General features: G+C 59.1%; 45 protein-coding genes (1 of these 45 running past the window's edge). 25 read left to right on the forward strand and 20 right to left on the reverse strand.

Annotated features, from left to right (window positions below):
• Window positions 1-96: 96 nt before the first annotated feature.
• The 6 genes from HNO86_RS16710 to HNO86_RS16735 form a co-directional block, all read right to left on the reverse strand.
• Window positions 97-870: an enoyl-CoA hydratase gene (locus HNO86_RS16710; protein WP_175378044.1), complete on the reverse strand. Its 774-nt coding sequence runs from the start codon at window positions 868-870 to the stop codon at window positions 97-99.
• Window positions 871-885: 15 nt separating this feature from the next.
• Entirely contained in the window at window positions 886-2,013 is a 1,128-nt protein-coding gene (locus tag HNO86_RS16715) for an acyl-CoA dehydrogenase (RefSeq protein WP_175378045.1), read from the reverse strand.
• Window positions 2,014-2,167: 154 nt separating this feature from the next.
• Window positions 2,168-3,361 (reverse strand): acetyl-CoA C-acyltransferase, encoded by a 1,194-nt coding sequence (locus HNO86_RS16720; RefSeq protein ID WP_175378046.1) that lies wholly within the window; start codon window positions 3,359-3,361, stop codon window positions 2,168-2,170.
• A 12-nt stretch (window positions 3,362-3,373) separates the two neighbouring features.
• Window positions 3,374-4,135: an SDR family NAD(P)-dependent oxidoreductase gene (locus HNO86_RS16725; RefSeq protein WP_175378047.1), complete on the reverse strand. Its 762-nt coding sequence runs from the start codon at window positions 4,133-4,135 to the stop codon at window positions 3,374-3,376.
• Window positions 4,136-4,151: 16 nt separating this feature from the next.
• Window positions 4,152-5,816 (reverse strand): AMP-binding protein, encoded by a 1,665-nt coding sequence (locus tag HNO86_RS16730; RefSeq protein WP_175378048.1) that lies wholly within the window; start codon window positions 5,814-5,816, stop codon window positions 4,152-4,154.
• 258 nt (window positions 5,817-6,074) lie between these two features.
• Window positions 6,075-7,091: an AraC family transcriptional regulator gene (locus HNO86_RS16735; RefSeq protein WP_175378049.1), complete on the reverse strand. Its 1,017-nt coding sequence runs from the start codon at window positions 7,089-7,091 to the stop codon at window positions 6,075-6,077.
• Window positions 7,092-7,278: 187 nt separating this feature from the next.
• Between HNO86_RS16735 and efeU the strand changes: the two genes are divergently transcribed.
• The 4 genes from efeU (at window position 7,279) to efeO (HNO86_RS16755) (ending at window position 11,583) form a co-directional block, all read left to right on the forward strand.
• Window positions 7,279-8,118 carry an iron uptake transporter permease EfeU gene (gene efeU / locus HNO86_RS16740; protein WP_175378050.1) on the forward strand — a complete coding sequence of 280 codons (840 nt, stop codon included), beginning with the start codon at window positions 7,279-7,281 and terminating at the stop codon, window positions 8,116-8,118.
• A 113-nt stretch (window positions 8,119-8,231) separates the two neighbouring features.
• Window positions 8,232-9,431: an iron uptake system protein EfeO gene (efeO, locus tag HNO86_RS16745; protein WP_175378051.1), complete on the forward strand. Its 1,200-nt coding sequence runs from the start codon at window positions 8,232-8,234 to the stop codon at window positions 9,429-9,431.
• Between the two features lie 17 nt (window positions 9,432-9,448).
• Window positions 9,449-10,741: an iron uptake transporter deferrochelatase/peroxidase subunit gene (efeB, locus tag HNO86_RS16750; RefSeq protein ID WP_175378052.1), complete on the forward strand. Its 1,293-nt coding sequence runs from the start codon at window positions 9,449-9,451 to the stop codon at window positions 10,739-10,741.
• Window positions 10,742-10,758: 17 nt separating this feature from the next.
• Window positions 10,759-11,583 (forward strand): iron uptake system protein EfeO, encoded by an 825-nt coding sequence (gene efeO / locus HNO86_RS16755; protein ID WP_175378053.1) that lies wholly within the window; start codon window positions 10,759-10,761, stop codon window positions 11,581-11,583.
• 76 nt (window positions 11,584-11,659) lie between these two features.
• Here efeO (HNO86_RS16755) and HNO86_RS16760 read toward each other — a convergent pair whose 3' ends face one another.
• Entirely contained in the window at window positions 11,660-17,125 is a 5,466-nt protein-coding gene (locus HNO86_RS16760) for a hypothetical protein (protein WP_175378054.1), read from the reverse strand.
• 132 nt (window positions 17,126-17,257) lie between these two features.
• Window positions 17,258-18,601, reverse strand: a complete 1,344-nt coding sequence (gene pssA / locus HNO86_RS16765) for a CDP-diacylglycerol--serine O-phosphatidyltransferase (protein WP_175378055.1) — start codon at window positions 18,599-18,601, stop codon at window positions 17,258-17,260.
• 238 nt (window positions 18,602-18,839) lie between these two features.
• On the opposite strand from pssA, the gene HNO86_RS16770 reads away from it, so the two are divergent.
• From HNO86_RS16770 to HNO86_RS16780, 3 genes are all read left to right on the forward strand, one after another.
• Entirely contained in the window at window positions 18,840-19,403 is a 564-nt protein-coding gene (locus tag HNO86_RS16770) for a TetR/AcrR family transcriptional regulator (RefSeq protein ID WP_175378056.1), read from the forward strand.
• 55 nt (window positions 19,404-19,458) lie between these two features.
• Window positions 19,459-19,935, forward strand: a complete 477-nt coding sequence (locus tag HNO86_RS16775) for a nuclear transport factor 2 family protein (protein WP_175378057.1) — start codon at window positions 19,459-19,461, stop codon at window positions 19,933-19,935.
• A 193-nt stretch (window positions 19,936-20,128) separates the two neighbouring features.
• A complete protein-coding gene (locus HNO86_RS16780; protein WP_175378058.1) occupies window positions 20,129-20,908 on the forward strand; it encodes a TSUP family transporter in 780 nt (259 codons plus the stop codon).
• Here HNO86_RS16780 and nudC read toward each other — a convergent pair.
• The 3 genes from nudC to HNO86_RS16795 form a co-directional block, all read right to left on the reverse strand.
• Entirely contained in the window at window positions 20,876-21,706 is an 831-nt protein-coding gene (nudC, locus tag HNO86_RS16785; protein WP_175378059.1) for an NAD(+) diphosphatase, read from the reverse strand. The two genes, HNO86_RS16780 and nudC, sit on opposite strands and share 33 nt — an antisense overlap.
• A gap of 7 nt (window positions 21,707-21,713) precedes the next feature.
• Complete coding sequence (locus HNO86_RS16790; RefSeq protein ID WP_175378060.1) at window positions 21,714-22,526, reverse strand: crotonase/enoyl-CoA hydratase family protein; 813 nt, start codon at window positions 22,524-22,526, stop codon at window positions 21,714-21,716.
• Between the two features lie 217 nt (window positions 22,527-22,743).
• Window positions 22,744-23,565 carry a class I SAM-dependent methyltransferase gene (locus HNO86_RS16795; protein WP_256672662.1) on the reverse strand — a complete coding sequence of 274 codons (822 nt, stop codon included), beginning with the start codon at window positions 23,563-23,565 and terminating at the stop codon, window positions 22,744-22,746.
• A 139-nt stretch (window positions 23,566-23,704) separates the two neighbouring features.
• On the opposite strand from HNO86_RS16795, the gene HNO86_RS16800 reads away from it, so the two are divergent.
• Complete coding sequence (locus HNO86_RS16800; RefSeq protein WP_175378062.1) at window positions 23,705-24,238, forward strand: tetratricopeptide repeat protein; 534 nt, start codon at window positions 23,705-23,707, stop codon at window positions 24,236-24,238.
• Between the two features lie 99 nt (window positions 24,239-24,337).
• Here the strand turns inward: HNO86_RS16800 and HNO86_RS16805 are convergent, their stop codons facing one another.
• The 3 genes from HNO86_RS16805 to HNO86_RS16815 all read right to left on the reverse strand — a co-directional run bounded on the left by HNO86_RS16805 (window position 24,338) and on the right by HNO86_RS16815 (window position 26,745).
• Window positions 24,338-24,592: a hypothetical protein gene (locus HNO86_RS16805; protein WP_175378063.1), complete on the reverse strand. Its 255-nt coding sequence runs from the start codon at window positions 24,590-24,592 to the stop codon at window positions 24,338-24,340.
• A gap of 148 nt (window positions 24,593-24,740) precedes the next feature.
• Window positions 24,741-26,039, reverse strand: coding sequence for an ATP-binding protein (locus HNO86_RS16810; protein WP_175378064.1), 1,299 nt, complete (start codon window positions 26,037-26,039; stop codon window positions 24,741-24,743).
• Between the two features lie 4 nt (window positions 26,040-26,043).
• A complete protein-coding gene (locus tag HNO86_RS16815) occupies window positions 26,044-26,745 on the reverse strand; it encodes a response regulator transcription factor (protein WP_175378065.1) in 702 nt (233 codons plus the stop codon).
• Between the two features lie 292 nt (window positions 26,746-27,037).
• On the opposite strand from HNO86_RS16815, the gene HNO86_RS16820 reads away from it, so the two are divergent.
• The 3 genes from HNO86_RS16820 (at window position 27,038) to HNO86_RS16830 (ending at window position 32,141) form a co-directional block, all read left to right on the forward strand.
• Window positions 27,038-28,195 carry an efflux RND transporter periplasmic adaptor subunit gene (locus tag HNO86_RS16820; RefSeq protein WP_175378066.1) on the forward strand — a complete coding sequence of 386 codons (1,158 nt, stop codon included), beginning with the start codon at window positions 27,038-27,040 and terminating at the stop codon, window positions 28,193-28,195.
• Between the two features lie 15 nt (window positions 28,196-28,210).
• Window positions 28,211-31,309: an efflux RND transporter permease subunit gene (locus HNO86_RS16825; RefSeq protein ID WP_175378067.1), complete on the forward strand. Its 3,099-nt coding sequence runs from the start codon at window positions 28,211-28,213 to the stop codon at window positions 31,307-31,309.
• A gap of 190 nt (window positions 31,310-31,499) precedes the next feature.
• The gene (locus HNO86_RS16830; RefSeq protein WP_175378068.1) at window positions 31,500-32,141 is read left to right on the forward strand and encodes a DUF1345 domain-containing protein; all 642 of its coding nucleotides are present in this window, start codon (window positions 31,500-31,502) and stop codon (window positions 32,139-32,141) included.
• 6 nt (window positions 32,142-32,147) lie between these two features.
• Here the strand turns inward: HNO86_RS16830 and HNO86_RS16835 are convergent, their stop codons facing one another.
• Window positions 32,148-34,325, reverse strand: a complete 2,178-nt coding sequence (locus HNO86_RS16835) for a fibronectin type III domain-containing protein (RefSeq protein ID WP_175378069.1) — start codon at window positions 34,323-34,325, stop codon at window positions 32,148-32,150.
• Window positions 34,326-34,539: 214 nt separating this feature from the next.
• Between HNO86_RS16835 and HNO86_RS16840 the strand changes: the two genes are divergently transcribed.
• From HNO86_RS16840 to HNO86_RS16870, 7 genes are all read left to right on the forward strand, one after another.
• On the forward strand, window positions 34,540-35,379 hold the full coding sequence (locus HNO86_RS16840; RefSeq protein WP_175378070.1) for an AraC family transcriptional regulator: 840 nt from the start codon (window positions 34,540-34,542) through the stop codon (window positions 35,377-35,379).
• Window positions 35,380-35,432: 53 nt separating this feature from the next.
• Window positions 35,433-36,041: a LysE family translocator gene (locus HNO86_RS16845; protein ID WP_175378071.1), complete on the forward strand. Its 609-nt coding sequence runs from the start codon at window positions 35,433-35,435 to the stop codon at window positions 36,039-36,041.
• Between the two features lie 142 nt (window positions 36,042-36,183).
• Window positions 36,184-37,209 carry a substrate-binding domain-containing protein gene (locus HNO86_RS16850; RefSeq protein ID WP_175378072.1) on the forward strand — a complete coding sequence of 342 codons (1,026 nt, stop codon included), beginning with the start codon at window positions 36,184-36,186 and terminating at the stop codon, window positions 37,207-37,209.
• 181 nt (window positions 37,210-37,390) lie between these two features.
• Window positions 37,391-38,173, forward strand: coding sequence for a sugar phosphate isomerase/epimerase (locus HNO86_RS16855; RefSeq protein ID WP_175378073.1), 783 nt, complete (start codon window positions 37,391-37,393; stop codon window positions 38,171-38,173).
• Window positions 38,166-39,152 carry a sugar kinase gene (locus tag HNO86_RS16860; RefSeq protein WP_175378074.1) on the forward strand — a complete coding sequence of 329 codons (987 nt, stop codon included), beginning with the start codon at window positions 38,166-38,168 and terminating at the stop codon, window positions 39,150-39,152. Before HNO86_RS16855 ends, HNO86_RS16860 begins: the two co-directional genes overlap by 8 nt.
• A 122-nt stretch (window positions 39,153-39,274) precedes the next feature.
• Complete coding sequence (locus HNO86_RS16865) at window positions 39,275-40,567, forward strand: MFS transporter (protein WP_175378075.1); 1,293 nt, start codon at window positions 39,275-39,277, stop codon at window positions 40,565-40,567.
• Window positions 40,568-40,587: 20 nt separating this feature from the next.
• Window positions 40,588-41,565, forward strand: a complete 978-nt coding sequence (locus HNO86_RS16870; RefSeq protein ID WP_175378076.1) for a D-glycerate dehydrogenase — start codon at window positions 40,588-40,590, stop codon at window positions 41,563-41,565.
• A gap of 182 nt (window positions 41,566-41,747) precedes the next feature.
• Here HNO86_RS16870 and HNO86_RS16875 read toward each other — a convergent pair whose 3' ends face one another.
• Window positions 41,748-42,935: a pyridoxal phosphate-dependent aminotransferase gene (locus HNO86_RS16875; protein ID WP_175378077.1), complete on the reverse strand. Its 1,188-nt coding sequence runs from the start codon at window positions 42,933-42,935 to the stop codon at window positions 41,748-41,750.
• 462 nt (window positions 42,936-43,397) lie between these two features.
• On the opposite strand from HNO86_RS16875, the gene HNO86_RS16880 reads away from it, so the two are divergent.
• From HNO86_RS16880 to HNO86_RS16910, 7 genes are all read left to right on the forward strand, one after another.
• Window positions 43,398-43,679, forward strand: coding sequence for a helix-turn-helix domain-containing protein (locus HNO86_RS16880; RefSeq protein WP_175378078.1), 282 nt, complete (start codon window positions 43,398-43,400; stop codon window positions 43,677-43,679).
• A gap of 51 nt (window positions 43,680-43,730) precedes the next feature.
• Window positions 43,731-44,456 (forward strand): response regulator transcription factor, encoded by a 726-nt coding sequence (locus tag HNO86_RS16885; protein ID WP_175378079.1) that lies wholly within the window; start codon window positions 43,731-43,733, stop codon window positions 44,454-44,456.
• Between the two features lie 171 nt (window positions 44,457-44,627).
• Entirely contained in the window at window positions 44,628-46,070 is a 1,443-nt protein-coding gene (locus tag HNO86_RS16890; protein ID WP_175378080.1) for an RHS repeat-associated core domain-containing protein, read from the forward strand.
• 225 nt (window positions 46,071-46,295) lie between these two features.
• Complete coding sequence (locus HNO86_RS16895; protein WP_175378081.1) at window positions 46,296-46,853, forward strand: fimbrial protein; 558 nt, start codon at window positions 46,296-46,298, stop codon at window positions 46,851-46,853.
• A 91-nt stretch (window positions 46,854-46,944) separates the two neighbouring features.
• The gene (locus HNO86_RS16900; protein ID WP_175378082.1) at window positions 46,945-47,691 is read left to right on the forward strand and encodes a molecular chaperone; all 747 of its coding nucleotides are present in this window, start codon (window positions 46,945-46,947) and stop codon (window positions 47,689-47,691) included.
• 32 nt (window positions 47,692-47,723) lie between these two features.
• Complete coding sequence (locus HNO86_RS16905; protein WP_175378083.1) at window positions 47,724-50,231, forward strand: fimbria/pilus outer membrane usher protein; 2,508 nt, start codon at window positions 47,724-47,726, stop codon at window positions 50,229-50,231.
• Window positions 50,232-50,317: 86 nt separating this feature from the next.
• Window positions 50,318-51,376, forward strand: coding sequence for a fimbrial protein (locus HNO86_RS16910; RefSeq protein WP_175378084.1), 1,059 nt, complete (start codon window positions 50,318-50,320; stop codon window positions 51,374-51,376).
• A gap of 20 nt (window positions 51,377-51,396) precedes the next feature.
• Here the strand turns inward: HNO86_RS16910 and HNO86_RS16915 are convergent, their stop codons facing one another.
• From HNO86_RS16915 to HNO86_RS16930, 4 genes are all read right to left on the reverse strand, one after another.
• Entirely contained in the window at window positions 51,397-52,842 is a 1,446-nt protein-coding gene (locus HNO86_RS16915) for a hypothetical protein (RefSeq protein ID WP_175378085.1), read from the reverse strand.
• A 162-nt stretch (window positions 52,843-53,004) separates the two neighbouring features.
• Complete coding sequence (locus HNO86_RS16920; protein WP_175378086.1) at window positions 53,005-55,221, reverse strand: autotransporter outer membrane beta-barrel domain-containing protein; 2,217 nt, start codon at window positions 55,219-55,221, stop codon at window positions 53,005-53,007.
• A gap of 193 nt (window positions 55,222-55,414) precedes the next feature.
• Window positions 55,415-57,430 carry a hypothetical protein gene (locus HNO86_RS16925; RefSeq protein ID WP_175378087.1) on the reverse strand — a complete coding sequence of 672 codons (2,016 nt, stop codon included), beginning with the start codon at window positions 57,428-57,430 and terminating at the stop codon, window positions 55,415-55,417.
• A 239-nt stretch (window positions 57,431-57,669) separates the two neighbouring features.
• Window positions 57,670-57,671 carry a 2-nt sliver of a glycerate kinase gene (locus HNO86_RS16930; RefSeq protein ID WP_175378088.1) on the reverse strand. Its footprint extends 1,147 nt past the window's final position, so only 2 of the gene's 1,149 nt are visible here; its start codon lies beyond the right edge, outside the window; its stop codon straddles the right edge of the window (only 2 of its three bases are visible, at window positions 57,670-57,671).

Consider the following 57,671-nt stretch of genomic DNA (forward strand, 5'->3'; position numbering starts at 1 on the left):
ATGTAGGAGCTGCCGCAGGCTGCGATCTTTTGATTTTGATTTGAAAAACGAGATCAAAAGATCGCAGCCTGCGGCAGCTCCTACAGGGGCCTGGCATCACTTGTTGGTGAAATCCGCCTCGCGCTTGGCAATGAAGGCCGCCATGCCTTCCTTCTGATCCTGGGTTGCGAATGCCGCATGGAACACCCGGCGCTCGAAACGCACGCCTTCAGACAGGCTCACTTCGAAGGCGCGGTTGACGCTTTCCTTGACCATCATGGCGATCGGCAGGGATTTCTTCGCGATCAGCGCCGCGACTTTCAACGCTTCGTCCAGCAACTCATCGCTCGGCACGATGCGCGCGACGATACCGCAACGCTCCGCTTCCTCGGCGCCGATCAGACGGCCGCTGAGGCACATTTCCATGGCCTTGGCCTTGCCCACGGCGCGGGTCAGGCGCTGAGTACCGCCCATGCCCGGCAGCACGCCGAGGTTGATTTCCGGCTGACCGAACTTGGCGTTATCGCCGGCCAGGATGAAGTCGCACATCAGCGCCAGCTCACAGCCGCCGCCCAGGGCAAAACCGTTGACCGCGGCGATGATCGGCTTGCGGCGGTTGGCCACCCGGTCGCTGTCGCTGAACAGGTCGTCGATGTAGATCTGCGGGTAGGTCAGCTCGGCCATTTCCTTGATATCGGCACCGGCGGCGAACGCCTTTTTCGAGCCGGTCAACACGATGCAACCGATGTTCGGGTCTTTCTCCAGGCCATCGAGGGCGTGGTTCACTTCGCTGACGATCTGCGCATTCAGCGCGTTCAGCGCCTGCGGACGGTTCAGAGTGATCAGACCGACGCGGTCGTGGATTTCCAGCAAAATCGTTTCGTAGTTCACGTAAAGGTTTCCTTTTTATAGGTTGCGCGAAATGACCATGCGCTGAATGTCGCTGGTGCCTTCGTAAATCTGGCAAACCCGCACGTCGCGGTAGATCCGCTCCACCGGGAAGTCGTTGAGATAACCGTAACCGCCCAGGGTTTGCAACGCCGAGGAGCAGACCTTCTCGGCCATTTCCGAGGCGAACAGCTTGGCCATCGAGGCTTCGACCAGCGCCGGCTTGCCGCTATCACGCAGCGCCGCGGCGTAGTGCACCATCTGCCGGGCGACGGCGATCTGGGTCGCCATGTCCGCCAGACGGAACGCGACCGCCTGATGCTCGATGATCGGTTTGCCGAAGCTCTCGCGCTCGCGAGCATAGTCGCGGGCTGCTTCGAACGCGGCACGGGCCATGCCCACCGATTGCGAGGCGATGCCGACGCGACCGCCTTCGAGGTTGGCCAGGGCGATCTTGTAGCCCTCACCCTCTTCGCCCAGGCGGTTGGCCACCGGCACTTTCACGTTTTCGAAAAGGATCTGGCAGGTGTCGGAGGCATGCTGACCGAGCTTGTCCTCGACCCGCGCGACGCTGTAGCCCGGTGAATCAGTGGGCACGATCAGCGCGGTGATGCCACGCTTGCCGGCGCTCGGATCGGTCACTGCAAACACGATCACCACCCCGGCGTTCTGCCCGGAGGTGATGAACTGCTTGCTGCCGTTGAGCACGTAGTGGTCGCCTTCGAGCCGCGCGCGGGTTTTCAGGCCGCTGGCGTCGGAACCGGCCTGCGGCTCGGTCAGGGCGAACGCACCGAGCATCGCACCGCTGGCCAGGGGCTTGAGGAAGCGTTCTTTCTGGTCGTCGTTGCCGTAGTTGAGGATCGGCACGCAGCCCACGGAGTTGTGCACGCTCATGATGGTCGAGCAGGCGCCGTCGCCGGCGGCGATTTCTTCCAGGGCCATGGCGTAGGCCAGGTAACCGGTGTCGCAACCGCCCCACTGCTCCGGCACCAGCATGCCGAAGAAGCCCAGCTCGGCCATCTCGCCGATGGCGTCCTTGGGGAAGCGGTGTTCACGGTCCCATTCGGCGGCAAACGGTTTCAGCCGTTCCTGGGCAAACTGCCGGGCCGCGTCGCTGATTTGCAGTTGTTCGTCATTGGGGATCATGACCAGTCCTTAAAATTTTGCGCATTAACCGAAATCAAACACGGTACCTGTGGGAGCGGGCTTGCCCGCGATGGCGGTGTATCAGCAAACAAATAGGTCGGCTTATTGGGCCTCATCGCGGGCAAGCCCGCTCCCACAGGGATGGAGGACTGCCTTAGACCAGGCACTCCACAGCCATCGCCGTCGCTTCACCGCCACCGATGCAGATCGCCGCCACGCCACGCTTCAGGCCCTTCTGGCGCAACGCCGACAGCAGGGTCACGAGGATCCGTGCGCCGGATGCGCCGATCGGGTGGCCCAGGGCGCAGGCGCCGCCGTGGACGTTGAGCTTCTCGTGGGGGATTTCCAGTTGGGTCATGGCCGCCATGGCAACCACGGCGAAGGCTTCGTTGACTTCCACCAGGTCCACGTCATTGAGCGACCAGCCGGTTTTCTTCATCAGCTTCTGGATCGCACCAATCGGCGCCACCGGGAACAGGCCCGGGGTATCGGCAAAGGCCGAGTGGCCGTGAATCACCGCCAGCGGCTTCAAACCGCGCTTGTCGGCTTCGGAGCGGCGCATCAGCACCAGCGCCGCCGCACCGTCGGAGATCGAGCTGGAGTTGGCCGCCGTCACGCTGCCGCCATCGCGGAACGCAGGCTTGAGCGAAGAAATCTTGTCCAGCTTGGCTTTTGGCGGCTGTTCGTCATTGGTGATGGTCACCTGCTCTTTGCCGACGGTCACGGTCAGCGGCACGATCTCGTCCTTGAAGCTGCCGTCCTTGATCGCCTGCTGGGCGCGGGTGGTCGAGGCGATGGCGAACGCGTCCTGGGCTTCACGACTGAAATGGTGGGTTTCGGCGCAGTCTTCGGCGAAGGTGCCCATCAGGCGACCCTTGTCGTAGGCGTCTTCCAGACCGTCGAGGAACATCGAGTCCAGAACGCGGCCGTGGCCCATGCGATAACCGGCGCGAGCGCGGTCCAGCAGGTACGGCGCGTTGGACATGCTTTCCATACCGCCGGCAATGACCACGTCGGCGCTGCCGGCCAGCAGCATGTCGTGGGCCAGAATGGTGGTTTCCATGCCGGAGCCACACATTTTGTTCACCGTGGTGCAGCGGGTCGACTTGTCCAGCCCTGCACCCAGTGCAGCCTGACGTGCTGGCGCCTGGCCGAGGCCTGCGGGCAGCACGCAACCGAACAGCACTTCATCGACGGCGTCTGGCGCAACACCAGCGCGCTCGACGGCGGCCTTGATCGCCGCAGCACCGAGTTGCGGCGCGGTCAGGCTTTTCAGGTCGCCCTGGAAACCGCCCATGGGGGTACGAACGGCACTGACGATAACGATTGGATCGTTGGCAATAGTCATGACAAATCCTCCTTATTTCGCGGCCATGCGCAGGGCACCGTCGAGACGGATCACCTCGCCATTGAGCATGCTGTTTTCAATGATATGGCGCACCAGGGATGCGTATTCGGCCGGTTTGCCCAAGCGTGGCGGGAACGGTACGCCAGCGGCCAGGGAATCGCGGACTTCCGGGGTCATGCCAGCCATCATCGGGGTTTCGAAAATGCCCGGGGCGATGGTCATTACACGGATGCCGAAACGTGCCAACTCGCGGGCGGCAGGCAGGGTCAGGCTGACGATTGCGCCTTTGGAGGCCGCATAGGCCGCCTGGCCGATCTGGCCGTCATAGGCCGCCGCCGACGCGGTGTTGATGATCACGCCGCGCTCACCCCCGGCGTCCGCTTCGGTTTCGGCAATGGCCGCCGACGCCAGGCGCAGCATGTTGAAACTGCCGATCACGTTGACGTTGATCACCTGGCTGAAGCTGGCCAGGGCGTGCGGACCGTTCTTGCCGAGGATCTTCTCACCGCGCACGATGCCGGCGCAGTTGACCAGCCCGTTGAGGCCGCCAAAGGCCTTGACCGTGGCCTGCACCGCCGCCTGCGCATCGGCTTCGTTGCTGATATCGGCGACGACGCTTTGTGCGCCAAGACGCTGGGCCTGGGCCGCGACAGCTTCGGCGTTCATGTCCACCAGCATGACCTTGGCGCCGGCACCGACCAGCATTTCAGCGGTGGCCGCACCCAGGCCGGAAGCACCGCCGGTGACGAGAAAAACCTTGTTTGCGATCTGCATCATTGTTTCCTTGGATTCAAGCTGAAACGTTCTTCGCCGCGGCCTCTTGAGCCTTGGCGATTTCCTGGTTGCGCAAGATGAAGCGCTGCAATTTGCCGCTTGGGGTTTTCGGCAACTCGCTGACAAATTCGATTTCACGGGGATAGGAATGCGCCGCCAGACGCTTGCGCACATGCTGGCGCAGCTCTTCGGCCAGCTCCGGCGTGGCACGGTACTGCGAGCAGATCACCACGAAGGCTTTGACCAGCTCGGTGCGTTCCGGGTCGGGCTTGCCGACCACCGCCGCTTCGATCACCGCCGGGTGTTCGATCAAGGCGCTTTCGACGTCGAACGGGCCGACGCGATAGCCCGAGGTGGTGATCACATCGTCGCTGCGGCCGACGAAGCTGATGCTGCCGTCCGGGTTCCACTCGACCGTATCGCCGCTCAGGTAGTAGTTGCCGACGAAGGCCTTGGTCGGTGCGCCTTCGTAGCCGGCAAACCAGCACATCGGCGATTGGGTCCGGTCGATGGCCAGGATGCCCGGCTGGCCGACGCCCAGTTCCTTGTATTCATCGTCCAGCACCACGATACGGTGTCCGGGCGAGGCAAAACCGGCGGCGCCCATGTGAATCGAGTGCTCCAGGCCGTGGTGGTTGCACAGCACCATGCCCAGTTCGGTCTGGCCGTAGTGGTCGTGGATGACCACACCGAGGTTATCGGCGAACCAGCGGATCACTTCCGGGTTAAGCGGCTCGCCGGCGCTGCTGACGATGCGCAGCTTGCCCTTGATCGACTTGGCGAACTCATCGCCGCCGGCAATCAGCAGGCGGTAGGCCGTCGGCGAACCAGTGAGGTTGGTGATCCCGTATTTGTTGATGACCCGGCAGGTACTTTCGAGGGTGAACGGGCCATCGTAGAAGGTGATCGGGTGCCCCATGGCCATGGGACCTGTCACGCCGAAATAGATGCCATAGGCCCAACCCGGATCGGCGACGTTCCAGAACGCGTCTTCGGGGCGCAGATCCACGGCGTCACGGGTGTAGCACTGGAAGGCGACGATGGCCTTGAGCGGCACCGACAGCGCTTTCGACGGGCCGGTGGTGCCCGAGGTGAACATCAGCAGGAACGGGTCTTCGCCGGTCAACATCACCGGTTCACAATCAGAAGAGTAATTGGCCAGTTCGGCCCAGAAGCTGTAATCGCCACGGACGATGCCCTGCCCCTTGGCGCCGCCAACGGTGACGATGGTCGGGCAATCAGCCACTTCGGCGAGTTTGGAGCGATTGACCGCGTCGGTGACCACAACTTTGGCGCCGGAGCAGCCAAGGCGGTGCTCGATGGCCTTGGGCCCGAAGGCGGTGAACAGCGGCTGGTACACCGCACCGATGCGCCAGGCGGCGAACACGGTGATCAATAATTCGATGTTGCGCGGCAGCAGGCCGGCGACTTTGTCGCCCTTGCGCACACCCTGGCTCAAGAGGAAGTTGGCAAAACGCGCGGCCTTGTCTTGCAGGTCGCTGAAGGTGTACGTGGCGCTGCTGCCATCGCGTCCTTCCCAGAACAGCGCAATGCGCCCGGGCAAGGCATGCCGGTCGCAACATTCGACGCAGGCGTTGAGGGCTGTCAGATCACCCTTGAGTGCGGCGTCGACGGTGTGCTGATAGTTGAACTGTGAAACGGCAGACAAGTAATCGCGCATTGCCAGAATCCCTCTATGTTTTTATTAGGTTGGGGGAACCTTATCCAACAGAGAAATACTCGCTCCGCGCGGAGTGGCGGGCAATGGTCAAAGTTATCAAGTTGCTTGACTGGTTTGGCCAAGGTTTCAAGTGATGTGGCGCCTTTGAGGGCCTCATCGCTGGCAAGCCAGCTCCCACAGGTTTTTTGAACACCACGGATCATTGTTAGGGCTGGCTTGCCAGCGATGGCGTCAGCACGCCCACCACAAACACTCGGATCAGGTCGCTTCGTTGAGGATCAAACTACGGTAATGCCCCGGATTGGAGCCGGACCACTTGCGAAACGCCTTGTAGAACGAGCTGGCATCGGCAAACCCCAACCTTGTCGCGATGTCGGCAAAGCTGATGCTCGGCTCGGCCAGCCAGACAATCGCCAGTTCCTTGCGCACGCTGTCCTTGAGCCCTTGATAGGTCTGCCCCTCCTCCGCCAACCGGCGGCGCAAGGTCGACGCCGACATGCACAACCGCTGCGCCAGCGCCTCGGTTTCCGGCCATTGCTCGGCGGGAAGCAAGCGCAGATCGTGCTTGATGCGGCTGGCCAGGCTCTCTGGATCACGGTATTTCACCAGAATGTTGGCCGGCGCCTGGCCCAGGAATCGCTGAAGCTCCTGCGCTGTGCGCTTGATCGGCAAATCCAGGCAATCGGCGGAGAAAATCATCCGCGTACGCGGCCTGTCGAAGCGCAGGTTCTCGGAAAACATCACCTGATAGTCATCGCAGAAATCCGGCTTCGGGCAACGCAACTCGATGGCCAGGATCGGGATACGTCGCCCGGCCAACCAGCAGGCGACGCCGTGCACGATCATCCAGTAAGTGAAATAGGTAAAGGCGCGGCGCGGCGCCTGGTCGTCTTCCGACAGGACGATTTCCGCGAGGCTTTGCTGGCGCACCAGTTCGGCGGGCATGCGTTCGAGCATCAATGACAGGAAGTCCAGCCCGCTGGTCAACCCAGCAGACAGGCTCGGCTGGACCATGGCGCAGCGGCAGAGAAACGCCAGGCTGCCGGATTTGAGCTTGCGCGGGTCCATGCCGAAAAATTCGTCATCCCCACGCCGGGCCAGCAAGCGCCAGAGCCGCGCATAAGCACTGGCCGGCACCCGGGCGACATTGCTTTGCAGCAGCGACGGATCAATACCGACCTTGCTCAACACCTCATCGGTCGCCGCGCCCGGCGCGCAGCTCTGCAACAGCGCTTCACGCACCAGTTGAATGGAAATGGTGTCTTTTTCCGACATTGAGCGAGGTGGGCCGTGTGGTTGTTTTGAGTGGTGGGCATATTAGCGCAGAACCCTGTGGGAGCGGGCTTGGGCAATCTTCAGGGTTGTTCAGCTTAGGTTCAGGTAAATGTCAATCGATGCCATTTGGGAATGAGTGTCATTATGTTACAACTTAGCACCCTATCTATTCCTCACACGGTGCCGAATGCTTGTCCCCTTTCTGATCATGCTGCGCGAAGGCATCGAGGCCGCGTTGATCGTCGGCATCATCGCCAGCTACCTCAAACAGACCGGTCGCGGTCAGTGGATGCCCGCCGTGTGGATCGGTGTGTTTCTCGCCGCCGCCCTCGCCTTGCTGGTCGGCGGTGGCCTGGAACTGGTCAGCGCTGAGTTTCCGCAAAAACAGCAGGAACTGTTCGAAGGCGTGGTCGGCCTGGTGGCCGTAGGGATCCTGAGTTCCATGGTGTTCTGGATGCGCAAGGTGTCGCGTTCGATCAAGCACTCGTTGCAGGCGTCTCTGGATCAGGCGTTGACCGGCTCCAGGCATCAGGTGACCGCGCTGATCGCCATGGTGTTTTTTGCCGTGGCCCGGGAAGGCCTGGAAACGGTGTTTTTCCTGCTCGCCGTGTTCCAGCAAAGCGAAGGCCCGGCGGCACCGATTGGCGCCCTGCTCGGCCTGATCCTGGCGATTGTCATCGGCTGGCTGATCTACACCGGCAGCATGCGCCTGAACCTCGGCGCGTTCTTTCGCTGGACGGGCCTGTTCATCCTCGTGGTGGCCGCCGGGATTCTCGCCAACTCGGTCCAGGCGCTGCATGAAGCCGGTGTGTGGAATCACCTGCAAACCGTGCTCTTCGACATCAGCGCCATCCTGCCGATGGATGGCCCGCTGGGTTCGGTGCTGGCCGGGATGTTCGGTTACCAGGATGCACCGACGGTCAGCACCCTCGGGGCTTATCTGATTTATCTGCTGGTGGCGTTGGTGATGTTCTTTCTGCCAACACCTGCCCCCTGCAGGAGCGAGCCTGCTCGCGATGGTCGTTAACGATAACGCGTGAAACCCGATGCCCAGCGGTGCCTGTGCATTGATCGCGAGCAAGCTCGCTCCCACAGGGTGAGCGAACAGCCTTCTTCAGTTTCCAATCAGTAAGGGCAACCATGCCAAACCCAGCCCCCACCCAGGCTTCTCCTCCCCGCGCCTTGCGCTGGGCGGTTGCCGGTTCGGTGATCGTGATGATCGCCGCCGGCGGCCTGTTCTACTACGCCTCGCAAATGGCCGCAGCCAAGCGCCAGGCCAACCACGATGAAGTGCTCGTGACCATTCAATCCCATAGCTGCGAACCCAATGCCCTGACCGTGCCCGCCGGCCACGCCAGCTTCCGCATCGTCAACCGGTCCGAGCGAGCCGTTGAATGGGAAATTCTCGATGGCGTGCTGGTGATCGAAGAACGGGAAAACATTGCCCCCGGCCTGAGCCAGGTGATCAACGCGAACCTGTTGCCCGGCGACTACGCGATTACCTGCGGCCTGTTGAGCAACCCGCGCGGGACGTTGCACGTGACGCCGACGGCGGCCTCGGATGCCGCGGCCAAAGCCAGGCCGTCCATGGTGGCCTTCGTGGGGGCGTTGTCGGAGTTTCGCGTGTACTTGAGCAGCCAAAGCTCGGCGCTGATCAAAGCGGTCAGCGCACTGGATCACGCCATTGAAACCGGCGACCTGAGCCAGGCCCAGGCCCTTTATGCCCAGGCAAGGGCCGCGTATCAGCGCATCGCCCCGGCCGCGCAACGCCTGGCGGAGCTGGACAACGCCATCAACGCCCGCGCCGACTACTTCGAAAAACGCGAACAGGATCCGGCATTCACCGGTTTCCATCGCCTTGAATACGCGCTGTTCCAGCAACGCAACCTGGACGGTCTGGCGCCAGTCGCCCAGCGCCTGCTGGCGGATGTCACCGCCCTCAAGCAGCAGCTGCTGGCCCAATCGCTGCCACCGGAGCAATTGGTGAGCATCGTGGTGCGCAACCTCAACACTCTCGCTGACGTGCGTGCGAGCAGCGGAGAGGAAGAACGCTACAGCCACACCGACCTGTACGGATTCGCCGGCAACCTCGAGGCCGCGCGAAAGGTCGTCGAATTGCTGCGTCCGCTGCTGACCAAGTCCGCCGCCGACCTGCTGCCGAAAATCGACACGGCCCTCAATGCATTCGCAGCGCAGCTCGACGCCCTCAAGCGGGGCGACGGCTACGCCAGTTACGACAGTGTCAGTGCCGAACAGCGCAAGCAAATCGCCGACAAGGCCAAGGCACTGGCAACAGCACTCGATGACATCGACCCCGCCCTCGGCCTCTCCGGCCTGTAAGCAGAAGACGACTTCAGATGAACGATTCAGAGCCATTGAACCTCCAACGTCGCCGCGTCTTGATGGGCATGGGCGCCGCCGCGCTGGCCGGTACAGCGCTGAGCTGCCCGGCCATGGCCGCCAGCCCCGCGCAGGTGACCGAAGCCCCCAGCAGCGACCGCACCGAAGACCGCCACGATTTCCATGGCAAGCACCAGAGCGGCATCGTTACCCCGCGCCCGGCGTCCGGCATGTTGGTGGCGTTCGATGTGTTGGCCAGCGACCGTGAGGATCTGCAGCGGTTGTTCCGCACGCTCAACGAACGCATCGCGTTCCTGATGAAGGGCGGTCCGGTGCCCCAGGTCGACCCGAAACTGCCACCGGTGGATTCGGGGATTCTTGGGCCGGTGGTCACCCCGGACAACCTCACCATCACCGTGTCGGTGGGTGAATCACTGTTTGACGAGCGCTTCGGCCTGGCCCACGTCAAACCCAAACGCCTGATGCGCATGGTCGGTTTCCCCAACGACGCGCTGGAAGCCGATTGCTGCCACGGCGACCTGAGCTTGCAGTTCTGTGCCAACACCGCCGACACCAACATCCACGCCCTGCGCGACATCGTGAAGAACCTTCCGGACTTGCTGCTGGTGCGCTGGAAACAGGAAGGCAGCGTGCCGCCCCAGGCCCCGGCCAAACCCGGTGTGCCGGCACAGAGTGCACGTAATTTCCTCGGTTTTCGCGATGGCTCGGCCAACCCCGACTCCAACGATGGCAGCGCCATGGACCGCATTGTCTGGGTCCAGCCCGGCAGTGACGAACCGTCATGGGCAACGGGTGGCAGCTATCAGGCTGTGCGCATCATCCGCAACTTCGTCGAACGCTGGGACCGCACGCCATTGCAGGAACAGGAGAGCATTCTCGGCCGGGTCAAAAGCAGCGGCGCGCCCATCGGTGGCAGTCACGAAACCGAGGTTCCAGACTACGCCAAGGACCCGCAAGGCAAGTTGACCAAACTCGACGCCCACATCCGCCTGGCCAACCCGCGCACCGCCGCGACCCAGGCCAACTTGATACTGCGCCGCCCCTTCAACTACTCCAACGGTGTGAACAAGAACGGCCAGTTGGACATGGGTCTGCTGTTCATCTGCTACCAGGCCGATCTGGAAAAAGGCTTCATCACCGTGCAAACCCGGCTCAACGGCGAGCCGCTGGAGGAATACCTCAAGCCGGTCGGCGGCGGGTACTTCTTCACCCTGCCCGGTGTCACCGGCGATCAGGATTTCATCGGTCGCACGCTGCTCAATGCCACTGAACCTAAAACAACAACCTGACCCAACGGAGCCCTACCATGAAAAAGTCGCCACTGGCGTTAATGCTCACCCTAGGCTTGCTCAACACCCCGTTTTCGGCTTTCGCGGCGACGGCGCCGCTGGAGTTGGTACAGCCAATTTCCGACTACAAGATCTACGTCACCGAACAACTGGATGAGCTGGCCAGCCACACTCGGCAATTCACCGACGCGGTGAAAAAAGGCGACCTGGCCACGGCGAAAAAGCTCTATGCGCCAACCCGGGTGTACTACGAGTCGATCGAGCCGATCGCCGAGCTGTTCAGTGACCTGGATGCCTCCATCGACTCCCGGGTCGACGACCACGAAAAAGGCGTGAAAGCGCAAGATTTCACCGGCTTCCACCGCATCGAATATTCGCTGTTCTCGGAAAACAGCACCAAGGGCCTGGGTGAACTGGCGGACGGTCTCGACAAAGACGTCAAAGACCTGCAAAGCCGCGTCGCCGGCCTGACCTTCCCTCCGGAAAAAGTCGTCGGTGGCGCTGCTGCGCTGCTCGAAGAAGTGGCGGCCACCAAGGTCTCTGGCGAAGAAGATCGCTACAGCCACACCGACCTCTATGATTTCCAGGGCAACATCGACGGGGCGAAAAAGATCGTCGACCTGTTCCGTGCGCAGATCGAAAAACAGGACGCCGCGTTTGTCGCCAAGGTGGACAAGAACTTCGCCACGGTGAACAAGATCCTGGCCAAGTACAAAACCCAAGACGGCGGTTTCCAGACCTACGACAAAGTGAAGGAAAACGACCGCAAGGCCCTGGTGGGGCCGGTCAATACACTGGCGGAAGATTTGTCGACCCTGCGTGGGAAATTGGGGCTGAACTGAATTTCAGCTATTGGACAGACGCTTCGCGGGCAGCACTTGCTCGCGAAGCGTCCTGAAGGGGTCAGCGTTGTCGAGGTCAAGGAATCAGCGGTGCGAAACCCTCAAGTTCCGCCCCGTAAGGCTTGCCGCGGTGATCCACGCCATACCATTTATTGTCCTTGAATATGGCCGTGGTATTAGCACCCCGGTGTACGCCTTCCATTAGCGCTTGATTCGAATTCGCCCAGTTTGGCAGTTTACGTCCCGCCGCTTCGATAGCAGCGCTGCCAAAAAAGCTTCTGACTTTATCGACTCCCGTTTGCAGGCGTCCGATACCGCTTGGGGTAACCGCGAATACACGACTGATCAACATTTTACCGCCGCTTCGTACAGCTCTTGCACTACCTTCAACCAGGTCAGGCAATCCACTGAACGGGTTGATCACTGAATTGACGGTACCCACGCTGATTTTCATTAACTCAAAGGCCTTCACTGGCACGGGTGAAATTGACCGCACAGCACTCATGGCGTTACCCGCACGTCCCACCAATCCAAAAAGACTCGATGTGGCATCGGTAAAACACCCGAACGCGCCATTGATCAAGCCGAGGCGCGTACCGTCGCTCAAGTCGTTCACACAGCCGACAAAGGGAATCAGCTGCAGTGCAAAGGCTTTCAAGCTTTCCCAGAACTGCTTCTGCCTGTCCCGCGGTGTGCTTCCTTTGGCGCGGTCAAGCAGCGCCTGCTTTTGTCCCTGCAGAAAATTATCGTGGACCACGACATTGATGATCCTGCCCAGCTTGGGCGAAAAATAGCCCTGGGGGAGGTAGACCGATTCATCCGCGTCATCTGTCAAGGATGTAGCGGGAATGCTGTCACCCAATTTCTCGATGATCAATTTGGGTGATTTGACATCGGCGACCGGGGCACGACCGGTTGTGTAGGCCTGGAAATCGAAAGGCAGTTCCGTGCCGCGCTGAACGTCGGCATTGACCAGCCCCTTACCCATCCTGACTTTTTCGACTTTCATCACGCCATTGAGCGGCAGCACATCGGGCAGGTCCAAACGTTTGATGATTTTCATTTGCGCCGGGAACACTTCGAAATAACTGATTCCGCCAAGGTATTCACAGCGTATCAACGTACCGTACCCACCCCGTAACGCAGCCCGAAGCTGCGGTGTTTCATCCTCTTTTGTCCGACCGGATTCATTTCGCAAGGTGAACAATTCAACGGTTCCCTGCTCAAGGCATTGACGGTCTGCCCAAGGCAATTCGGCAAACAGGAGTTTGGTTGGAGCGATAAACGCCTTAGAAAAATCGGTGAAATAACGGTCAACGGAAGCCGTTAAAAGCGTGTCAATTTTTGGTAACGCCCGGATTCTTCTTGCCCACAGCTCGTGTGTCATTCCCTGACGTTCGGGGTGCCACCAATCTGTAGGATTCAAATCGCCCGCCATGTACACCTCGACCAGATCGTGGGTGGTCCCTTCTGTTGTTGCGCGGATATTCTCGACAGCACCCAGATTCCTTGACCAGAGTTTCATCGCCTCTATTTCGCTAACACTTGAATCGGGAAATACCTTGCGTAGCTCAATGATGGCCAGCTCCCTGCGCGATTGCAGTGGCCGGGAAAAGGTATGTAATGCCTGGGCGATTTCGACGCGCTGCCTGGCGAACATTCTGGCGGCATTTTCATAATCCCCGGCGGTATAGGTCGGGCTCTGTTGAACAACGCCGTTCATGACACCCCATGCCACCATGACGTCGGTACCCAGGGTCTTGAGTAACAGGCGGATTTCATCGGTGGCTGGATCCAACGTTCCAAGGGCCATGAGCTGTTCAACAGTCATTTCACGGGAACAACCTGGATTCATTTTCTCGGCAATGGCAATGCCCAGGCGCAAAACCGTCCAGTTGACGCTTCCCATGCGCACCTTCTCACTGCTGTCCGGCACGAGAAACTCCGGTGCAACCTGGGCCAGGAACACGTGCGCCACAAGGGGCGCAGTCTGCGCACTGACGCCCTTGTTACTGATCAAATGATTTTCGATATCGGCACGTATCGCACCCGGATCACGCCCCCTGTTGTTCGGCTGGTAGATATCGTAACCGGCAATCTTTCCGAACTCGCCAGGTGCGTCGGGATCAACGCCGAGCTTGATCGCAGCGCACAGGAGTTGCCGGTAGTGCTCGATTGAAGGCGTTTGCCCTGCTGTCGCGCCATACCAACTGAGCTTTTCGAGCAACTGCTGCCCCCAGGAGCTTGATGTCTTCGTGTCAAGGATCTCGGTGAGAAGGCGGTGGGCGTGGGTTCGCCGATCTGCGAGCGATGCGTCAAGGAGCCGATCATCATCCAACGCTTGCAGGATGGACGACGACCCGTCCTTCAGCACGTTGCACAACTCGATGACTTGGGTCCTTTCAGCGTTTGACAGCATGACGGACTCAGGGTTACCCACCAGCAAATCGCCACCGTAATTGCATAGCGGTGGGGATGGCGGTATGGACGTGGTCAGCCAGCGAACGATGTTGCGCAGCTCCCCGGCATTTTGGGGCGCTTCAAAGCCCATGAAACGTATGATCTGCAGTAGATCGCTTGTCGTACTGGTGTACAGCGTATCTCCGGATTTTTTTGCTTGCTCGAGCAGCTTGTCGAGCGCTGCCTTCAGCACCGGCTGCGCGCTCACTGCCGCTGTCAGATCGACCCACTCGTCGTTGAAGAAAACCTGGATGTTCCCCTGGCTGACCCTGGCGGGATTTGCGCTGCAATCTATTTTTCGAGCCTGGCAAAGCCCGATCATGGCGGGTAACGCCAGAAAATCATTGAGATGGTGGCGTATTTTCTGGCTCGCCTGCGCAAGTGAAGGGCTAACAAAGTCCGTCATGATTTCTGACAGGAGCACGGTGGCGTTTTCAGCCTTGTCCGTTACAGCCAGTTCGAGGGCAGTCACCAGGTGCGCGCGTGCCGTTGTCTCTTCAGCAGCCTGCCTGACCTGTTCGACCGCCATTTCCAGGTGCGCCTTTTTACCGTTAGAGAACTTGGGCCAACCCGATACCCTCAATTGGTTCGCCAGTTGTTTCGCGCCCTCCTGCGTTGTGGGCGGGGTTACCCCGTAAAACCTGAGTGCCACATCCCGGGAAATGGAGTTCGAGCCTGTACTGACATGGTTCATCCCCAGATTGTCGGGGTCGAGCAGTTCAAGGACTGGCAGCAATGACTTGGCAGCCGGCCACCATCCCGAATCATCCCACAGGTCAAACGATCGACGTTTGGTTGTACCGTTTTGCGCAACAGTCCCTACTACCGAGTCGTGAAAGATACGCACCGTTGACAACGTCATGTCATTGGCAGTGAAGAACGCTTGAAGCGCTTTATCGTTCACGGCTTGCTTATACAGCGCGAGCGATGAGTGGATCAGCGCTCCCGCCGCAATCGCCACCGGAGTGTCCCGGTCGGAATCCAGCATCTTCAAGAGGTCGTTTTGCAGCTGTATATCCGCACCTGAGAGAACACCCGGGTCACTCAACGTCTCCAGCGTCCACTCGGCGGCACGTTTTGAGCGTTGCGCGCCTTTTTGCGAGCTCATGTCGGGATTGTTGAAACGCTCAGCTTCGATTTGCTCGATGCCCTTGACGATCAATTCACCGGCGGTGATTGACCAGCTCCAAGGCACGGGTTGCTCCAACAGGTGGGCAACCTCCTCCACCAGTTCAGCCTCATTGGTCGTCGCGTTGGCGATCCGTGCCTTGATTGCCAGTTCAACCGATGGCACCGCGCTCAGGAGGGTTTGCACCTCATTGAGAATTTCATCACGTAGCCCGGTGTCTTCTTCCAGGACAAAATGCGAGCCACCGGTAACGGCCCCGCCCCTCAGGCCGTAAAACTCGTTAACAGCCGCATATAGCGCCGTCATGGAGGTGATAGCGATCGCAGCAGCGGCACGTGGATGCTGCTGGGTAGCGCCCGTCATGGCATTGAACGTCGCTACGCCCATCGCGGCCAGGCAACTGGCAGCGTTCTGAAGCCAGGCACCGAGATCGGAGTACCACGTAGCGAAGAACCGCTGCTGTTGCTCCAGCGGCTCGGATATCGGCGCATAGGGACCATGCGGATGGGGTAACGACGGTGATTGTCGACCCAGGAGTGGATTGAGCACGTCTGTAAATCGTTCAAGCAGGTTTGCGATCGCATCCCGTTCATCCGTCTCCACGCCTTCGACGGGATGCCAGCCGGTCATTACATGCATGGCCTGGCTCAACAATTGATCGAGTTGATTGCCAAACGCTCTTATCTGCTCGGATAGATTCACAGGCGTCGAAGCGGTTTTTCCTTGTTCCGGTGAAACCCGCGGCGCGTGAAGTTGGCCCGGAACGGGTAGATGAGGACGAATTTTTTCAGCGATCCTCAACACCCCGACGATATTAAGGATATTTGCCACGTACAGTATTCGGGCAACCAGTCCTCCTGGAACTCCGGATCGATTGACTGAGACATGGTTGTAGAAATCAGACTTGCGCTCGATTTCCTCCAGCCTATCCATCAACGAAAAGTCGGTTTCGGTTTGCGCAGGGGCGTTTCGAACTTCCGCTGCGTTCAGTACCGAATTTGTCCGGCTACTGATGCGTTGGCCCCCTGCCCGCATCGATGCAGGATCAGTCCACTGTTTGATTTCATCGAGCGACGACGGCGCTGGTTTCAGTTCAATGCTTTGCCAGAGTTCATGCACCGCTCGTTTGTGCCGGTCCGGGAAACGTTCCTGGCGAGGCTCGTTCAGGCGCTGCAGAAACTCGCCCAGCAGAAACTTCGTTTCTTCAGGAGAGCGCCGAACCTCTGCACAGTCCTCCAGTTTCATCAATGTGCTGTTCAATCGCCCCTCTTGCCACGGCCTGATGGATGACCGGCATTGCTTGACGATTTCTTGAAGGCTTTGCCATTGCGAGTCCGTCAACAACTCACCGTTGGCGATTTTCTCGTCCCTTTGAAGTCGTGACAGCGTCAGCTGCGACTGGATGAACCCGGCAACGCTGTCTCTGTCAGTGCCTCGAGGGAAGTTGAGGCGTTCACCGAACACGCTTGCCCATTCTTTGGGGGCCAGTTTGCAAATCGTCTCGACAATTTCGCGCAGTCGCTCTGTCGTCAACTCACCTTTGGGTTCAATCGAGCGCATCGTTGCATCGACGAACAGATCCGCCAGCGATTTGCCCATTGGCCTTTGAAAAAAACCGGTTTGCAGAGCGTAGAGCAGCTCTTCCTGGGATAGGGATTGGGTTTTCAGGTATTCGACAACGCAAGCACAGGCCTCGTTGAAAGCGCGCTGATTCTTGATCACGTCCCACGGAGCTTCGTAGCCACCCGAATATTCGGGAAACACGACGCCGTCTTCCGCAACAGGTATAGAGCTTCCCGCTGCTTGAGGGTGGGTATCAGCGAGCACCAGCTGTCGCCGGCCCTGGGAGGCTATCGATACCTGCGCGGCCAGGTGGGTCGGGGCATGACGTGCGGAGTACGGGAAGGAGTGATTGGCAGATTGGGTGGCGTTTACATGAACAGAATGGAGCACTGAGAGTTTCCTTGCAGACTACCCGCGACTTTGGGCCAAAGGCTAGGTGGCGTGCAGCAAGGAAACTATAAAAAAGCGCTCGCAGCGGGCTCCCCTGGTGGGAACCCGATAGATTGTTGGTTGCGTCGACGTTTATAGAATGCGGTACAGCAAACGCTCGATACGCACCCGGCTGACACGCTTGAGAAACTTCGCCACCCCCGCCGGGTAATCGGGCAATGTTTCCAGGTCCTGGAAGCGCTCGATACGCGTCGTGTGTTGGAAGATCTCCGTCAGTTCCTTGCGACGCGGTTCCAGCAGTTCGCCCTTGGGATCATCGATCAACAAGGCATTTTCCAGATCCAGGCGAAACGCCCGCGGGTTGAGGTTGTTGCCGGTGAGCAAGGTGTAGCGCTGGTCCACCCACATGCCCTTGAGGTGGTAGGTGTGATCGCCATCCTTCCACAGGTGCAGGTTCAACTGACCGCTGTCGATGTTGCGCTGATGTCGCTTGGCGAAGCGACGCAGACTGATTTCGTAGAGGTAGGGCAGCGCCGATATCACCTTGAACGGCTCGCTCGGCGGGATATAGAAGTCGTTGGCCGTCTTGTCGCCGACCACGATGTCGATCTTCACGCCACGGGCCAGTGCGCGGTTGACCTCGCGGATGATCGCCAGCGGCAGATTGAAGTACGGCGTGCAGATGGTCAGTTGCTGCTGGGCGCTGGCGATCAGTTCGCAAATCGCCCGGTTCAGCGGATTGTTCTTGCCCACGCCCAGCAATGGGCTGACCGACAGACCGCTCCTGTCCGTGCTGCCTTGGGTGGTGTCGTAGGCGGCATGCTTGAGGCGACTGCGCAGGTCGCCGATGTCATTGCGCAGGCTGCGGGTCGTAGGCAGGTTCGGCAGATCGAGGCGATGTACCGCCCGGGAAGCCACCAGACCGTGTTGCACCAGATGGTGCATCGAATCGGCCAGCTTGCGGTCCTGCAAGAGGTGATAGCGGTCGTAGCGGTACTTGTCGAATTTGTGCAGATAAACGTTATTCAGGCTCGCACCGCTGTAGATCACGCAGTCATCGATGATGAAGCCCTTGAGGTGCAACACGCCGAACAGCTCGCGGGTCTGCACCGGCACGCCATACACCGGCACTTCGCTTGCGTGGGTGCGGGTCATCTCCTGATACCAGGCCGAATTGCCCGGCTGTTTACCCGCGCCGATCAAGCCGCGCTGAGCGCGCAGCCAGTCGACGACGACCACCACGTCAAGGTGCGGACGCGCCAGTTTGGCCGCGTGCAGGGCATCGAGAATTTCCTGACCGGCTTCATCTTGCTGCAGGTAAAGCGCGACGATGTAAATGCGCTGCGTGGCGCTGGCGATTTTTTCCAGCAGACAACGGCGGAACTCGGCAGCACCAGAAAGGAAGGTAACGGCATCGGCCGTCAGCGGAAAACTGCGCAGTTTGGGCAGCAGGGAGCGTTTGAAAAGCAACGGCATAGGGCTCGCAATCGGGTCGAATCCAGAGAGTTTGAGAGCTTACACCATGGATGGGTTCGGGTCTTGCGGATGACAACATTCTCCATGTAGGAGCTGCCGCAGGCTGCGATCTTTTGATCTTGCTTTTAAAAATCAAAGTCAAACAATCGCAGCCTGCGGCAGCTCCTGCACACGGCCATTTATCAGACACTGGAAATATTATTTGCCAAAGGAGAACGTTCGTTCTACTGTTAGCCACATGAACGAAATCACTGGCAACGACACACGCGACATCATTCTGGATGTCACCGAAAAGTTGATCTACAAAGGTGGCATTGCCGCTACCGGCATGGATCTTCTGGTGAAAACCGCCGGTGTCTCCAGAAAGAGTATCTACCGCTACTTCGCCAACAAGGACGAACTCGTTGTCGCGGCCCTGATGCGCCGGGATCTACGCTGGATGCACTGGTTCACAAGTGCGGTGAATCAGGCCGAAACCCCGGCCGACCGCCTGCTCAACCTGTTCACCGTGCTCAAGTCATGGTTCGAATCCGAAGGCTTTCGCGGCTGTGCTTTCATCAATACCAGCGGCGAAACCGGCGACCCGCAGGACCCGGTCCGCCTGGTCGCTAAAGACCACAAACAGAAACTGCTCGACTACGTAAGCGAGCTGTGTACCGAACATGGCGCCGACGATCCGCAGACGCTGGCCAAACAGCTGCTGATCCTGATCGAAGGTGCCATAACCGTGGCGCTTGTAATGGGTGATCACAGTGCCGCCGATAATGCGCAATGCATGGCGCGAAAGTTATTGGACCTGTAAAACTTAATCAAGCCCGACAACTTGCTGGAACTTTAACTTTATACGGAGACGTGAAATGTCTAACGCCGAAGTTCGTCCGCCATTGCCGCCTTTCACCCGTGAATCGGCCATCGAAAAGATCCGTTTGGCCGAGGATGGCTGGAACTCCCGCGACCCGGAACGCGTGTCGCTGGCCTACACCCTGGACACCAAATGGCGTAACCGCGCCGAGTTCGCCACCAATCGCGAAGAGGCCAAAGCCTTCCTGACCCGTAAATGGGCCAAGGAACTGGATTATCGCTTGATCAAGGAACTCTGGGCGTTCACCGACAACCGTATTGCCGTGCGATATGCCTATGAGTGGCATGACGACTCGGGCAACTGGTTTCGCTCCTATGGCAACGAGAACTGGGAGTTCGACGAGAACGGCCTGATGGCCCACCGCTTTGCCTGCATCAACGACATGCCGATCAAGGAAAGCGAGCGCAAATACCACTGGCCACTGGGTCGCCGTCCTGACGATCATCCGGGTCTGTCGGATCTCGGTCTGTAAACACCGCCGTCCCCTGTAGGAGCTGCCGCAGGCTGCGATCTTTTGATCTTGCCTTTTAAAAGCAAAGTCAAAAGATCGCAGCCTGCGGCAGCTCCTACACAAAGCATTCGGTCGCCCGCCGGAGTGGATAGAGGTAAGATACCGCCCCTCCCCCGCAGCCCTTGCTGCACTCTGCCGAATTAAGCCCGATTCCATGCCCTTCGAACTCAGCGTTGACCTCTTCACCCTGGCCATTCTGGCCCTTGTCGCTTTCATTGCCGGTTTCATCGATGCCATCGCCGGTGGCGGCGGTCTGTTGACCACCCCCGCGTTGCTCACCGCCGGCCTGCCGCCGCACCTGGTGCTGGGCACCAACAAACTCAGTTCGACCTTCGGTTCGGCCACCGCCAGCTTTACCTTCTACCGCCGCAAGCTGTTCCACCCCAAGCAATGGATGCACGCCATCATCGGTACCCTGGTCGGCGCGCTGACCGGTGCCGGGGTCGCGCATTACCTGCCCGCCGAATGGCTGAACAAGATGCTGCCGGTGATCGTCTTCGCCTGTGGCATCTACCTGTTGTTTGGTGGCACGCCCAAAGCGCCGCTGGACAGCAACGCACCGATCAAGAAGAAATGGCAATCGACCCAGGGTTTCACCCTCGGTTTCTACGATGGTGTGGCAGGTCCCGGCACCGGAGCGTTCTGGACGGTCAGCAGCCTGCTGATGTACCCGATCGATCTGGTGAAAGCCAGCGGAGTGGCGCGCAGCATGAACTTCGTCAGCAACATCGCGGCGCTGACGGTATTCGTGATTTCCGGGCAAGTGGACTGGATCATCGGCCTGTGCATGGGCCTGTCCGTGATGGTGGGGGCGTTTTTCGGGGCTCGCACCGCCATCAGCGGCGGCGCGAAGTTCATTCGTCCGGTGTTCATCACCGTGGTGCTGGGCTTGACCGTGCGGCTAGCCTGGCAGCACTGGTTCAGCGTGGCCTAAGCGCCGCGCCACATAGACGTCGATCAGGTAACGGGCAATCGAGCGCGACGCCGGCAACGGCGGCAGCGCATGGACGTTGAACCACTGGGCGTCCTCGATCTCGTCTTCCTGGCAGACGATCTCGCCCCCGGCGTATTCGGCATGGAAGCCAAGCATCATCGAGTGCGGGAACGGCCAGCACTGGCTGCCCATGTACTGAATGTTCTTGACCTCGATCCGCACCTCCTCGCGTACCTCGCGAATCAGGCAGTCCTCGGCCGATTCGCCAGGCTCGGCAAACCCCGCCAACGTGCTGTAGACCCCGGTGACGAACCGTGGCGAGCGTGCCAGCAGCACCTCGTCGCCACGGGTCACCAGCACGATCATGCTCGGTGAAATGCGCGGATAACTGCGCAGATCGCACGGCTGGCAATACATCGCCCGCTCGCGCGGCACCTGGGTCATGGCCTGACCGCAGTTGCCGCAGAAGCGATGCTCGCGGGCCCAGGTGCCGATCTGCGCGGCATAGCCCAGGACCTTGTAGAGGGTGTGATCGCCTTCGAGCATGAATGCCCGCAAGCCTTTCCAGTTGCAGCCCGGAACGTCGCTGTAACTGCGCAGTTCCAGCAGGTACACCGGCTCGCCATCGAGATGACCGATGCCATGTTCGGCCAGAACCGGCAGGTCCTGGCGCTTGAGCCATTCCCGGGGGAACAACGCGCCGTTGTCATCGAACAAAAAACCTTCGGGGCTGCGCGCTACGGCCCAGCCGCCCGGTTGATCGGTGTCCAGTACTGCAGTGGTCCAGCGTGGGGTCATTTTTCACTCAATCCAGAAATTCGGGTTTCTGTTTGCTCATATGGGCGGCCATGGCCACGCGCAAATCGTTGGATTGCAGCATGGCGGCGTTCCAGGTGGCGACGTATTCCAGGCCGTCATCGATGCGATGATCACGCATGTAGCTGATCATCTCCTTGGTGCCGGCGATGGCGATCGGCGACTTGCTCGCGATTTCGCGGGCGATGCCCATGACGCCGTCGAGCAGGCTGGCGGTGTCGCTGTAGACGCGGTTGACCAGGCCCATGCCACGGGCTTCTTCGGCGCCGAAGTTGCGTCCAGTGTAAGCCAGTTCACGCAGCATGCCGTCACCCATGATGCGCGGCAAGCGTTGCAGCGTGCCGACGTCGGCGGCCATGCCGATGTCGATTTCCTTGATCGAGAACTGTGCGTCTTCGGCGGCGTAGCGCATGTCGCAGGCGGCGATCAGGTCGATGGCGCCGCCCAGGCAGTAGCCCTGGATCGCCGCGAGCACTGGCTTGCGGCAGTTGTCGACGGCGTTGAAGGAGGCTTGCAGGTTGAGGATCTTGCGCCGCAGCAGGCGCGCGTTACGGCCGACGTCCTTGCCCATTTCATTGGCGACGCCTGCCAGCATCATCAAGTCGATGCCGGAGGAAAAATGCTTGCCGGCGCCACTGAGCACCACCACCCGCACTTCGTCGGTGTCATCGATCCACTGGAAAATCTCGACGATCTCGCTCCAGAACGCAGCATTCATCGAGTTGATCTTTTCCGGGCGGTTGATCTGTACATGAGCGATGTTATCGACCAGTTCGACGTTGAACGCGGAGTATTGAGACATGCCGGGGATCCTTCTAGCGGGCAAAAAAGAGGCCCGACTATAACAAGGGCGGGAGGTGGCGGTTCGGCCAAAAGCGGGACCGGCTTGGGCTTTGTGGTGTGATTCAGGGCCTCTTCGCGGGCAAGCCCGCTCCCACAAGGATTGCAGGTGTTCACATAATTTGCGTTCACTCGGACCCTGTGGGAGCCGGCTTGCCCGCGATGAAGGCACCGATGATCTAACTGCCCTTCACCGCCACAAACACCGCCGTCTCATAAGGCACCGTCACCTCATTCCTGCCCCGCAGCTCGGGCTCACCCTCGATCATTGCCCGGATCCTCTCATCGACCTTCGCCCGCTCCGCTTCCGGCAGCGCCGCGATAAAGCTGGTGGAACGGACCCGATTAAAGATCACATCCTCCGGCGAGCCGCTATGGCCATGGCTGAAATGCAGCGCCTGCAACGGCCCGAACGCCGGATGCGGGAACACCCGGCGCCATTCGCCGGTGTAATAGCGTGGCGTATCGCCCTCCAGGGCATTGACGATGGCATCCAGCTTCGGCACCCAGCTGACTCGCACATCCCGCAGATTCCAAACCAGCCCCAGCCGTCCGCCGGGCTTGAGCACCCGGGCGATTTCGTCGAGGGCCTCGTTCGTGGCGAACCAGTGAAACGCCTGGGCGCAGACCACCGCGTCCACCGACGCATCAGGCAAGGGCAAGTCCGTCGCCGTCCCCTTTACTGCCAGCACCTCCGGGTAGGTTTCCGAGAGTTTTTCCAGCATCTGCGCCACCGGTTCCACGGCGATGACCTGTGCACCGGTGGCCAGCAGCCGGCCGGTGAACTTGCCGGTGCCAGCCCCGAGGTCGATGACCGCAGCGTCGGCATTCAGTCCCAGGGTATCGCTCAGCCAGGTGGCCACCTGGGGCGGGTAATCCGGGCGACCGCGCACGTAGGTATCGGCGCCGGTCCGGTAGCCGGTGGCGGCTGAGTGGTGAATCTGATCTTTCATGGCAGAACTCCAGTTCGGCGATGGTTGCTGACGAGCATAACCCTTCAACTTGAGCTTTCCTTGCTCTGGACTCTAGAAACAAAATGAATGATTGTTCACCTTGCGCTATCAAGATTTTACTGATCGACACAACTCAACGTTTCGGCCTGTTCGATGTCCCTACCCTGACACCCATGGAGCATTGCCCATGAATAGCCGTTATACGATGTTCACCGCCCCGTTGTTGCTCGCCGTCGCCTTGTCCAGCGCCCAGGTCTGGGCCAATGGCGAGGAAGACTCGCCAGCCAAACCCCAGTGCCCCAGAGGCCAGGTCTTCGACAAGAAAACCAATAAATGCGTGGTGCAGACCAGCAAGCTGGTGCCGGACGCCGACCGTACCGACTACGCCTATCAGTTGGCCAAGGACGGGCGTTACGAAGAGGCGCTGGCGCTGCTCGATACGCTTAAGGAACCCAACACCGCCATCGCCCTGAACTACCGCGGCTACGCCACCCGCAAGCTGGGACGCACCGATGAAGGCATCAGCTATTACCTGCAATCGGTCAAGCTCGACCCGCACTACGCGAAAGTTCGCGAGTACCTGGGCGAAGCCTATGTGATCAAAGGCCAGCTGGCACTGGCCCAGGAACAGTTGCAGCAGATCAAGTCGATATGCGGCAACACGACGTGCGAGGAATACCAGGACCTGGCGCAGGCCATCGAAGGCTCCTCAAAAACCTGAGCCTGACCCGACTCCCCCTGCAGGAGCTGCCGAGGCTGCGATCTTTTGATCTTGCTTTAAAAAATCAAAAGATCGCAGCCTCCTTTCACTCGACAGCTCCTACAGGGGAAACTTCATCAGGTCTTGTGCGCGGGGAAATTCAGAACCGGTCACCACCGTATACCGCACCCGATCCCCCACCAGAAAATAGTCATCGCCATCTTCCGTGAGATTCAGCCCGATCCTCACCGCCAGCCGGGAGCGCCCGTCATCGGCCATGATGATGGCGAATGTCGTCGACGTTGCATCGACCCAGACCTTTCGAATGGCGTTGATCGTCCCTTTGCCGCTTTTTCTTGTGCTTGGCGCTGCCATTGTCCCCTCCAGTCATCAGTGCGTGGCGCGACAGCCTGACTGCGTAGGGACATTGAAACGCTCAAGCGACGAACGTGACTACTGTCAGCTTTGACAGGTTGACGGCTCAAAGCCCCACCGGGCGCTACCGTTTGTCATATTCCTGTGCTCACGCCGGCGTCGGCAGCCACAGGCGGAACCGCGCGCCACCCAATGGCGAGGCCTCAACGGTCAGCGTGCCGCTCTGGGCTTCCAGCGCCCGGCGACTGATCGCCAGGCCCAGACCAAAGCCGCCGGTGGCGCGATCGCGGCTGCGGTCCAGACGGTAGAACGGCTCGAAAATCCGTTCGCGCTCGTCGTCCGGAATGCCGATGCCGTCGTCGTCCACCTGGATTTCACAGCCCTTGGGGCAGACCTTCACGCCAATCTGGATGCGCTTTTCGCAGTAGCGCATGGCGTTGCGCAGCAGGTTTTGCAGGGCCCGGGCGGTCAGGCGCGGGTCGAGGCTGAAACGCTCGAGCTGACCGTGCAGCAGCACGTCGATGACGATGTCCGGGGATTGCTCCTCGTCGACGCTGCCCAGGATGCTGTCGATGAACTCGTCCAGCGACACCTCGACCTGCTCCGGCACCCGCGCCGGGTTTTGCAGGCGGCTGTAGGACAGCAGTTCCAGCACCAGTTCATCCAGTTCACGGATGTGATCCACCAGGCTTTGCAGACGTTCGCGGCTGGTGGCCGGCAAGTCGTCGGACAGCGCCAGGGCCAGGCCGAAATCCAGGCGGGTCAGCGGCGTGCGCAACTCGTGGGAGACTGCGTTGAGCAGGTCGCGCTGCTGATTCAGCAGATTCTCGATATCGCCGGCCATGGTGTCGAACACGTTGGCCAGGCTGCCGATGTTGGAGCTGGGGGAAATCTGCGTGCGTTCGCTCAGGTTGCCCTTGCCGAAGCGCTCCGCCGCGCTTTTCAGACGCTCCAGATCGCGCCAGTGCGGGCGCAACCACAACAGCAGGCAAGCGAGCATGGTCGCGCCGATCAGCACGTTGATGCTCCAGTACAGCAGGCTGACGTCCATCGGGTCCGGCGGCACCACCATCTGCACCACGGTGTGCTCGTTCAGCGGCGATACCGCCAGGGTGCGCCAGCCCCAGTCGCCAATGCGCACGATGTTCTCGCCGCGCTTCAGACGCTGCTGCTCATCGGCGCTGAACTCAGGATCATCGTTACGGCTGAGGACGATGTGCAGCGGCTTGAAGTCCTCGTCCATCTCGGCCGCCAGCGCAGGCCACTGCTCTATGGGCACAGCCTTGAACTGCTTGACCATCAGGGTCTGCAGGCCGCGGGAGTAGTCGAGGTTGTAGGTGACGAAACGCTCGTGGAAGACCTTGATCACCAGGTCCGGCACCAGATAGATCGCGGCGCTGAACGAGACGATGGTCACCAGGTACAGGCGAAAGAGAATTCTGAACATCGGCTCAACATTCCCATTCGGAACGGCTGAACAGGTAACCCTTGCCCCACACCGTCTTGATCTTGCGCGCCTCGCCTGCGCTGTCGTCGAACTTGCGCCGCAACTTGGAAATCGCCACGTCCACCGAGCGATCGGTGCCGTTGAATTCGATGCCGCGCAGGCGTTGCAGGATCTGGTCGCGGCTCAGTACTTCGCCGGCATGTCTGGCCAGCACCACCAGCAGGTTGTACTCGCCGCTGGACAGTTCCACCGGTTGCTCGCGCCAGGTGACGGTGCGCTCGGACAGGTCGATGCACAGGTTGCCCATGATGATGCGGTCGTTGCCGGTCTGCGGCTCGCTCAGGCTGCTGCGGCGCAGCAAGGTCCGCACCCGGGCTAGCAACACGCGGGGTTCGCAGGGTTTGGTGACGTAGTCGTCGGCGCCCATTTCCAGGCCCAGCACCTGATCGTGGCTGTCGTCACGGGCGGTGAGCATGAGGATCGGCAGGGTCGCCGAATCGGCGCGCAGCAGGCGGCAGACCTGCAGGCCGTCGAGGCCGGGCAGCATCAGGTCGAGAATCACCAGGTCCGGCGCACTGACCCGCGCCCGCTCGCGCACCTGATCGCCACGGCCGATGACGCTGACGGAGTAGCCGTTGCGTTCCAGGTAGCTGGCGATCAGTTCGGCGAGGGCGGTGTCGTCTTCGACCAGGAGGATGTTGGGCATGGGGTGTTTCCAGAAAGTGCAGGGGCGCCTGATCGGGCCTCATCGCTGGCAAGCCAGCTCCCACAATGGGTGGTGGTGTTCAGAAAATCTGCGTCCACCTCAGTTCCCTGTGGGAGCGGGCTTGCCCGCGATGGCGGCATAACAGGCACTGGAAGAATCAAGGTGTGCAGGATATACGCCCCCGCACACCGCTGAGCAAAACCCTTACACAATTTCACACAGCACCAACAAAGCTTCACCGCTCCAAAGCCCCCCGCCCAGTAGCATGCCGGAGTCACTATTGGGGTATTTCATGTCAAACTATCTGCTTGCCAAGCTCGGTCTCCTGACGCTGGCCTTGACCCTGAGCGCCTGCGACAAGGCCTCGACCGCCGAAGAGTCGGCGCCACTGCCCACCGTGCGCATCGAAACCATCCAGGCCCATCCCCTGTCGATCAGCAGCGAGCTGAGTGGACGCATCGTCGCGCCGCGCATCGCCGAAGTTCGTGCACGGGTCGCCGGCGTGGTCCTGCAGCGCACTTTCCGCGAAGGCAGCGACGTGAAACAGGGCGATGTGCTGTTTCGCATCGATCCGGCGCCGTTCAAGGCGGATCTGGACAGCGCCGAAGCCGCGTTGCGCAAGGCCGAGGCCAATGCTTTCCAGGCCAGACTTCAGGAGCAGCGCTACGCCCAGCTGATAGACGACAAGGCCGTCAGCGCCCAGGAATACGACAATGCCCGGGCACTGGCGCGCCAGACCGTCGCCGAAGTCGCCGCCAACAAGGCCGCCGTGGAGCGGGCAAAACTCAACCTCGGTTACGCCACGGTCACCGCACCGATTTCCGGGCGCATCGGCCGTGCGCTGGTCACCGAAGGCGCCCTGGTCGGGCAGAACGAAAGCACGCCGCTGGCGCTGATCCAGCAACTGAACCCGATCCACGCCGACCTGACCCAGTCGACCCGCGAGCTCAACGACCTGCGCCGCGCCTTCCGTTCCGGCCAGCTGCAAGCTGTCGGCCAGGGTCAGGCCAAGGCCACGCTGATCCAGGACGACGGCAGCCTTTATCCGCTGCCGGGCAAGCTGCTGTTCACCGACATCACGGTCGATCCCGGCACCGGCCAGATCATCCTGCGCAGCGAATTCCCCAACCCCGATCTCGACCTGCTGCCTGGCAGCTTCGTGCGGGTACGCCTGGAACAAGCGGTCAACCGGCAAGGCATCAGCGTGCCGCAACGGGCGATCCAGCGTGACAGCGCCGGTATCGCACAAGTGCTGCTGCTCGACGACGAACAGCGCGTCGGCCTGCAACCGGTGGAACTGGGCGCGGTACAGAACGACCGCTGGGTCGTCAGCGGTGGCTTGAAGCCGGGCGACCGCATCGTCATCGAAGGCCTGCAACACGCCCGGCCCGGCGAAAAGGTGCAGATCGACGATACCCCTCTCCCACTTGCCCAGGCTTCTGGTCAGTAAGCAGGACGCTTGTTTATGCCGCAGTTCTTTATCGACCGCCCGGTGTTCGCCTGGGTGGTCGCCCTGTTCATTCTGCTCGCCGGTGTGTTGTCCATCCCGCAACTGCCGGTGGCGCAGTACCCCAACGTCGCGCCGCCGCAAATCGAAATTTATGCCGTGTACCCCGGCGCCTCGGCGCAGACCGTCGACGAGAGCGTGGTCAGCCTGATCGAGGAAGAACTCAACGGCGCTGATCATCTGTTGTATTTCGAGTCGCAAAGCAGCCTCGGCAGCGCGACGATCAAGGCAACGTTCAAGCCGGGAACCGACCCGGAAATGGCTCAGGTCGATGTGCAGAACCGCCTGAAGGTCGTGGAGTCGCGCCTGCCCCAGGCGGTGAATCAGCAAGGCTTGCAGGTGGAGAAAGTCTCCGCCGGTTTCCTGCTGCTGATCACCCTCACGTCCACCGACGGCAAGCTCGACGACGTGGCGCTCAGCGATTATCTGGCGCGTAACGTGATGAACGAGATCAAGCGTCTGGAGGGTGTCGGCAAGGCGCAGCTGTATGGCGCAGAACGCGCCATGCGGATCTGGATCGACCCGCAGAAGCTGATCGGTTTCAACCTCACCCCCGCTGACGTCAACGCCGCCATCGTCGCGCAAAACGCGCAGATCTCGGCGGGCAGCATCGGCGATTTGCCGACCCGCACAAGCCAGGAAATCACGGCAACCATTCTTGTCAAAGGCCAACTGTCGACCCCGGAAGAATTCGCCGACATCGTGCTCAAGGCCAACCCCGATGGCTCCACCGTGCGCATCGGCGACGTGGCGCGCGTGGAAATCGGCAGTCAGGAATACCAGTTCGGCACGCGCCTGAATGGCAAACCGTCCACCGCTGTCGGCGTGCAACTGTCGCCGGGGGCCAATGCCCTGAGCACCGCGACCCTGGTGCGGGCGAAGATGGATGAACTGGCGCGCTACTTCCCGGCCAACGTCGAGTACAAAATTCCCTACGACACGTCGCCCTTCGTCAAAGTCTCGATCACCAAGGTGGTTTACACCCTGCTTGAGGCGATGGTGCTGGTGTTCGCGGTGATGTTCCTGTTCCTGCAAAACATCCGCTACACATTGATCCCGACGCTGGTGGTGCCGGTGGCGCTGATGGGCACCTTCGCCACCATGCTGGCGCTGGGTTTCTCGATCAACGTGTTGACCATGTTCGGCATGGTGCTGGCCATCGGCATTCTGGTGGACGATGCCATCGTGGTGGTGGAGAACGTCGAACGGATCATGGCCACCGAAGGCCTGTCGCCCAAAGCCGCCACGCGCAAGGCCATGCAGCAGATCACCGGGGCGATCATCGGCATCACCCTGGTGCTGGTGGCGGTGTTCATTCCGATGGCGTTCATGCAGGGTTCGGTGGGGGTGATCTATCAGCAGTTTTCGTTGTCGATGGCCACGTCGATTCTGTTCTCGGCCTTCCTCGCCCTGACCTTGACCCCGGCGTTGTGCGCCACCCTGCTCAAGCCGATTGCCAAAGGCGAGCATCACGAAAAAACCGGTTTCTTCGGCTGGTTCAACCGGCGCTTCGAGCAACTGACGGCGCAATACCAGGGCTGGGTTGCCTATGCGCTCAAACGCAGCGGGCGGTTCCTGCTGATCTACGGTGTGCTGCTGGTCGGCCTGGTGCTGTGCTTCAGTCGCCTGCCCTCCTCGTTCCTGCCAGTGGAGGATCAGGGCTACACCATCACCGACGTTCAACTGCCACCGGGCGCGAGCAGGAACCGCACGGTGCAGGTGGTCGAGCAGATCGAAGCGCACAACGCCACGGAACCCGGCGTGGGTGACAGCACGGTGATTCTCGGTTTCAGCTTTTCCGGCAGCGGCCAGAATGCGGCCTTGGCCTTTACCACCTTGAAAGACTGGTCCGAGCGTGGCGGCGACGATTCGGCGAGTGCCATCGCCGATCGCGCCAACATCGCCCTGAGCCAGATCAAGGATGCCGTCACCTTCGCCGTGCTGCCGCCACCGGTGGACGGCCTGGGCACTTCCAGTGGCTTCGAGTTTCGGCTACAGGATCGCGGCGGCCTCGGCCATGCCACCTTGATGCAGGCGCGCACCGAGTTGCTCGCCGCCGCCGAGAAGAGCCCGGTCCTGATGAACGTGCGCGAAAGCGCTCTGGCCGAAGCGCCGCAGGTGCAATTGATCGTCGACCGCAAGCAGGCCAATGCCTTGGGCGTGTCCTTTGCCGACATCGGCAGCCTGCTCTCTACGGCTGTCGGTTCGACCTACATCAACGACTTCCCCAATCAGGGGCGCATGCAGCGGGTGGTGGTCCAGGCCGAGGGTGATCAGCGCAGCCAGGTGGACGACCTGCTGAAAATGCACGTGCGTAACAACGACGGAAAAATGGTCCCATTGTCCGCCTTCGTCCAGGCCAGATGGACTCTGGGCCCGGCGCAGTTGACGCGCTACAACGGCTATCCGGCAATCAGCATTTCCGGTGAGCCGAAACCGGGGCACAGCACCGGTGAAGCCATGGCGGAGATCGAGCGTCTGGTCGCACTTGGGCCGGCGGGTTTGGGTCAGGAGTGGACAGGTCTTTCGTTGCAGGAACGCTTGTCCGGCAGTCAGGCGCCAATCCTGCTGGGGCTGTCGCTGCTGATCGTGTTCCTGTGCCTGGCGGCGCTGTATGAGAGCTGGTCGATTCCGACCTCTGTGCTGCTGGTGGTGCCTCTGGGTGTGCTCGGCGCGGTGCTGGCGGTGACCTTGCGTGGCATGCCCAACGATGTGTTCTTCAAGGTCGGGCTGATCACCATCATCGGCCTGTCGGCGAAAAACGCGATCCTGATCATCGAGTTCGCCAAGAGCCTGTACGACGAAGGCCACGATCTGATCGATGCCACCCTGCAAGCCGCGCGGTTGCGGTTGCGGCCCATCGTCATGACCTCTTTGGCGTTCATCCTCGGCGTGGTGCCACTGGCCATTGCCACCGGCGCCAGCTCGGCAAGCCAGCAAGCCATCGGCACCGGGGTCATTGGCGGGATGATCAGCGCGACACTTGCAGTGGTGTTCGTGCCGGTGTTTTTTGTGGTGGTGATGAAGCGGGTGCGGGGGCGCCAAAAGTCACGCTAACCAACACCACTAGAACCTGTGGGAGCGGGCTCGCCCGCGATGGCGGCATAACGGACAACAATGATGTTGAATGGTATGGCCTCATCGCGGGCAAGCCCGCTCCCACAGCAGGCGTGTGAATCTTTCGATTGTGGTCATAACCAACTCCGCTGGGCTAATGTGACTGCACACCCTCGCCCATCGAGCCCACATGCCCTACCTCACCCACACCCACCCCCGCCTGTCCGCCGCCGCCACGCTGGGCATCGCAGTGGGCATCCTGGCCCCCGTCGACTCGATCATCAGCAAAATTCTCATCGGCTGGAACACCGGGGTCTGGACGTATCTGCTGCTGATGCTCTGGCTCACCGTGCGTTCCAAGGCCACGGACGTGAAACGCATCGCCGAGATCGAAGACGAAAACGCCGGGCTGGTGCTGTTCGTGGTGTGCATCGCAGCGATTGCCAGCCTGGCGACCATCACCTTTGAACTGGCCGGCAGCAAAGACCTGGAAACCACCCGCAAGCTGCTGCATTACGGTTTCACCGCGCTGACTGTCATCGGTTCATGGTTGCTGATCGGGGTGATTTTCAGCGTGCACTACGCCCGCCTGTTCTACACCTGGGATGGCAAGGCCCCGGCGCTGCGCTTTGCCGAGGGCTTGACCACACCTGACTATTGGGACTTTCTGTACTTTTCGTTCACCCTCAGCGTGGCGGTGCAAACATCGGACGTCGGCGTGGCGACCCGGGAGTTGCGCAAGATTGTGCTGGCGCAGTCGTTGATTGGTTTCTTGTTCAATACCGCGATATTGGGGTTTTCGATCAATATCGCGGCGGGTTTGTTCGGATGAGAAACGTCAATTCCGGCGCTCCTCTTCGACATTCCTAACGACCATCTCGGCAATAAGAGGATCTGATTTACCAGCAGCGTTGACAGCCCAAACAAACACTTTGTAGTAAGCAGGTAAAAGTATGGGATAAATCTTCGGTTGGAATGAATCATATTGAAGTGTTCCTACCGCAGAAATCAGCTCAATGTAATACCTGTGTAAAAACGGACCGTCCAAGGGAGGATTCCACTCAATCACGACCGCCAGACCTTCGCGTTTGAATCGCAAGTCAGTGGGGGGATTGGGCACGAGATTGTCATCTTCCAAAGTGGTAAACTCCTGCCCCACCGGCTCGGACAAGCCCGATCCGCCAGCCCGCGCCCGGACCTCGACTCTGTATTTAGTGTTCGGCTCCAATTCATCGATCTGGTATTCAAGTTGTCGTGCCGAACCGATGTATATTCCATTCAGGTAAACGATATATTCGCTGACCGAAACGATCCCCTTGGCGGCAGCCCATGTCGCGGTCGCCGAGCGCTTCGTGATATTGGAGACCTGGAGCGCGCCCGCCTTGCCTGGGTAAGCGCCAATCTTTACGCGGCTTGGCTTTGAGATATTACTGCCAGTGGCCTTCGCGCGAACACTGAACTCATAGAATCTTTCTGCATTCAGGCCTTTGACTTCGCACGGAGGCCGCAGCACTTCAAAGGTGCTGATACCCTCACCGCTGATTTCAAAGCCCACCGCATCAGGGCAAATTTCACAGGTTTCGTAGGGCATCTCCCAATCGAGCTCGGCGGTGGTTGCAGAAAGGCGTTTTCCTTTCAAATAGCCAGGGGAACAGATCAGCCACCCCGTAAAAGGAGGAGTCTTGAAACTATGGGTCGCAAACTCCGAAAAGTAGCCAGCAGCACTTTTGGCGCGAACTTTGAATTCATACTGAGTATCGCTATTCAAGCCACTGAGGAGTGTGCGTTGTTCACTGATCGTGTCCAGTTGCGTGCCATTAAGATAAGTCTCATAGCGCATGTCCTGCGGATCGTGAATGTTATCCAGCCATTGAAAAACGACGGACTCGTAATCGAGCTTCGAGCGGCGTAATTGATAGGGTGCTTCAAAAGCTTTTGTCAAGATGGAATTGCGGGTGGGGGGAGACTCGCCGCTATCGTTGACGCCACGGACTTCAACATGAAACAGGGTTTGAGGCGGCAAATCCTTGAATTCATATGTCGTGTACGCGGTTATCTCAGTTTTAATCTGTTCGTACTGCTCGTCGAGCAGACTGACCCTGTACCTCGGTGATGTGGGGTTGCTCCAAATGGCTTTAATCCAGTGGTGAACACTCACCAGATGCAGGGCCGCTGGCCGTAGAGGCAATGGAGGTCCATCCAGAGTATTTTTAACGATACGCGCCGGCCGTGATTCGCCATTACCATTGGCGGCACTTACTTCAAAATAGTACGGGGTGTTTTTTGTCAACTGCTCCACTGTTTTTTCCGTCGACGTTGCCGACAACACAATGGGTGCTCCGCCAGGTTCGACTCCATAACGAATGACATAGCTAGAGGCTTGCGCGGAGCCAGTCCACCTCAAAAGCATGGTCGTAATGGCCGGCGTTGCTTGAAGGTTCGTAGGCATTGCAGGGGGTTGCAAGGTTTGTTTAACGACCCGCGTGGGGGCTGAGTCTCCAAAGTTGTTTGACGATTGGACATCGAAGTAATAGAGGGTACCTTCATTCAGGCCGGAGACGATATGAGTGGTTCTCGTCGAGGTTTCGGTCCTGATAACCGGACCGCTGGGGTCGAGTCCGAAGCTGATCTTATAGTTGGTGGCATTTTCTGGACCGGACCAGATAAGCTCCATGTCATCCTTGGTTGCATCAGCTGTGAGATTCGTTGGACTTGCTGGCGGGGATGTCGCGGGTTGCGTCGTCGCCTCCACATCGCGGCTGTAAACGGACACTTCATCGTTTTTTAGCCCGAACGCACAGATACGGTACTTAGTGCCCGGAACAAGCCCTTCAATTTGATAGTTTTTGAGAGCCATTACGACGTCACGCTCACCAACAGGCTCCCCGTCTTCAACGCGTAACCATTGCAATCGGGTACCGGTTTGGCCACCATTAGGCGCATATAGCCATACAACCTTAATGTGGCCTTCCCCGACAGTAGTCACAGCGATCTCATTAGGAGGAGAAACAGCCATAATTAAACCCTCGGGCAGCACTGGATATGCCCTTCATATAAATTCATTCGCGCGTTTTGCGATACTCACAGAACTGTTAGTGGCGCAATCGGGTATTTGTGCTAATGCCTTCCAATGGATCGTGTGATCCATGATTGTCTTTTGCACAAACCTTCTAGCCTTCGCCTTGGTTGCAGGCATTAAATGAGGCGGTAATCCGACTCGCAGGTGCCACATGAATGTTCACAACTGGATCGACCTGGCCCAGGACGCCGACACCGGTATCGAGACTCTGCGCGCGCATTTCCGGGGCCATGCCTACGATCCGCACTGGCATGACAGCTATCTGGTAGGCGTGACCGAGCGAGGGGTACAGCAATTCAACTGTCGGCGGGCGAAGCACCAGAGCACGCCAGGCAAGGTGTTTCTGCTGGAACCTGGTGACATCCACGATGGTGAGGCGCCGACCACAGAAGGTTTTACCTACCACATGCTGTACATCGATCCGAAGTGGCTGACTCGCGAACTCGGCGCAGTATTCGAGAAGGCCCCGGACAATAGCGAGTTGAGTTTCGCCAACACTCTGACCACCGATGTGCCGCTGGCCCACGCCACTGCCCTGGCGTTTGCAACGCTGCATCATGGCGAACTGAAGATCGTTCGCCAGACTGCACTTGATGGCTTGCTCGAACGACTCACCCATCACATGCACTGGCGCGCCCGCTATAGCGAAGACCCGCGCCTGCCCTTGGTGGCGCAGCGGGCGCGGGAGTATCTACAGGCTCACGCCCATGAGGATATCGGCCTCGACCAACTGGCCGCCGCAACCGGCGTCGACCGCTTCCGCCTGACCCGTGCGTTCAAGGCCGCTTTTGGCATGGCGCCCCACGCCTATCTGGTGCAGTTGCGTCTGGCCATCGCACGACGCCTGCTGGCCGGTGGTGAACAACCGGCACGCGTGGCGATGGCGCTCGGCTTTGCTGATCAGAGTCATTTGGGTCGATGGTTCGTGCGGGCCTACGGCCTGACGCCAGCGCTGTACCGCAAGCGCTGCTCAAATCTTCCAGACAGCTGACGCCGTGGATTGTGAAGATCGGTTTCAATGATCTTCACCGGAGTTTGCCCGCGATGCTGTCCTCTTTCCCGACTTTGCTGCCGTTTCTGCTGTTTGCCTTCGTGGCGTCCATCACCCCCGGCCCGACCAACATTCTGGTGTTGAGCAACAGTGCCCGCTTCGGCCTGGCGGCCGCGGTGCCAATCATCCTCGGTGCCTGCGCCAGTGCCGCCATGCTGGTGCTAGTGGTCGGCACCGGCGCCGGCTCGTCCCTGAGCCACTGGCCCGCCGTGCAAACGCTGATGCAATGGGCTGGCGTGAGCTGGTTGAGCTATCTGGCGTGGCAGATTTTCCGCGCCCCGGCCAGCGCCGTGACCGCCCAGGACAATGGTTCACGCCTGGGTATCTGGGGCGCGGTGAGCTTGCAGTGGATCAACCCGAAAACCTGGATGATGGCGCTGGCGGTGGTCAGTGTTTTCGCCGGCGCGGGTGAAGACCGGCTGCTGCATGTGCTGTACCTGTCCCTGGCGTTTTTTCTGGTTTCCCTGCCGTGCATGGGCGTGTGGGCGTTGCTCGGTGCCGGGTCGAGCCGGTGGCTGCGCTCGCCCCGCGCCATGCAGCTTTTCAATCGCTGCATGGCCTTGTTGCTGTTGGGCTCGGCCTGGTTGAGCGTGTTGGCGTGAGGTCCCGCCCGTCGGCGATCGTCTGACAATTTTTAACCGGGGGCTTGACGGCGAATCGGCTTCTGGTGTCTTCTGAAACCGGTTTCAGTGCAACTTCACGACGCACTCGAACCCAATAAATCCAATAACAAGGTTTCAGCCCGTGAACGACTTCTCAGCCGCCCAGCGCAGCCGCGTCACCATGCTCGATGTCGCCGAACACGCCAAAGTCTCCAAGGCCAGCGTGTCGCGATTCATCGGTGAAGATCGCGCCCTGCTCTCCGATGCCATCGCCCAGCGCATCGAGCAGGCCATTGCCGAGCTGGGCTACCGGCCGAACCAGATGGCCCGTGGTCTCAAGCGCGGGCGTACCCGCCTGATCGGCATGCTGGTGGCCGACATCCGTAATCCCTATTCGATCGCCGTGATGCACGGCGTGGAAACCGCTTGCCGCCAGCACGGCTACAGCCTGGTGGTGTGCAACACCGACCGCGATGACGAACAGGAACGCCAGCACCTGGCGCTACTGCGCTCCTACAACATCGAAGGCTTGATCGTGAACACCCTCGGCCATCACCGTGACGAACTGCATGAACTGCACCGCGAAATGCCGCTGGTGCTGGTGGATCGCAAGGTCGAGCACCTTGAGAGCGATATGGTCGGGCTGGACAACCCGCAGGCTGTCGACATGGCCCTTGATCACCTGGAGCAACGCGGTTATCGCGATGTGCTGCTGGTGACCGAACCCTTCGACGGCACCAGTTCGCGGATTGAGCGGGTCAGCCGTTTCAAGGCGCAGATTGCCCGGCGGGCAACGCTGAATGGATCGATTATCGAAACCGGCGACCAGCTGACCGCGCAGCTCAAAACGTTCCTCGCCGCGTCCGGCCCTGGCCCCAAAGCGCTGTTTTGCGCCAACGGCATTGCCGCCCTGGCCAGCACCCATGCCTTGCGAGAGCTTGGCTGCCATTTGTTTGAAGACGTCGGCCTGATTGCCCTCGATGACCTGGATTGGTACCCGTTGGTGGGCAGCGGCATCACTGCCCTCGCCCAGCCGACCGAAGAGATCGGTGCCCGCGCGTTCGAGTGCTTGCTCAAGCGTTTGCGTGGGGATGACGGGCCGGTGCGGACGCTGGATTTTTCGGCGCGGTTGGTTGTCAGGGGATCGACCCTTGGAGTTTTGCGGTGACTGTTACGGCCTCATCGCGGGCAAGCCCGCTCCCACAGTGTTTTGTGTCGTGTACAGGTGTTGTGTACAGCAGAGAAACCTGTGGGAGCGGGCTTGCCCGCGATGAGGCCCTGAACGACACCACACCATCACAGCCATTTTTTTGAACAAAAATGAAACCGGTTTCAGAGGTAGAAAAACAATGAACAAACCCGCTGTTTCCATCAGCCTTTCCAGCTACGGTGCCGATCTGGTCCGCCAGCGCGGTCAGGGCAGCTTCATCGAGGTATTGGCCGCCGCCGGCGCCTCGCACATCGAATGGCGCGAAGAGTTGCTCACCTGCGAAGACCCGGCGCAACTGGCCGCAGCGGCTGAGAAACAGGGCCTGCAAAGCGTGTACTCCTCGCCGATGGAGTTGTGGCTGGCCGGTCAGTCGAAACCCAATGCCCAGTTATCAAGCGCATTGCAACGCGCCCAGGCCTTCGGTGCGAAATGGCTGAAAGTGTCCCTGGGGTATTTCACCGACAACAGCGATCTGCAAAACCTTGCTCGCTTGCTGAATGAAAGCCCGGTGCAACTGCTGGTTGAAAACGACCAGACCCTGCACGGCGGGCGCATCGAACCCTTCCAGCGCTTTTTCGCGGCGGTCGAGCAATACAGCCTGCCGATCAAAATGACTTTCGACATCGGCAACTGGCAGTGGCAAGACCAATCCGCCGCCAGCGCCGCACGCTTGCTCGGTCGCCATGTGGGGTACGTGCACTGCAAGGCCGTGATTCGGCGCACTGACGGCAAACTGGTCGCCATGCCGCCCGCGACCGCCGACGTGCAAGCGTGGGAACACCTGCTGCGGCACATGGCCCAAGGGGTTATGCGCGCCGCGGAATACCCGCTGCAGGGCGATGACCTGGTGCAAGTGACCTGCGAGCACGTCGCCACCCTCGCCCACCTCGGCCAAGCGCAGCTGGAGAGTGCCCATGTCTGATCTCGATATCCTGTCGTTCGGCGAAACCATGGCCATGTTCGTTGCCGATCACAACGGCGACCTGGCCAACGTCGATCACTTCCACAAACGCATTGCCGGCGCCGATAGCAACGTCGCCATCGGCCTGTCCCGACTGGGCTTCAACGTGGCATGGCTGAGTCGGGTTGGCGACGACTCCTTGGGGCGATTCGTGATCGACACCCTGAACAAGGAAGGCATCGATTGCAGCAATGTGGCGATCGATGCGGCGCATCCCACCGGCTTCCAGCTCAAGTCCCGCACTGAAGACGGCGACGATCCCAAGGTCGAATATTTCCGCCGCGGTTCGGCGGCCAGTCACCTGGCGCCGCAGTCGATTGCTCCCGACTTGCTCAAGGCCCGGCACCTGCACGCCACCGGCATTCCTGCGGCGCTTTCCGAAACCACTCGGCAAATGTCGTTCGAACTGATGACCCGTATGCGCGAGGCCGGGCGCAGTGTGTCCTTCGATCCCAACCTGCGCCCGAGCCTGTGGGCCAGCGAGCAGCAGATGATCCGCGAGATCAACCGCCTCGCCGCCCTCGCCCATTGGGTGTTGCCGGGCTTGAGCGAAGGCCGTTTGCTCACCGGTTTCGACGACCCGGCCGATATCGCCGCCTTCTACCTCGACCAGGGTGCCGAAGCCGTGGCGATCAAGCTGGGCCCGCACGGCGCCTACTACCGCACGCATCTGGACCAGGGTTTCGTCGCCGGTGTGCCGGTGCAAACCGTGGTCGACACGGTCGGTGCCGGCGACGGTTTTGCGGTCGGCATGATCAGCGCCCTGCTGGAGAACCACAGCTTTGCCGACGCCGTGAAGCGCGCCAACTGGATTGGCAGCCGGGCGGTGCAGAGTCGCGGGGATATGGAGGGGTTGCCGACCCGGTCCGAGATGTCAGTCGAATTTGAAGGCGCCATCGCGAGCAAGCTCGCTCCTACAGAGGTTTTGTGCCGAGCATAAATAATCGGCATACCACCGAGCCCTGTGGGAGCGGGCTTGCCCGCGATGAGGCCCGCACAAGCAATGAAGATCTGGAACCGTTACCTGCTGCGACAAAAACAACAAGCTCAGGAGCACCACCGATGAAAACCGCAACCCTCGCCACCCGCCGTTGGTGGTACATCATGCCCATCGTGTTCATCACCTACAGCCTGGCGTATCTGGATCGCGCCAACTATGGTTTCGCCGCCGCGTCCGGCATGGCCGCCGACCTGATGATCACCCCCGGCCTGTCATCGATGCTCGGCGCGCTGTTCTTTCTTGGGTACTTTTTCTTCCAGGTGCCCGGCGCGATCTACGCGCAAAAGCACAGCGTGAAGAAGCTGATTTTCGTCAGCCTGATCCTCTGGGGCGGCCTGGCGACGCTGACCGGGATCGTCTCCAACGCCTACTGGCTGATCGTCATCCGCTTCATGCTCGGCGTGGTCGAGGCCGCCGTGATGCCGGCGATGCTGATCTACCTGTGCCACTGGTTCACCCGTGCCGAACGCTCACGGGCCAACACCTTCCTGATCCTTGGCAACCCGGTGACGATGCTGTGGATGTCGGTGGTGTCGGGGTACCTGGTGCAGCATTTCAGCTGGCGCTGGATGTTCATCATAGAAGGCTTGCCGGCGGTGCTCTGGGCATTCATCTGGTGGCGGCTGGCGGATGATCGTCCGGCCCAGGCCAAGTGGCTCAATGACCAGGAAAAACAGGATCTGGAAAGCGCCCTGGCCGCCGAACAGGTCGGGATCAAGGCGGTGAAGAACTACGCCGAAGCCTTCCGTTCGCCAAAAGTCATCATCCTGGCACTGCAATTTTTCTGCTGGAGCATTGGTGTCTACGGCTTCGTCCTGTGGCTGCCGTCGATCCTCAAGGCCGGTGCGCAAATGGACATGATCGAAGCCGGCTGGCTCTCGGCGCTGCCGTATCTGGCCGCAGTGATCGGCATGCTGCTGGTGTCCTGGGGCTCGGACAAACTGCAAAAACGCAAACGCTTCGTCTGGCCGCCGCTGCTGATTGCATCCATCGCGTTCTACGGCTCCTACGCCCTGGGCGCTGAACACTTCTGGTGGTCCTACACCCTGCTGGTGATTGCCGGCGCCTGCATGTATGCGCCCTACGGGCCGTTCTTCGCGATCATCCCGGAAATTCTCCCGGCCAATGTCGCCGGTGGCGCCATGGCCCTGATCAACAGCATGGGCGCGCTCGGCTCGTTTGGCGGTTCCTATCTGGTCGGCTATCTGAACAGCGCCACCGGTTCGCCCGGCGCGTCGTACCTGCTGATGAGCGGCGCACTGATGTTCTCGGTGGTGCTGACGATTTTCCTCAAGCCCGGCGCCAGTGACCGGGAGCGGCCCCCGGTTGCCGTGACTCGCCCCGTCCATTCCTGAATTGAAGTAGAGACCCCACGATGAAAAAGCAGGTTGTGTTGTACAAGAAACTCTCGCCGACACTGATGACCCGTCTTGAGGAACAGGCCGAGGTGACGCTGATCGACAGCCTCGATGCACAGGGCATCGCCAAACTGCGTGCCGCCCTGCCCCGCGCCCACGGTCTGCTCGGCGCCAGCCTGAAGCTGGACGCCGAACTGCTCGATCTGGCGCCGAACCTTCAAGCCATCGCCAGCGTCTCGGTGGGTGTCGACAACTACGACATCGACTACCTCACCGAGCGAGGCATCCTGCTCACCAACACCCCGGACGTGCTCACCGAAACCACCGCCGACACCGGCTTCGCCCTGATCCTGGCCACCGCCCGGCGTGTGGTGGAACTGGCCAACATCGTTCGTGCAGGCCTTTGGCAGCGCAACATCGGCTCCGCGCATTTTGGCACCGATGTGCATGGCAAGACCTTGGGCATCATCGGCATGGGCCGTATAGGTGAAGCCTTGGCCCAGCGCGGGCATTTCGGTTTTGGCATGCCGGTGATCTATCACAGTCACTCGCCAAAACCGGCGGTGGAGCAGCGGTTCGGTGCGCAATACCGCAGCTTGCCGCAGCTGTTGCAGGAAGCGGATTTCGTTTGCCTGACCTTGCCGTTGACCGCTGAAACCGAAGGATTGATTGGGGCGCAGCAATTTGCACAGATGCGTCCCGAGACGATCTTCATCAACATTTCACGGGGCAAGGTGGTCGACGAAAAGGCCCTGATCGAGGCTTTACGCAGCGAGCAGATTCGCGCGGCGGGGCTGGATGTGTTCGAGCGAGAACCGTTGAATCCCGATTCACCGTTGTTGCAGTTGGATAACGTGGTGGCGACGCCGCACATCGGCTCGGCGACCCATGAGACGCGGGAGGCGATGGCCAGGTGTGCGGTGGAGAACCTGTTGGCGGCGCTGGCGGGTGAGCGACCGGCGAATCTGGTGAATGGAAGGGCGTGGAAAGCCTGAGTCAATCGTTGCCTGTCAGTCAGCCATCGCGGGCAAGCCCGCTCCCACAGGGTTCTGTGTCGATCACAACAGCAGACTCAATCGCTAGCGGACTCGCCCTCACAAGGATTTTGTGAACGCCACAGATCTAATGTGGGAGCGAGCCTGCTCGCGATGGCGTCAGAACAGGCGTCGCGATTACTTCAGGCTCGCCGCGCCTCGAGCATGTCGGTCGCACACAGCACAATCCGCCGGCAGGCATCCGCCAGGCGCGGCTGATCGACCACCAAACCGATGCGAATATGCCCCGCCGCACTCGGCCCGAATGCCTCCCCCGCCAGCACCGACACGCCGTAACCTTCCAGCAGGCGTTCAGCAAAATGCTGGGCGGTGAGCCCGGTCTGGCGCACATCGACCATCACGAACATCCCGCCATCCGGCCGGATCGCCCGCAGGCCGGAACAGTGATTGAGGGCGGTACACACCAGATCCCGACGCAGGCGATATTCCTCGCGCATTGTCGCCACTTCAGGCAGGTGCTCATCCAGCGCCAACTGCGAGGCGTTCTGGATGAATTCGGGAATGCCGAACAGCATGCACATAGACAAATGCTCCAGATGATCGGCCAGGCGCTTCGGACCGATCGACCACCCCACCCGCCAGCCGCTCATGGCGTGGGATTTGGACAGGCTGTTGATCGTCGCCGTGCGCTCGGCCATGCCCGGCAGGCTCGCCGGGCTGATGTGCCGGCCCTCATACAACAGGTCGCTGTAGACCTCGTCGCTGATCAACCACAAGTCGTAGCGGATGCACAGGGACGCAATCTCCTGCCAGATCATCAGCGACAGGCTGGCGCCGGACGGATTGTTCGGACTGTTGAGCACGATAGCCCGGGTTTTCGGGGTAATCAGCATGGCGATGTCCGCCGGGTCCACTCGAAAACCGTTTTCCGGACGCACCGCCACCGGCACGACCCTGGCGCCGATGGCACCGAACACGCCTTCATAGGTGACATACATCGGTTCGGCGACAATCACCTCATCGCCCGGATCGAGCAGGCATTGCGCAACCGAATACACCGCGCATTGCGCCCCGGGAAACACCACCACGTGCTCGGCCGACACGTCTTGGCCGCTGCGCTGGTAATGACGACGGGCGATGCTGTCGCGCAGCCCTTGAGTGCCGCGCACAGGCGGATAGTGAGTGTCACCGGCCATCAAGCTGTCGATGGCGGCAAGCACGACGGGATGAGGCGTATCGAAGTCAGGGTCGCCGATCGACAGCAGAAGCACATCGACACCCTGTTCGCGCATTTCAAGCGCTCGATCATGAATTCTCCACGCCGCGGCGCCTTCTCCGGCAATGCGTTGGGTCAAAGCTGAATAGCGCATGTGTTCTCCTGTTGCGCGGGTTCCCTGCCTCAACCCTAACTCAAATCAACAAACGCGCCAGCACGGCGCTGCGAACCGACGGATGGCAACTCACCCAGCCATCAACGGAAAACGACATTTCATGTATTTGCGAAACCAGCGACCTTCATCAAATGCGCTGGACCGCTGGGACAAATCACTCAGTGAATCAAAAGTTTAGTGCGGCGCCGTGGGACATGAAAACTCAGAGATAAGTCCTACGGACTGACGCGCTTTAGCTGACAGCCACATCCCCGAAGGCTGATTAAAGTCCGCTACCTGTAATTTGTGACAGGTTCCAAGGTCGTGAAATAGCGATATAAGAAAATCGTTCTTCAGCCCTGCACCGGGTGCCTGAAGGACGGCCGTGCGAACCATGCCATCAAGCAGTAGGAAGATTCCCCCGTGCCCACGCCGTCAATGATGATGAATGGGAGTTCCGCCATGTACCAATCCGTTAGTGTTTTCGGTCGATCATCCAATCCCCGGGTCATTCAGACCAGGGAAAGCAGCCAACCACAGCCGATCAAGCTCACGAATCGGGAAAAGGAGTTTTTGCAATGGAGTGAGGCCGGCAAGTCTTCATGGGAAATCGCCATGATCGTGGGCTGCAGCGTGGCCAATGTGAATTATCACTTTAATAATATCCGCCGAAAATTCGGCGTGAGTTCGCGCTATCTCGCTGGCAAGTTTGCTCGCGAACAAGGCTTGATCCAAGCGATCTGACTGACGTCTGTGCGGCGGTCGGCGCGCCATTCGACCCCGTTGAGACTCTAGATGAACCTGGATACAACCCCCGCTTCCCTTGATCTATCCCGCGACAGTGCCTGTGCCGATACGCCAGTATCCCATGGGCACCCGCCTGACAAAGCGCTGCGTATCATTCTGGCGGACGATCATCCTGTGGTGCTGACCGGCATCGAAATGCTGTTGTCTGGCACTGAGTTTTCGATCATCGCCAAAGCTCAAAGCGCTGACGAACTGATCCATCACCTGGAGCGCACTTCCTGCGACCTGATTATCAGTGACTATTCGATGCCTGATGGCCGCTTTCCTGATGGTCTGGCCTTAATGGGATATGTGAAACGGCACTTCGCTGATTGCCCCCTGATCGTGATGACCATGTTGCACAACCCGCCTTTGTTGCAGAAGTTGTTGAACACGGGTGTGAATGGACTTTTCTACAAGCGCAGCCCTTTAGGTGATTTGAAACGCGCGGTTTCAAGCGTACTCAACGGGCGCCAATACCTGTGCGCTGCCTTTGCCAGGATGCTGAAAGAGCAATCATTGGCTGTGTCAGAATCAACCGCAGGTCTTTCGGAGCGGGAGCTGGAGGTGGTGCGATTGTTCGTTCAAGGGCTGTCGGGAAGGCAGATTGCCGCCCAGCTTAACCGCAGTGAGAAGACGATCAGTAGACAGAAGCGTACCGCCATGGACAAGTTGGGACTTGGCCATGGCGGTGGGTTGGTGGAGTTTGCGCGGGTTAGTGGGTTGAATGGTTAGCACATGACCGTATTAATCCAGGTTATTTTGTTATTACGATTGTTCCCATTGATAATGCCCTTGCTCTTTTCTGATTCGGTTCCTTTTTTCGCCCGGGGTCTCTTTCGGCTTTGCTGATCTACCCTTGGGTTCTGCGGTGATCGGTTGGTTTTTTACTTTCGGTCTTGTTGATTGACTCTTCGACTCTGTAGCCATCCTGATTATCAAGGTTTGAAAACTGATTTCACCTACGATGCCGACGGCAATCAACAACAAGATGAATTGGGTCGACAGCTGAGCTATGACAGCCAAGGGCGCCTGCTGTCCGTCAAGACACCGGCGGGGCAATCGCTCACGGCGTACCGTTATGACCCACACAACCATTTGCAGTCGGTCAAGGCTGAAGGTGAGACACAGACGTTGCGCTTCTATCAAGGCACGCGGGTCAGCGATACCCTCAAGGATGATCGTCACGTACAGGTTCTCTATCATCGGGGGCAACCCCTGGGACAACAGACACCCGCTGACAACGACGAAACCCTGTTGTTGTTGACCGATGGCAAGGGCTCGGTGCTCGCCGAAAACCAAGGCAGCGATGTGCGCAGCACCGTCTACACCCCTTATGGTGAACGCAGTGACGACACCCAGTTGCGCAGTTTGCTGGCATTCAATGGCGAGGTCGCTGAAAAAACAACAGGCTGGTATCTGCTTGGCAATGGATATCGAGCCTACAACCCGAGCCTGCGGCGCTTCCATACTCCCGACTCCATGAGCCCCTTCGGACCAGGGGGGCTTAATTGGTATATGTACTGTAGTGGTAATCCGATCGCTTTCACCGATCCGACCGGGCACCAGCGGCAGGGGAGAATCATCGACAACATGGCATTCAACTTCGCTGTGGGTGGAGCCATCTCCGGGGCGACCATTTTCCTGGGGATTGTGGCTTCAATCTTTACGTTCAATCCCGCGCCGTTGATCTCTGCTCTGAAGGTCGTGGGCATCCAGGCCACGGCGCAGGCCATCAATATGGCGGTAAATGTTGTGACGTGGGGCGCAACAATCTTGTCCGGAGGTATTGAGGTCGCGCGGATGTTCGTGAAGGATGAAAACTGGAATGAGGCGCTGGGTTGGACCGCGATGGGAATTGATTTGATCGTGCTACCGAATGTGGCGATTCCTACGGCTCCATCGCCAAATTGGACTTTAAAACAGCGAGTACCACCAGAGATGCCAAAAGGGCGAGTCTGGAGAGACATGTTCTCTGTCCCCGCTGGCGAGCGGCCTAACATTTCCAAAGCGACTAGGGTCAAAGCAGCTGAACATGCTAAAGACCTGGCAAAAGTCGAATCTATCGAAATGCCTTCATTCTCTAGAATGGCAACTCTCGAGACAATTCCTGAGGTCAACCCATCTCAGGGAATAAGTGGTGTCATGCCTGGGCCACAAACGGTTGCTGACGTACCCCAAATGCCGCAGCCACTTTCTAGCGCAATACATGAGTCTCCATCCCTTTCCAAGCGAGATCAACTGCTCCAACGCGACACCGACGCCCTGCAGAAGAACATCGTCCTGGATGGTCAAGAGTGGAATCACTTCAGGCAGGGTTGGCACAAACCCGGGGCACTAGGAACGTAACACCTGACGAAAGCCAGGCAACTTCCTCAAGTTGCCTGGCTTTTCCACGCAAGAAACTTTATTTAACAAACTCCATTGATCGCACCCTTTCATTGAGAGTTCTCTCATATCCCCTCGCCCTGCCCCTCCCTAGAATCCGGCCCGCGACACGATGACCGCACAGCGTCATGCCGGTCGATCGATTTTCGTCGCACCCACACTCTCCAACTTCAAGGATTCGAATAGATGAAAAAATCTCTACTCGCCGTTTCCCTGGGACTGATGGCCGCCATGGCGGGCACGTCGGCGTTCGCCGCGACCAGTACCGGACAAATCAACTTTATTGGCACCATCAATGCCAATACCTGCCCGATCGATCCTGTCGATCCAGTCACAGGCGCCCCAGGGCCGATCAATCTGGGTAACGTCGCCGCCGTCGACTTTGGTGGCGTGGCCGATACTGAAGTCGGTGGCCGCGAGTTCGCATTGCGCGTGAAAGACGGTGCAGCCTGTGGCTTCGGCCCAAGCGATACCGCAACAGTCACGTTCACCAGTACCCACGGCAATGCCGGTACCGGTGGCAAATACTATGCGATCCAGACCGGCGGTGCCGGCGGTGTCGCCCTGACCCTCAAGGACCGCAACAATGGCGCTATCGACAACGGTACGCCGTCGATTCCTTATCCGTTGAATGAAACCGGTGAAACCCGGATGGTCTTCCACGCCAAATATCGTTCGATCAGTACCACGGTGACCCCGGGCCCAGTCGTCGCCAACATCAACTTCGTCGCCACTTATCCGTAATCCCGGGTTGTTGAGTGCATGACCATGCGGTCGTGCACTCAAGTACATCGTTAGCGCTCCCGCGAAACATCAGCACGATCTGAGATCACCCATGTTTGAATCGTTCAAGAACAAGCCCCGTGCCGCGGGCGCGCTGATGTGCGCCGTGGCACTGTTATCCCAAGCCTCGCTCAGCCACGCCTCCCTGACACTTAACGCGACACGCGTGGTGTTCGACAGTGATAAACGCAGCGTTTCACTGGTCATTGCCAACCCCAGCGACAAAGTCTTCGCCGTGCAATCCTGGGTCAACACCAGCGCCGACGATACGACCACTGTCGTACCCTTCGTGGCATCGCCACCGTTGTTCCGAATCAACCCGGGCAAAGAGCAGCAGGTGCAAATCAATGGTCTGCCGAACACCCTGCCGAAAGATCGCGAGTCATTGTTTTACTTCAATGCCCAAGAGATTCCGCAGGTTGAAACGGATCTGACCAATGTCTTGAACATCGCCATCCGCACCCGCATCAAGTTCTTCTATCGCCCGGCCGAGTTGAAGGGCAATCCAGGTGAGCGACTCGCAGAACTGCAATGGTCGTTGCAGTCCGCAGGCGGAAAATCGAGCCTGGTGGTCAATAACCCTACCCCGTTCCACTACACCTTCCAGCGACTGGAAGTGACTGACGGCGGTCGATCGAAACGCATCGACAATCCCGCCATGGCTGCTCCCCTGAGCCGCGAGATCTATTCCTTGGGCGACCTCAAAGCCGGCGCTGACGCGAAGGTGTCATTTACCACCATCAACGACTACGGCGGCATTACTACGCCTATCACCTTGCCCCTGCGGCAGGGCCGCTGATTCCGTAGCCCGCACTGTCAGGAAACAAGACCATGATCCGATCTTCAGGAGGCCGGCGCGTGCGCGCTCGCTTGCGTCTGGCTCATTACGTATTCGTCGGCAGCAGTGGCGTGCTGATCGAAGCCGGGCAAGTGCTGGCGCAAACGCAGGCAGTGTTCATGCCGGGCTTCATGCACCAGGGACCAGGCCAGCTTGCCGACGCCGGCCATCTGGCGCTGCAGTCGTTGACCCATGAGCAAGGCCTGGGGCCAGGACGCTATAACGTGCAGATCCGGCTCAACCAGCAGTACGTGGGTGTGCACGACATAGCGTTCATCCAGGGTGACGCGGGGTCGCTCATCCCCTGCCTGACAAGCGCCCTGCTCGATCAATTCGGGGTGAATATCGCCGGCGTGGCCGAACCTGAACTGCTCAAAAACGAATGCCTGGACCTGACACGCGTGATTCCCGGGGCCCACGCCGAGTTCGACGCCGGGCAGCTGGAACTGGCGCTCTCGGTGCCGCAAATTGCCATGCGTCGCAACGTAATCGGCTATGTCGACCCACAACGCTGGGACTATGGCATCAACGCAGCCTTCCTCAACTATCAGGTGTCGGCGCAACAAGGCGATAGCCGTTACGGCGGGAACAACGACAGCCAGGATTTACTCTTGAACGGGGGCGTCAATCTGGGACCGTGGCGTTTGCGCACCAACCAGAGCGGGCGTCAAGGCAGCGAAGGCGAGCGCTCCTGGACACGTGCCTATACCTACGCACAGCGCGACTTGCCAGGCATGAACGCCAACCTGACAGTGGGCGAAGCCTTCAACGGCGGCGATGTGTTCAAAAGCGTTGCGCTCAAGGGTGTGATGCTCAATTCCGATTCCGGCATGCTGCCCGATGTCCTGCAGAATTATTCACCCATCGTTCGGGGCGTGGCATTCAGCCGGGCGCGTGTGGAAGTGCGCCAAAGCGGTTTTCCGATCTACTCCACCTACGTCAGCGCGGGGCCGTTTGAAATCGACGATTTAAACACCGGCGGTGGCAGTGGCGAGCTGGAGATCATCATTACCGAGGCGGACGGCCAGGTCCGTCGCTTCAGCCAGCCTTACGCTTCGCTTGGCAATCTGCTACGGGAAAACACGTGGAAATATAACGTCGCCATCGGCCGTTATAACGCGACGAACAGCCTTGACGACCCGTTGCTGTGGCAAGGAACGCTGGCCGCGGGTGTCGGTGCGGGCATGACCTTGTACGGGGGGCTGCAAGCCAGCGACTACTACCAGGCAACCAATCTGGGCGCGGCGAAAGACCTCGGTGCAATCGGCGCATTCGCGCTGGACGTCACCCGGTCCAGTGCCGATATCGATGTGCAGAATGCAGGCACCGTGCAGGGCATGAGCTATGCGATCAAGTACGGCAAGACCTTCGATTCGCGTACCAGTCTGCGTTTTGCCGGTTACCGTTATTCCACCGAAGGCTATCGGGATTTCGATGAAGCCGTTCGCGAGCGCAGCCTGGACTCGACCTACAGAGGCAGCCGGCGCAGTCGCCTGGAGGCATCGGTCTACCAGGGCGTCGGCCAGCAGAGCTCGCTGACCTTGACGCTCTCGCAGGAAGATTTCTGGCGCACCAATGACCAGCTTCGTCAGTATCAATTCAATTTCAACACACGCCATCAAGGCATCAATTACAGCCTGTACGCCGGCCAATCGCTGCGTACCCGCCAGCAATCGAGCGATCGACAAGTAGGGCTGAGCATTTCGTTCCCGCTGGATTTCGGTCACAACAGTTCCGCGAGCCTGGACATGCAGAAAACCGGATCGACGTTCAGCCAGCGCGCCAGCGTGACCGGCAGCATGGATGAGAATCGCCTGGGTTATCGCGCGGGCATCGTCAACGAAGACGGGCAACAGCAGTCAGCCGAACTGTCGATGAGTTATCAAACGACCGTCGGCAACGTTGGCGCGGGGCTGAACTACGGCAATGCCTACCGCAATCTTTCGCTGAACGCGGCGGGTGCCATCCTGCTGCACGACGATGGGGTCCAATTCGGTCCTTACCTGGGGGAAACCGCCGGCCTGATCGAAGTGCCGGGGGTCAAGGATATCGGCGTAGTCAGTACGCCGGGAGTACGCACCAATGAGCGGGGTTACGCCCTGGTGCCTTACCTGCGTCCCTACCGGATCAATCAGATAGAGCTCAATACCGATGAATTGGGGCCGGAAATTGAACTGGACAATGGCACGGCTCAAGTCGTGCCCCGGCGCGGTGCGCTAGTCAAGCATTCATTCGCCGCTCGAACCGTTACACGGGTGGTGATCACCGGTTCGTACAAGGGGCAGCCGCTGCCTTTTGGCGCCCAGGTCAAAGACGCACAAGGCGAAGTCATCGCCGTGGTCGGCCAGGGCGGCCAAGCCTTGCTCAGCACCCATGAAAATCCTCAGACGCTCTCCGTTGCATGGGGTGAGCACGCTGGCCAACAGTGCAGCATGTCAATCGATCCGAAGGGCATGAAGTTGTCCCAGGGATATCGCCTGCACCCATCGATCTGCCAATAACCCACTCTCCTTCAGGCGGTGTCGACCGACGCCGCTTTATCTCGGGATAATCCGTAATGAAACGAACAAAGCGACACGTGTTCAGCATGATCAGCGTGCTGGCAGGCTGCCAATTCGCTCAGCAGGCCCTTGCCAATACCTGTCGGTGGGATACAGTAGCCGGCCCCATTAACTATCAAGCCAATCTGGGCTCCGTTTACGTGCCTCGGGATGCGAGTGTGGGCAGTGTCATCGGCGTGGTCGACCAATTTGTTTTCAGTAACTCGTCAGGACCTGCCATTACGTGCACCAACGATGGAACTGGCGTGACGCTGAATTTCAGTGCCCGAAATGTGGCCCCGTTTGATCGCAGGTTCCAGGGTTCCATAAACGGTGAACGCAGCACCGACAAGATTTTTGCGACCAATGTACCCGGCGTCGGTGCCCGCATCACACTTGAGTCCGGATTCAACGGAGCGGGCAATGCGTTCAAGCCCATCGGTGGCTCTCCCATCGTGCCTTTCGATGCGGTGTTGGATCAGCGGCTGATCGTACCGTTCAACCTGTCAAGGCTCAGAAGCCAGGTGACGCTGATTAAAACCGGACCTATCGCGCCCGGTCCGCAGATCGTGAACCGGCATATGTTCGATGGGCATTTTTCCGACATCGGTAGAGGCTTCGGGTACAACTTGAATGCGACCGTCATTCAGTCCCAGTGCGCTGTCGGCGCCAACCCCGTGAGCGTCGATCCGGTGCCGCTCGGGACTTGGCAGGTATCGGATTTCACGCATCCGGGCTTCAGCACTTCCCCAGCTGCGTTCACCATCACCTTGTCCAGCTGTGAGGCAGACCCGACAAACGCCAACCAGGCCAATGCTCACATTCGCCTGGACGGTGCCAATGGGTCGTTGCCGGTGGGTGATGGCAGTCAAGGTGTGTTTAGCCTCAGCAGCGGATCGACCGCGCGCGGCGTAGGCATGCAAATAATGCGCGGCGATGGAGTCACGCCAGTGCCGCTGGGGGCTGACGTGTCATTCGGCGCCATTGAAGATGGCCGGGATAAAACCCTCGATTTCACCGCGCGTTTCTACCAGATCGACAACGTTGGCCAGATTGGCCCGGGTAGGGCTGAGGGGGCGCTGAGTTTCACCATTACCTATCAATAACGCCCCCTCGCCTGTCACAGTCAAGCCAGTAAATTGGGCTTCAAATGAATGAATGTTGTCCATCGCTCGCCGCCATTGAAACTGACCTTGGTCTCGACCGTAAATCTGCTATTGATTGCGAGGGATGTGATGAAATCTTTAGGTAAGTTGACACGTACGCCATCGGTCACTTGCGCCTGTGTAACCTGATGCTTGTCCAGAACGATACGACTTACGGATTGACCTTGTGTATCCCTGCCAGAAACCGTGATCGTTACCAGCGACATGACGCTGATGTACACCCAATTTCTTTGATGGACAGGCAAACCTGTACTGGGTATCGATGCTTTTGACACAGGGTCGCTGAACGGAGACTGAAGTTGTGGCACGGGAAATTTAGTGGCCGCAAAGTTACCGATCGCAAGCGTCAGACCTTCGGATTTTTTTTCCGTGGCATCCGGCAAGGTCAGTTCATAGTAAACCGGCACACTTTTGCCAAAATAAGCGGCGATATTGGGGGCGGGGATTTTCACTTCTTTAACGCCCCACGGAACAGGCAGTGAGATAGACCCAAGTGCATCACGTTCGCCAAACTGGAATACGACCCTGTCATCGTCATAATAGTTGGCTTCTTCGGGTATTTGTCCGGTTGCACCGCTTACTGTTTTGTCCGGATTCAGATCGGCATATTGGGAGGGACTGCCCTCAGCCTGTACGACCCAAGGGTGCGGAGTAACGCGCGGAGGGCGTATAACCGCGACCAGAAACTCTACCTCCTTGGAGGTTTTGGACGGATTACCGGCTCTATCTTCAACTTCATAACTGATGGTATGTGGACCATCGCCCATTTCGCGGATTAACGCTTCCGCGAGCTCGAACTTGGTGGGATCATATTGATTATCCCGATCGAGCACCTTAACGAGTTCCTTGTACTCTCCATTATTGACGTTCAAGTATTTCATTATGACCCTATTCCCGGGCTCTGGCTCAATGTGGGCAGGGATGTTAACTTGCAAAGTCCCGTCGTGATCGATGAGGTATTGTTCAGTGAGGCCGTCCTGGATAATCGCCGGGTCAATCAGAGGCTCATCATTAAAGGCCAGCTCAGGCGGGGTTAAATCCACCGTCATTCTATAGGAATCTGACCCATACTCATCGCCCGTGTAACTGGTCACCTTATACAAAAGAAAATTAGAGCCTTCGCGAAGGCTGTCTGACGGAAGGTTGATATACAAATCGGATGAGGGAATGGGATGAGAGGTGAATTGTTTACGCTCAACACTGTCGTCGTTGAGCACAAGTTCAAGGTACTCTGGGTTTTGCTCAGACGGCTCTGAGTTGTGCCATTGAGGAAACTCGACTCTCACGTCCTTGGACAAGGCACTTGTTGCCAGCAGATTGAACTGGCCGCCGTCAATATTTTCCAACACACCGATAACCTTGGGTTCGTCCAGCGGTGCGTCAATTTGCTGATGGGTACTGAGCATGACCTGTTCTCCTACGCTATAAATGGCGATGAAGAGCAGTAGATACTTTTTTTTCAGAATCGGGTACTAACAGATCTGCTAGGGTTCACGAACCCTAGCAGTTGAAAGTTGGACGAAGTTCATCCCGCGAAAAACACCGCGAGACAAACTTCCCAACGCCTTTTAGAACAAATGACGCACGCCGAAATTGACACCCCACGGTTGTTCAATATGTTCGCCATTGCTGTAATCGAGGTCCACGTGCATCGACGTCTTTTCTGTGAATGACAACGATACACCGGCGCCCAGTTTGCCACGGGAGCCTTGCAGATCGTTATTGAACGCGTTGCCATTGACCTTGACTTCGTTGTTTTTGGCGAACTCATGCACATAGGCCGCGCGAATGTACGGCTGCACGACTTTGCCTTCCCCCAGATCAATATTGCGACCAGCGGTGGCACCCAGCTCTCCCAGTAGCGAATGGGTTCTATCGTTTTCAGCGGCAAGGCCATTATCCAGGTCATAGTGCTTGCCCTGAATCGTCACACCCGCCAACTGGCCGTAGGGCTCGATAAAGATGCCGTCGCGCAGAGCGATGTGCCGGCCCAACTCCAGTGACGCGCCCACCGCATTATTTCGGTAGTCGCCCTTGGTTTTTGTCCCATCGCTGAGCCGCACATCGGACTCATTCTGAAAACGGTTGAACTTGATCACCCCGTCGAAGTAATAACCGCTCTCTGGGTCCAGCCAAGTGGTGTAGGCACCCACATAGTAACTATCGATTGTGCCATTGGTGCCTTGGCCAATGTTCAGATCCGACTGACTGTAACCGCCCAGCAAGCCAAACACCCATTGACCGCCTTCGATCGGCAACGGCGCATCGGCACCGAAGGACAAACCTTGCTGAGTTTGCTCGTAGCCCAGGCCTGAGCTGGCGCTGACGTTGAATTTGTTGCCGTAAGCGCGAATCCAGCCACCCGACTTGCCTTGATCTCTGCGCACTTCGCCCATGCGGGTACGCAACGTGCTCAGCTCAGCGTTCCATACCGTTGGCGCAGCGTTGAACAGAGCCATCACCGATTGTGTTCCCGGGCTGATCACCTTGGTTTGCGAATTGAGAACCCATTCATTGGCGTTCTGTTGGGTCAAGTCATAGGAAAATGCGCCCAGATCCACCGGGCCATTCAACAGTGAAAATGTGGCATCACCACTGGCGATACGTATGACTGGGATATCACCTGCGACAGTGGGCTCGGCACCACTGCTGCCCATGGCGACCTTGTGATTGCCCGTGGCGTTGCCCGTGACTTCCAGGGTATCGACCTGGCCCGTGACAAAGTTGGCATCCATGATGAAGATTCCACCGGTTCCGATCAGGTTGCCGACCGACAACTTGTAGAAGTCCGTCGGGCTACCGAACTGGATCGTCCCGCCGTTATTCATCGATAGATTGGCAATGTCACCAGCGCCCGTCATGACCCATTTCGCGCCGTTGTTGACGGCCAGAGATCCAACATTTTCAAGCCGCCCTGTCAATGACGCACTGTTATCCAACGTCACGCTCGCCGAACTGCTGGCATCGACAATGACATCTCCCAGCAACGCACTGTTGTCGACCTGAAAGTCCGCCCTGGCACCGTTATTGACTTCCAGAATCGCTCCGTTGCCGCCCACCAGGGAAGAGCCGTTCTTGACGACGATATGGGTTTGTTCGGTGTTGGTCTGTGCCGCGCCGTTGATGGCGATTGCCGCCCCACTGAGACCTTCGACACGGGTCTGGTCCAGTACAACGCTATTGTCGGCGGCCAATGCACCGCTCGGTCGAAGCTGAATACCATTCAAGCCACCGGCTATCGTGCTGCGAGTGGTGGAAAGCTTGCCACCGACCATGGACGCCCCCACACCGGTGGCATTGGTGGCGGACAGTGTGCTTCGCTCCAACGTCAATGTACTCGCGGCACTGATCAGCGCTCCCCGCAGCGCACCGCTGATCTGGCTGTCGCTGACCTGCGCTTGCGAGCCGGTATTGGTACTTGTGTCACGCCCCAGGCTTAAACCGGTGGTGCTGCTGGTGATGTTGCTGTTGTTACTGATATTCGCACTACTGGCGACCAACACCACCCCATTGGCCGAACCCGTGGCACTCACGCTCGTATTATTGAGATTCACAGTTGAAGCACCCACGGCGGAGATTTGCGAAGTCGTCGCGCCATTTGCGTTCAGGATGGCACCGACACTGAGCTCATAGGTGTTGAGTGGCTGCGTCGGTCCGATGGTTGTTTCGCCACCCACCAGCGCCAAGGCCAGCGCTTGTTGACTGAAGAGCAATACTGGCGCGATCGCGATGGATTTAAGTAAATGCGCCAATGGGGTCAAACTGAACGAGTGAGTTGCTGACATGAGTCCACCTTTGGAAGGGTCGTGGCATAGCGTTCAGGTCCCGTCAAATTTTTCTGAAGAACCTGTATGAACCTGCAAAAGGGGGCGAGATTAGCGGCAGCTTTCATCAAAATATGTAGGACTAATCCTGCGCTACGTCAGAACAATCTCGCCCAGTGGAGTCGGCTTTCATCCGACTCCACCAGACTGGCAACTACTTGGCTCGGGGTGGTGGAAGCGGGCAAGTACCCGGTTGGGTCGCCTCATGCATGCCGACGTTGGCTTGCAGCACGTTTGAAGTAACCGAAACTCCATTCAATGTGAAGTTATAAGTGACCCGACCTCTACCATCCTTATCGTTTTCATCAACGTAAGTCGGCAGGACATAGGTCTGAGGTGGAGCAACCCGCCATTGAAAGCCTGTGACAGGAAAAGCACCGTTGTCATCCGTGAGAGTGATTGGTGCGTCTAATGTCGTGCCTGGAATGGGAGCAGGATCACCGGTGCGACCGGGAAGCGCCCACCATTTCATATTCACGGTATCACCAGGCTCGAGCCATTGGCTCAGGTCAGGGACATTGACCACGATGGCGTGGTCCGGTCCTTCCAGGGATGGGCACGTCAGCCAGCCCGCTCCGTTCACCTTATTGAACTTCGCGGCCTCGGGACGCAGCACAACGGCATTGGCGTTGACGCTTCTGTCCGGCGATTGTTGTTCGTTAGGTGAATCAGGGCTGCCAATTCGGTAATACATCTTTAAATTCGGATCATTGTTCGCTTGCAGGATGTACTTCCATAAAACCGTTACGGTGATTTCTTCTCCCTCCGACTCACCATCGACGGTCTTATCCGCCTCCGGCATATGAATGCCGGCCCAGTAAAATTTGATGGTTTCGCCATCATTGACTGGCCCATAAAGTTTGAAGGTAAATTCGGCGTCTTTTCCTTCATCCGCCGGCACCAGTTTGTTCACCTCTTTTGAGAAGCTGGTCACAGTGCCCTGGTCCAGATCAGGGTTGACCGGATTCGGCCAGTCGATGTCAGGGAGAGGCCGCGGTGGCCCGACCTTGAACTCGAAATTGACGTCGACCTGGATGGCCTGAACCCCACCGAAAGGCGCGCCGCCGCGCAATACTCGATAACTGACATTGGTTTTTTTGTCGCCAGTGGCGTCGCCATATTCCTTTTGCAGCGTTGCGGCAGGCATTGGAAATTTCAGTTCGGCACCGGGGGTTGGGCCGACCGGGAAAGCTTCTAGAACCGTATCGCCCCAAGTGACTTCAATTTCATCCCTTGGCTTCCAGTTGTCGTACAAAGCTATAAGCACCCAGATGCCCGCGATGGCGTCCTCGATGTCGAGGCCATCTTCGGATAACGGAACTTCGGGTAAATGGAGGTTGGCGGGCAACGCACCCAAAGCGACGTGCACTCTCGCATAGGCGGCGAAACTGCTTCTGTTCAAGGCCTTATCGAACAATGCATACGAGACGAAACAGTTTCCGTCACCCACTGCCTTGATATGGTCAGCATCAAACGTGACCGTTTGTAGTGGAGGTACTGGTACTGGACCCTTATAAGGGAGGTCCTCGGGCGTTGGCGGAAGGACGCGTTCCCAACCGTAGATAACCGTGTCTGCGTCATTGTGGACTACATAAGGGGGGATCGTCCCCACCACTGAGTCGACGTTGGCATCGGTAATGACCGTATTCGGGAAGGTCATCGCATCCGGTTCTGGTTGAGTCGGCCCTCGTGGTGCCGTCTGATCACAAATCACCTGGACCGGTGTCGACCAAAACACATCTCCCTTGTAATCCATGACTGAATATTTAAGCGTGTAACGACCGTCGGGCAGCAGTTCGTCAGCAGGCACTTTCATGTCTCTTGGCAACGCCGGGTAGTTCGGGACTGTATACGTTTCGGAATCGACTTCCTTGTACGGCAGGCTCGAGTCATCAGGATCATGCCCCTTTGCCCAGTACAACTTCACTGTTTCCTCATCACCATCGACATCAGGCAAGTTGTCCCACCAGACTAGCTTTGCCGACAAGCCGCCCTTGAGCATCGGCCCTTTGAGTGTGCCATCAGCGGGGTCTGCCATGCTGCCCGTCAGATCCGGTGGAGCAAGATCGGCCATGACCTGTCGGGGTTGCTCACGGGCTCGTTTTGCACGCAACGCCCTGTAGTCATCCCGTGTTTGCTGTGCCTTGACTTGCTTTAGCGAGACTGCCATTTCGAATTCTCCAGTAGATTGGGTATTCAGCCATGACTGCCTGGCAGCGCGATCAACTACGGGAGGCACTGCAAAAAACGCCCTGTCGTTCTGCCGGTCCAGTTGAAGCCTGTGGCAGATTAAGCACGCATTTGTAGAGTCTCGATACTGTCAAAGTTGACAGGTGGTTACCTATACATACAGCTGGGGTTGGAGGGCGGCACATCTTCGTGTCAAAGGCTCGCAGCCTTCAGCAGCTCCT

The sequence above is a fragment of the Pseudomonas sp. C1C7 genome, assembly GCF_013359595.1.
Taxonomy (GTDB): domain Bacteria; phylum Pseudomonadota; class Gammaproteobacteria; order Pseudomonadales; family Pseudomonadaceae; genus Aquipseudomonas.

Bases quoted from the DNA above. Each gene is read 5' to 3' on its own strand.
- HNO86_RS16715 (WP_175378045.1), bottom strand. From the start codon at position 2,013: ATGATCCCCAATGACGAACAACTGCAAATCAGCGACGCGGCCCGGCAG.
- HNO86_RS16720 (WP_175378046.1), bottom strand. From the start codon at position 3,361: ATGACTATTGCCAACGATCCAATCGTTATCGTCAGTGCCGTTCGTACC.
- HNO86_RS16725 (WP_175378047.1), bottom strand. From the start codon at position 4,135: ATGCAGATCGCAAACAAGGTTTTTCTCGTCACCGGCGGTGCTTCCGGC.
- HNO86_RS16730 (WP_175378048.1), bottom strand. From the start codon at position 5,816: ATGCGCGATTACTTGTCTGCCGTTTCACAGTTCAACTATCAGCACACC.
- HNO86_RS16735 (WP_175378049.1), bottom strand. From the start codon at position 7,091: ATGTCGGAAAAAGACACCATTTCCATTCAACTGGTGCGTGAAGCGCTG.
- efeU (WP_175378050.1), top strand. From the start codon at position 7,279: ATGCTTGTCCCCTTTCTGATCATGCTGCGCGAAGGCATCGAGGCCGCG.
- efeO (WP_175378051.1), top strand. From the start codon at position 8,232: ATGCCAAACCCAGCCCCCACCCAGGCTTCTCCTCCCCGCGCCTTGCGC.
- efeB (WP_175378052.1), top strand. From the start codon at position 9,449: ATGAACGATTCAGAGCCATTGAACCTCCAACGTCGCCGCGTCTTGATG.
- efeO (WP_175378053.1), top strand. From the start codon at position 10,759: ATGAAAAAGTCGCCACTGGCGTTAATGCTCACCCTAGGCTTGCTCAAC.
- pssA (WP_175378055.1), bottom strand. From the start codon at position 18,601: ATGCCGTTGCTTTTCAAACGCTCCCTGCTGCCCAAACTGCGCAGTTTT.
- HNO86_RS16770 (WP_175378056.1), top strand. From the start codon at position 18,840: ATGAACGAAATCACTGGCAACGACACACGCGACATCATTCTGGATGTC.
- HNO86_RS16775 (WP_175378057.1), top strand. From the start codon at position 19,459: ATGTCTAACGCCGAAGTTCGTCCGCCATTGCCGCCTTTCACCCGTGAA.
- HNO86_RS16780 (WP_175378058.1), top strand. From the start codon at position 20,129: ATGCCCTTCGAACTCAGCGTTGACCTCTTCACCCTGGCCATTCTGGCC.
- nudC (WP_175378059.1), bottom strand. From the start codon at position 21,706: ATGACCCCACGCTGGACCACTGCAGTACTGGACACCGATCAACCGGGC.
- HNO86_RS16790 (WP_175378060.1), bottom strand. From the start codon at position 22,526: ATGTCTCAATACTCCGCGTTCAACGTCGAACTGGTCGATAACATCGCT.
- HNO86_RS16800 (WP_175378062.1), top strand. From the start codon at position 23,705: ATGAATAGCCGTTATACGATGTTCACCGCCCCGTTGTTGCTCGCCGTC.
- HNO86_RS16805 (WP_175378063.1), bottom strand. From the start codon at position 24,592: ATGGCAGCGCCAAGCACAAGAAAAAGCGGCAAAGGGACGATCAACGCC.
- HNO86_RS16810 (WP_175378064.1), bottom strand. From the start codon at position 26,039: ATGTTCAGAATTCTCTTTCGCCTGTACCTGGTGACCATCGTCTCGTTC.
- HNO86_RS16815 (WP_175378065.1), bottom strand. From the start codon at position 26,745: ATGCCCAACATCCTCCTGGTCGAAGACGACACCGCCCTCGCCGAACTG.
- HNO86_RS16820 (WP_175378066.1), top strand. From the start codon at position 27,038: ATGTCAAACTATCTGCTTGCCAAGCTCGGTCTCCTGACGCTGGCCTTG.
- HNO86_RS16825 (WP_175378067.1), top strand. From the start codon at position 28,211: ATGCCGCAGTTCTTTATCGACCGCCCGGTGTTCGCCTGGGTGGTCGCC.
- HNO86_RS16830 (WP_175378068.1), top strand. From the start codon at position 31,500: ATGCCCTACCTCACCCACACCCACCCCCGCCTGTCCGCCGCCGCCACG.
- HNO86_RS16835 (WP_175378069.1), bottom strand. From the start codon at position 34,325: ATGGCTGTTTCTCCTCCTAATGAGATCGCTGTGACTACTGTCGGGGAA.
- HNO86_RS16840 (WP_175378070.1), top strand. From the start codon at position 34,540: ATGAATGTTCACAACTGGATCGACCTGGCCCAGGACGCCGACACCGGT.
- HNO86_RS16845 (WP_175378071.1), top strand. From the start codon at position 35,433: ATGCTGTCCTCTTTCCCGACTTTGCTGCCGTTTCTGCTGTTTGCCTTC.
- HNO86_RS16855 (WP_175378073.1), top strand. From the start codon at position 37,391: ATGAACAAACCCGCTGTTTCCATCAGCCTTTCCAGCTACGGTGCCGAT.
- HNO86_RS16860 (WP_175378074.1), top strand. From the start codon at position 38,166: ATGTCTGATCTCGATATCCTGTCGTTCGGCGAAACCATGGCCATGTTC.
- HNO86_RS16865 (WP_175378075.1), top strand. From the start codon at position 39,275: ATGAAAACCGCAACCCTCGCCACCCGCCGTTGGTGGTACATCATGCCC.
- HNO86_RS16870 (WP_175378076.1), top strand. From the start codon at position 40,588: ATGAAAAAGCAGGTTGTGTTGTACAAGAAACTCTCGCCGACACTGATG.
- HNO86_RS16875 (WP_175378077.1), bottom strand. From the start codon at position 42,935: ATGCGCTATTCAGCTTTGACCCAACGCATTGCCGGAGAAGGCGCCGCG.
- HNO86_RS16880 (WP_175378078.1), top strand. From the start codon at position 43,398: ATGTACCAATCCGTTAGTGTTTTCGGTCGATCATCCAATCCCCGGGTC.
- HNO86_RS16885 (WP_175378079.1), top strand. From the start codon at position 43,731: ATGAACCTGGATACAACCCCCGCTTCCCTTGATCTATCCCGCGACAGT.
- HNO86_RS16895 (WP_175378081.1), top strand. From the start codon at position 46,296: ATGAAAAAATCTCTACTCGCCGTTTCCCTGGGACTGATGGCCGCCATG.
- HNO86_RS16900 (WP_175378082.1), top strand. From the start codon at position 46,945: ATGTTTGAATCGTTCAAGAACAAGCCCCGTGCCGCGGGCGCGCTGATG.
- HNO86_RS16905 (WP_175378083.1), top strand. From the start codon at position 47,724: ATGATCCGATCTTCAGGAGGCCGGCGCGTGCGCGCTCGCTTGCGTCTG.
- HNO86_RS16910 (WP_175378084.1), top strand. From the start codon at position 50,318: ATGATCAGCGTGCTGGCAGGCTGCCAATTCGCTCAGCAGGCCCTTGCC.
- HNO86_RS16915 (WP_175378085.1), bottom strand. From the start codon at position 52,842: ATGCTCAGTACCCATCAGCAAATTGACGCACCGCTGGACGAACCCAAG.
- HNO86_RS16920 (WP_175378086.1), bottom strand. From the start codon at position 55,221: ATGTCAGCAACTCACTCGTTCAGTTTGACCCCATTGGCGCATTTACTT.
- HNO86_RS16925 (WP_175378087.1), bottom strand. From the start codon at position 57,430: ATGGCAGTCTCGCTAAAGCAAGTCAAGGCACAGCAAACACGGGATGAC.